52 protein-coding genes and 2 pseudogenes (2 of these 54 running past the window's edge) are annotated in these 56,403 nt (G+C 66.1%); 31 read left to right on the top strand and 23 right to left on the bottom strand.

Going from position 1 to position 56,403, the window contains the following annotated elements; genetic code table 11:
- From ABV518_RS06600 to purB, 3 genes are all read right to left on the bottom strand, one after another.
- Nucleotides 1-1,689, bottom strand: the beginning of a protein-coding gene (locus ABV518_RS06600) for an NAD-glutamate dehydrogenase (RefSeq protein WP_367766051.1). Its footprint begins 3,165 nt before the window's first position; 1,689 of the gene's 4,854 nt are visible here — the first part of the coding sequence; it begins with the start codon at nt 1,687-1,689; the stop codon falls past the left edge of the window.
- Between the two features lie 104 nt (nt 1,690-1,793).
- The gene (locus ABV518_RS06605) at nt 1,794-2,468 is read right to left on the bottom strand and encodes a histidine phosphatase family protein (protein ID WP_367766052.1); all 675 of its coding nucleotides are present in this window, start codon (nt 2,466-2,468) and stop codon (nt 1,794-1,796) included.
- A 276-nt stretch (nt 2,469-2,744) separates the two neighbouring features.
- The gene (purB, locus tag ABV518_RS06610; protein WP_367766053.1) at nt 2,745-4,187 is read right to left on the bottom strand and encodes an adenylosuccinate lyase; all 1,443 of its coding nucleotides are present in this window, start codon (nt 4,185-4,187) and stop codon (nt 2,745-2,747) included.
- Between the two features lie 189 nt (nt 4,188-4,376).
- Between purB and ABV518_RS06615 the strand changes: the two genes are divergently transcribed.
- Both ABV518_RS06615 and ABV518_RS06620 read left to right on the top strand, forming a co-directional pair.
- Nucleotides 4,377-4,679 (top strand): hypothetical protein, encoded by a 303-nt coding sequence (locus ABV518_RS06615; protein WP_367766054.1) that lies wholly within the window; start codon nt 4,377-4,379, stop codon nt 4,677-4,679.
- Nucleotides 4,679-6,103, top strand: a complete 1,425-nt coding sequence (locus ABV518_RS06620; protein WP_367766055.1) for a hypothetical protein — start codon at nt 4,679-4,681, stop codon at nt 6,101-6,103. Before ABV518_RS06615 ends, ABV518_RS06620 begins: the two co-directional genes overlap by 1 nt.
- A 9-nt stretch (nt 6,104-6,112) precedes the next feature.
- On the opposite strand, the gene ABV518_RS06625 is transcribed toward ABV518_RS06620, so the two are convergent.
- A complete protein-coding gene (locus ABV518_RS06625) occupies nt 6,113-6,541 on the bottom strand; it encodes a phage holin family protein (RefSeq protein WP_131131933.1) in 429 nt (142 codons plus the stop codon).
- A gap of 126 nt (nt 6,542-6,667) precedes the next feature.
- Between ABV518_RS06625 and ABV518_RS06630 the strand changes: the two genes are divergently transcribed.
- From ABV518_RS06630 to ABV518_RS06650, 5 genes are all read left to right on the top strand, one after another.
- Nucleotides 6,668-7,786 carry a histidinol-phosphate transaminase gene (locus ABV518_RS06630; RefSeq protein WP_367766056.1) on the top strand — a complete coding sequence of 373 codons (1,119 nt, stop codon included), beginning with the start codon at nt 6,668-6,670 and terminating at the stop codon, nt 7,784-7,786.
- Between the two features lie 149 nt (nt 7,787-7,935).
- On the top strand, nt 7,936-9,171 hold the full coding sequence (gene pdhA, locus ABV518_RS06635) for a pyruvate dehydrogenase (acetyl-transferring) E1 component subunit alpha (protein ID WP_367766058.1): 1,236 nt from the start codon (nt 7,936-7,938) through the stop codon (nt 9,169-9,171).
- Nucleotides 9,171-10,151, top strand: a complete 981-nt coding sequence (locus ABV518_RS06640; protein WP_367766059.1) for an alpha-ketoacid dehydrogenase subunit beta — start codon at nt 9,171-9,173, stop codon at nt 10,149-10,151. The genes pdhA and ABV518_RS06640 overlap by 1 nt, the downstream gene beginning before the upstream one ends.
- Before the next feature lie 81 nt (nt 10,152-10,232).
- On the top strand, nt 10,233-11,693 hold the full coding sequence (locus ABV518_RS06645; RefSeq protein ID WP_367766060.1) for a dihydrolipoamide acetyltransferase family protein: 1,461 nt from the start codon (nt 10,233-10,235) through the stop codon (nt 11,691-11,693).
- A gap of 6 nt (nt 11,694-11,699) precedes the next feature.
- A complete protein-coding gene (locus ABV518_RS06650) occupies nt 11,700-12,341 on the top strand; it encodes a phosphatase PAP2 family protein (protein WP_367766061.1) in 642 nt (213 codons plus the stop codon).
- A gap of 28 nt (nt 12,342-12,369) precedes the next feature.
- Here the strand turns inward: ABV518_RS06650 and ABV518_RS06655 are convergent, their stop codons facing one another.
- The 3 genes from ABV518_RS06655 to ABV518_RS06665 all read right to left on the bottom strand — a co-directional run bounded on the left by ABV518_RS06655 (nt 12,370) and on the right by ABV518_RS06665 (nt 14,642).
- The gene (locus ABV518_RS06655) at nt 12,370-12,708 is read right to left on the bottom strand and encodes a hypothetical protein (protein WP_367766063.1); all 339 of its coding nucleotides are present in this window, start codon (nt 12,706-12,708) and stop codon (nt 12,370-12,372) included.
- Nucleotides 12,709-12,870: 162 nt separating this feature from the next.
- Entirely contained in the window at nt 12,871-13,299 is a 429-nt protein-coding gene (locus ABV518_RS06660; protein ID WP_131131926.1) for a universal stress protein, read from the bottom strand.
- Between the two features lie 50 nt (nt 13,300-13,349).
- Nucleotides 13,350-14,642, bottom strand: a complete 1,293-nt coding sequence (locus ABV518_RS06665) for a PLP-dependent aminotransferase family protein (RefSeq protein ID WP_367766064.1) — start codon at nt 14,640-14,642, stop codon at nt 13,350-13,352.
- 111 nt (nt 14,643-14,753) lie between these two features.
- Here ABV518_RS06665 and ABV518_RS06670 point away from each other — a divergent pair, with 111 nt between their 5' ends.
- Nucleotides 14,754-15,596, top strand: a complete 843-nt coding sequence (locus ABV518_RS06670) for an isocitrate lyase/phosphoenolpyruvate mutase family protein (RefSeq protein ID WP_367766065.1) — start codon at nt 14,754-14,756, stop codon at nt 15,594-15,596.
- Between the two features lie 16 nt (nt 15,597-15,612).
- On the opposite strand, the gene ABV518_RS06675 is transcribed toward ABV518_RS06670, so the two are convergent.
- Complete coding sequence (locus tag ABV518_RS06675; protein ID WP_367766066.1) at nt 15,613-16,449, bottom strand: hypothetical protein; 837 nt, start codon at nt 16,447-16,449, stop codon at nt 15,613-15,615.
- Nucleotides 16,450-16,641: 192 nt separating this feature from the next.
- Nucleotides 16,642-17,208, bottom strand: coding sequence for an NAD(P)H-dependent oxidoreductase (locus ABV518_RS06680; RefSeq protein WP_367766067.1), 567 nt, complete (start codon nt 17,206-17,208; stop codon nt 16,642-16,644).
- A 124-nt stretch (nt 17,209-17,332) separates the two neighbouring features.
- Between ABV518_RS06680 and ABV518_RS06685 the strand changes: the two genes are divergently transcribed.
- From ABV518_RS06685 to ABV518_RS06710, 6 genes are all read left to right on the top strand, one after another.
- A complete protein-coding gene (locus ABV518_RS06685; RefSeq protein ID WP_367766068.1) occupies nt 17,333-17,941 on the top strand; it encodes a TetR/AcrR family transcriptional regulator in 609 nt (202 codons plus the stop codon).
- 363 nt (nt 17,942-18,304) lie between these two features.
- Complete coding sequence (locus ABV518_RS06690; protein ID WP_131131921.1) at nt 18,305-19,288, top strand: ABC transporter permease; 984 nt, start codon at nt 18,305-18,307, stop codon at nt 19,286-19,288.
- A 2-nt stretch (nt 19,289-19,290) separates the two neighbouring features.
- Entirely contained in the window at nt 19,291-20,268 is a 978-nt protein-coding gene (locus ABV518_RS06695) for an ABC transporter permease (RefSeq protein WP_367766069.1), read from the top strand.
- Complete coding sequence (locus ABV518_RS06700; RefSeq protein WP_367766071.1) at nt 20,265-22,505, top strand: dipeptide ABC transporter ATP-binding protein; 2,241 nt, start codon at nt 20,265-20,267, stop codon at nt 22,503-22,505. Before ABV518_RS06695 ends, ABV518_RS06700 begins: the two co-directional genes overlap by 4 nt.
- Before the next feature lie 52 nt (nt 22,506-22,557).
- Nucleotides 22,558-24,276 (top strand): ABC transporter family substrate-binding protein, encoded by a 1,719-nt coding sequence (locus ABV518_RS06705; RefSeq protein WP_367766072.1) that lies wholly within the window; start codon nt 22,558-22,560, stop codon nt 24,274-24,276.
- 146 nt (nt 24,277-24,422) lie between these two features.
- On the top strand, nt 24,423-25,490 hold the full coding sequence (locus ABV518_RS06710; RefSeq protein WP_367766073.1) for a Gfo/Idh/MocA family oxidoreductase: 1,068 nt from the start codon (nt 24,423-24,425) through the stop codon (nt 25,488-25,490).
- Between the two features lie 102 nt (nt 25,491-25,592).
- Here the strand turns inward: ABV518_RS06710 and ald are convergent, their stop codons facing one another.
- The gene (ald, locus tag ABV518_RS06715; protein WP_310166707.1) at nt 25,593-26,711 is read right to left on the bottom strand and encodes an alanine dehydrogenase; all 1,119 of its coding nucleotides are present in this window, start codon (nt 26,709-26,711) and stop codon (nt 25,593-25,595) included.
- Between the two features lie 89 nt (nt 26,712-26,800).
- Between ald and ABV518_RS06720 the strand changes: the two are divergent.
- Nucleotides 26,801-28,166 (top strand): annotated as a pseudogene (locus tag ABV518_RS06720) (PucR family transcriptional regulator).
- Nucleotides 28,167-28,193: 27 nt separating this feature from the next.
- Here the strand turns inward: ABV518_RS06720 and ABV518_RS06725 are convergent.
- Entirely contained in the window at nt 28,194-28,547 is a 354-nt protein-coding gene (locus ABV518_RS06725; RefSeq protein ID WP_367766074.1) for a hypothetical protein, read from the bottom strand.
- A 74-nt stretch (nt 28,548-28,621) separates the two neighbouring features.
- Entirely contained in the window at nt 28,622-29,041 is a 420-nt protein-coding gene (locus ABV518_RS06730; protein ID WP_367766075.1) for a helix-turn-helix domain-containing protein, read from the bottom strand.
- A 51-nt stretch (nt 29,042-29,092) separates the two neighbouring features.
- Here ABV518_RS06730 and ABV518_RS06735 point away from each other — a divergent pair, with 51 nt between their 5' ends.
- On the top strand, nt 29,093-29,881 hold the full coding sequence (locus ABV518_RS06735; RefSeq protein ID WP_367766076.1) for an alpha/beta fold hydrolase: 789 nt from the start codon (nt 29,093-29,095) through the stop codon (nt 29,879-29,881).
- 32 nt (nt 29,882-29,913) lie between these two features.
- On the opposite strand, the gene ABV518_RS06740 is transcribed toward ABV518_RS06735, so the two are convergent.
- Both ABV518_RS06740 and ptsP read right to left on the bottom strand, forming a co-directional pair.
- Entirely contained in the window at nt 29,914-30,192 is a 279-nt protein-coding gene (locus tag ABV518_RS06740) for an HPr family phosphocarrier protein (RefSeq protein WP_367766077.1), read from the bottom strand.
- A 35-nt stretch (nt 30,193-30,227) separates the two neighbouring features.
- Nucleotides 30,228-31,913, bottom strand: coding sequence for a phosphoenolpyruvate--protein phosphotransferase (gene ptsP / locus ABV518_RS06745; protein WP_367766078.1), 1,686 nt, complete (start codon nt 31,911-31,913; stop codon nt 30,228-30,230).
- Nucleotides 31,914-32,072: 159 nt separating this feature from the next.
- Between ptsP and ABV518_RS06750 the strand changes: the two genes are divergently transcribed.
- The 3 genes from ABV518_RS06750 (at nt 32,073) to ABV518_RS06760 (ending at nt 36,091) form a co-directional block, all read left to right on the top strand.
- A complete protein-coding gene (locus ABV518_RS06750) occupies nt 32,073-32,795 on the top strand; it encodes a TetR/AcrR family transcriptional regulator (RefSeq protein ID WP_131135388.1) in 723 nt (240 codons plus the stop codon).
- A gap of 102 nt (nt 32,796-32,897) precedes the next feature.
- The gene (locus ABV518_RS06755; RefSeq protein ID WP_367766080.1) at nt 32,898-34,928 is read left to right on the top strand and encodes a PTS mannitol transporter subunit IICBA; all 2,031 of its coding nucleotides are present in this window, start codon (nt 32,898-32,900) and stop codon (nt 34,926-34,928) included.
- Nucleotides 34,928-36,091 carry a mannitol-1-phosphate 5-dehydrogenase gene (locus tag ABV518_RS06760; RefSeq protein ID WP_367766082.1) on the top strand — a complete coding sequence of 388 codons (1,164 nt, stop codon included), beginning with the start codon at nt 34,928-34,930 and terminating at the stop codon, nt 36,089-36,091. The genes ABV518_RS06755 and ABV518_RS06760 overlap by 1 nt, the downstream gene beginning before the upstream one ends.
- A gap of 188 nt (nt 36,092-36,279) precedes the next feature.
- On the opposite strand, the gene ABV518_RS06765 is transcribed toward ABV518_RS06760, so the two are convergent.
- Nucleotides 36,280-37,749 (bottom strand): amino acid permease, encoded by a 1,470-nt coding sequence (locus ABV518_RS06765; RefSeq protein WP_367766085.1) that lies wholly within the window; start codon nt 37,747-37,749, stop codon nt 36,280-36,282.
- A 103-nt stretch (nt 37,750-37,852) separates the two neighbouring features.
- Between ABV518_RS06765 and ABV518_RS06770 the strand changes: the two genes are divergently transcribed.
- The 3 genes from ABV518_RS06770 (at nt 37,853) to ABV518_RS06780 (ending at nt 40,109) form a co-directional block, all read left to right on the top strand.
- Entirely contained in the window at nt 37,853-38,374 is a 522-nt protein-coding gene (locus tag ABV518_RS06770; RefSeq protein ID WP_367766087.1) for an N-acetyltransferase family protein, read from the top strand.
- Between the two features lie 41 nt (nt 38,375-38,415).
- Entirely contained in the window at nt 38,416-38,859 is a 444-nt protein-coding gene (locus tag ABV518_RS06775) for a MarR family winged helix-turn-helix transcriptional regulator (protein WP_367766088.1), read from the top strand.
- A 110-nt stretch (nt 38,860-38,969) separates the two neighbouring features.
- Complete coding sequence (locus ABV518_RS06780; RefSeq protein ID WP_367766089.1) at nt 38,970-40,109, top strand: MFS transporter; 1,140 nt, start codon at nt 38,970-38,972, stop codon at nt 40,107-40,109.
- A gap of 128 nt (nt 40,110-40,237) precedes the next feature.
- On the opposite strand, the gene ABV518_RS06785 is transcribed toward ABV518_RS06780, so the two are convergent.
- The 3 genes from ABV518_RS06785 to rraA form a co-directional block, all read right to left on the bottom strand.
- Entirely contained in the window at nt 40,238-41,674 is a 1,437-nt protein-coding gene (locus ABV518_RS06785; RefSeq protein WP_367766090.1) for a sugar porter family MFS transporter, read from the bottom strand.
- A 204-nt stretch (nt 41,675-41,878) separates the two neighbouring features.
- Complete coding sequence (locus ABV518_RS06790) at nt 41,879-43,528, bottom strand: MDR family MFS transporter (RefSeq protein ID WP_367766092.1); 1,650 nt, start codon at nt 43,526-43,528, stop codon at nt 41,879-41,881.
- Between the two features lie 116 nt (nt 43,529-43,644).
- A complete protein-coding gene (rraA, locus tag ABV518_RS06795; RefSeq protein ID WP_367766094.1) occupies nt 43,645-44,142 on the bottom strand; it encodes a ribonuclease E activity regulator RraA in 498 nt (165 codons plus the stop codon).
- A gap of 119 nt (nt 44,143-44,261) precedes the next feature.
- On the opposite strand from rraA, the gene ABV518_RS06800 reads away from it, so the two are divergent.
- The 6 genes and pseudogenes from ABV518_RS06800 (at nt 44,262) to ABV518_RS06825 (ending at nt 49,802) form a co-directional block, all read left to right on the top strand.
- On the top strand, nt 44,262-45,548 hold the full coding sequence (locus ABV518_RS06800; RefSeq protein WP_367766096.1) for an MFS transporter: 1,287 nt from the start codon (nt 44,262-44,264) through the stop codon (nt 45,546-45,548).
- A 103-nt stretch (nt 45,549-45,651) separates the two neighbouring features.
- Nucleotides 45,652-46,257 (top strand): TetR/AcrR family transcriptional regulator, encoded by a 606-nt coding sequence (locus ABV518_RS06805; RefSeq protein WP_367766097.1) that lies wholly within the window; start codon nt 45,652-45,654, stop codon nt 46,255-46,257.
- A 290-nt stretch (nt 46,258-46,547) separates the two neighbouring features.
- On the top strand, nt 46,548-47,747 hold the full coding sequence (locus ABV518_RS06810) for an NADP-dependent malic enzyme (protein ID WP_367766098.1): 1,200 nt from the start codon (nt 46,548-46,550) through the stop codon (nt 47,745-47,747).
- 123 nt (nt 47,748-47,870) lie between these two features.
- A complete protein-coding gene (locus ABV518_RS06815; protein WP_131135401.1) occupies nt 47,871-48,374 on the top strand; it encodes a DUF456 domain-containing protein in 504 nt (167 codons plus the stop codon).
- A 52-nt stretch (nt 48,375-48,426) separates the two neighbouring features.
- A complete protein-coding gene (locus ABV518_RS06820; protein ID WP_367766099.1) occupies nt 48,427-49,392 on the top strand; it encodes a hypothetical protein in 966 nt (321 codons plus the stop codon).
- 55 nt (nt 49,393-49,447) lie between these two features.
- Nucleotides 49,448-49,802 (top strand): annotated as a pseudogene (locus ABV518_RS06825) (nuclear transport factor 2 family protein).
- Between the two features lie 36 nt (nt 49,803-49,838).
- Here ABV518_RS06825 and ABV518_RS06830 read toward each other — a convergent pair.
- On the bottom strand, nt 49,839-50,480 hold the full coding sequence (locus ABV518_RS06830) for a LysE family translocator (protein WP_367766100.1): 642 nt from the start codon (nt 50,478-50,480) through the stop codon (nt 49,839-49,841).
- 104 nt (nt 50,481-50,584) lie between these two features.
- Between ABV518_RS06830 and ABV518_RS06835 the strand changes: the two genes are divergently transcribed.
- The gene (locus tag ABV518_RS06835; protein WP_082979127.1) at nt 50,585-51,040 is read left to right on the top strand and encodes an Lrp/AsnC family transcriptional regulator; all 456 of its coding nucleotides are present in this window, start codon (nt 50,585-50,587) and stop codon (nt 51,038-51,040) included.
- 41 nt (nt 51,041-51,081) lie between these two features.
- Here ABV518_RS06835 and ABV518_RS06840 read toward each other — a convergent pair whose 3' ends face one another.
- The 3 genes from ABV518_RS06840 to ABV518_RS06850 form a co-directional block, all read right to left on the bottom strand.
- Nucleotides 51,082-51,594 (bottom strand): hypothetical protein, encoded by a 513-nt coding sequence (locus tag ABV518_RS06840; protein ID WP_367766102.1) that lies wholly within the window; start codon nt 51,592-51,594, stop codon nt 51,082-51,084.
- Nucleotides 51,595-51,731: 137 nt separating this feature from the next.
- On the bottom strand, nt 51,732-53,222 hold the full coding sequence (locus ABV518_RS06845; protein WP_367766104.1) for a WXG100 family type VII secretion target: 1,491 nt from the start codon (nt 53,220-53,222) through the stop codon (nt 51,732-51,734).
- Nucleotides 53,223-53,328: 106 nt separating this feature from the next.
- Entirely contained in the window at nt 53,329-53,787 is a 459-nt protein-coding gene (locus ABV518_RS06850) for an Lrp/AsnC family transcriptional regulator (protein WP_200950662.1), read from the bottom strand.
- A 326-nt stretch (nt 53,788-54,113) separates the two neighbouring features.
- On the opposite strand from ABV518_RS06850, the gene gluQRS reads away from it, so the two are divergent.
- Nucleotides 54,114-54,995: a tRNA glutamyl-Q(34) synthetase GluQRS gene (gene gluQRS, locus ABV518_RS06855; protein WP_367766106.1), complete on the top strand. Its 882-nt coding sequence runs from the start codon at nt 54,114-54,116 to the stop codon at nt 54,993-54,995.
- Between the two features lie 9 nt (nt 54,996-55,004).
- Nucleotides 55,005-55,688 carry a phosphohydrolase gene (locus ABV518_RS06860; RefSeq protein WP_367766107.1) on the top strand — a complete coding sequence of 228 codons (684 nt, stop codon included), beginning with the start codon at nt 55,005-55,007 and terminating at the stop codon, nt 55,686-55,688.
- On the opposite strand, the gene ABV518_RS06865 is transcribed toward ABV518_RS06860, so the two are convergent.
- On the bottom strand, nt 55,669-56,403 hold the 3' portion of the coding sequence (locus ABV518_RS06865) for a low temperature requirement protein A (RefSeq protein ID WP_367766108.1). It continues 522 nt past the right edge of the window; the window shows 735 of its 1,257 coding nt (coding positions 523-1,257); its start codon lies beyond the right edge, outside the window; its stop codon occupies nt 55,669-55,671. The two genes, ABV518_RS06860 and ABV518_RS06865, sit on opposite strands and share 20 nt — an antisense overlap.

The raw sequence follows: 56,403 nt of genomic DNA on the forward strand, positions 1-56,403 counted from the left end.
GGACACCCTCAGGAGCGGATCGCCGTACGGTCGGCCGCCGGTGCCGTCCAGGTCGAAAGCTTCGAAGTTGGTGATGTCCCGGACCGCGTCCTCCAGCCGGTAGTCCGCCCGGTATGCCGGCGGAAACGCATCGGACCACAGCCGGGAGATCCGCGCGGCCTCGGTTGCCGGGAAGCGGTCCCGGATGAGTTCGTCAAGGCCCTCCGGCCACGAGCGGGTGGCAGCGATCAGGTCCCGCTCCAGCTGGGCAGGGTCGACGCCGGCCGGACCGCCGACTGCCGCCCGGACCCCCGCCGCTGATTCGTCCGCGGGGGTACCCGCAGTCCCGATGCGGAAGAAGATCCGCGCCATCGGGGATTCGGACAGCCGCACCTCGAATTCGATCGAGGCCGCGTTGAAAGCGTGCGTGAATTCCTGCTCCATCAGGAGCCGGACCGCGGTGCTGTAGCGCCTGCGCGGGAAGAAGACGAGCGCCAGCACGAACCTGCCCAGGGTGTCGGTCCGGAGGAACAGCCTGGTCTGGCGGAGCTGCTCCGCGCGCATGATTTCACGTGCCAGCCGGCTGAGGTCAGCGATGCTGATCTGGAAGAGGACCTCGCGCGGGATTGCCTCCAGGGCGGTCACCAGGTCCTTGGCCTGCTGCGAACCGGGCGCCGCCCCGAGCCGGTCCCTGACTTCCTCCAACTTTTCCCGGATCACCGGAATGCGCCGGACGGACTGGTGCTCGGCGCTGGGTGTGAAGAGACCGAGGAACCGGTGTTCCCCATCGGCTTTCCCTGCCGGGTCGAAGATCTGCAGCCGGATCTCGTCCAGGTATGCGCCCCGCAGGACTGTGGACCGCACATCTGACGTGGCCAGCGCCAGGACCCGGGGTTCAGCCACGACGGATTTCCCCCGGCCGGGGCCGGCTTCGGTATCCGCAACGGAGGAGGCACGTGGCCGCCGCCGCAGCCCAAGCCCCGAGCCCGGGCGGACCGCGGGCCTTTCCGGACCTCCCGCCGTCGTCAGTTCATGCCGGCTGTAACCCAGGAACACGAAGTTGCCCTCCGCCAGCCAGCGGAGCAGGTCACGGAGCTGCCGGGCTGTCGGTACAGCGTGGGGCGGTGCGTGCTCCGCAGAGACTTCGGCTTCGGCCAGTTTGCCGTGGATGGCAGCCTCATCGAGGGCTACCGCCCGCACGTCCGCCACGACCTCCAGCAGCCTTTCCGTCAGATCCCGGGCGGCGGCAGCGTCGGCGAGCCGCCCGATTTCCATGCCGATCCAGACCTCAGGTGTTGCGCCGTCAGGAGCGGCGGCGCCGGAAACCAGCCCTTCCCGCACCTGGCCCGGGCGGACTTCCAACAGCGCATGGGTAGCCGGGTCGCGGCGGACCAGGAAGGTGGGGTGGACCAGCTGGCGGATCGGTGTGTCTTCGCGGGTGAGCTCCGCCGTGACGGACTGGACCAGGTACGGCAGGTCTTCGGCGACCACCGCCACCACGCTGGTGTCCAGCTCGCTCAGGATCCCGACGGCGGCCTCTCCCGGATGCCGGCGGGACGCCAGTTCCAGGTGGTGGGCTGCCCTGGCGCGGAGGGTTCCGGGGTCGTAATTGTGCAGGTCTTCGGCTGCCACGTGGCCATAGTAGGCGGCGACGAAATCCGCGTCGGGTTCCAGCGAACCTGCGGGAGTCTCTTCAGATGTCCGTGCCATGCCACTGCGCCTCCACTGCGCGGTGAGCCACCGGGATAACGCTCCCCGCGCCTACCCTTCATCATGGCCGGAGGCGCCGGTGCCGTCCAGTGCGGATCAGCGGGCTATGCGCCGTCCCCTATGGGGTCCTCGGCCGTCGGGTCGGCCAGGGCGAGGCCACCCACGGGGCTGCCGTCCCAATGGATCAGCTTCCAGCCTGTGTCCGGATCCCCTTCCAGGGCCACGATGCCCGTATTGGACAGGACGTGGCGGGCAGCGAATTCATGGTCTGCGTCGGCTGCGCGGAGGCCTGCCCAGGTGCGGATGGCGGCGCCGTGGCTGACCACTGCGGCAACCGCCGCTGAGTCCCCATTGCTGGCCGCGCGCTCGGCAATACGGGTGATGGCGCCGTCGTACCGTTCGAAGAACTCGTGGCCGTCCGGACCCGCCGGCATGCGGCGGTCCAGGTCTCCGGCGGCCCACGCGAACACTGTGCCCATGTACCGCATGTGGGATTCGTGGTCGGTCAGTTTTTCCAGCGCCCCGGCTTCGATCTCATGCAGCCCGTCGAGCACCTCGACTTCCAGGCCATGGACCCGGGCCAGCGGGGCCGCAGTGATCTGCGTGCGGAGCAGGGTTGAGGCGTACAGCGCCGCGATGGGCTCATCGGCCAGGGACCGTGCCATGGCTTCAGCCTGCCGCTCTCCCAGTTCCGTAAGCCCTGGCCCCGGATGGGCCGTGTCCAGCTGGCCGAGTACGTTACCGGGGGTCTGTCCGTGGCGGATGAGCAGCAACTTCATGCTCCCAGTTTCGCACCTCGCGGCAAGACCGGGGGCGCCCGCGTGGCGGGGCCGCCGTCGTGCGTTCCTGCCCGGTTGGTGATGTCTGCGGGCGCCAAACGCGGCAAAACACGGCGTGTCGCCCGCGATTCGCCCGGTGCCGGGCCAGCAACCGGGCGGGAACGCACCAGGAGCGGACACCGAAGCCAGTCTCGGTCAGCTCAACCAACGACAAAGGCGCCGGGCCCCTGCAGGAGCCCGGCGCCGCCGCCGTACTGATGTGGGCCGCAGGCCGCCTTACTTAAGGTGGTCCACCAGCTGGTCCGCGATGCCGGTGTACTTGCCGGGCGTGAGGGCGAGCAGCCGCGCCTCGGCCTCGGTGGAGAGGCCCAGGGACTGGACGAACTCCTGCATGCGGGCGGCGTCCACGCGCTGTCCGCGGGTGAGGTCCTTGAGCCGCTCGTACGGGTTTTCCATGCCTTCGACGCCGGCAATCGCCTCGGCGCGCATGACCATCTGGATGGCCTCGCCCAGGACTTCCCAGTTGGTGTCCAGGTCGCCGGCGAGAACGTCTTCGGCAACGTCGAGGCGGTCGAGGCCCTTGGCGACGTTCGAGATGGCCAGCAGGGAGTGGCCGAACGCCACACCGATGTTGCGCTGGCTGGAGGAGTCGGTGAGGTCGCGCTGCCAGCGGGAGGTAACCAGGGTGGAACCCAGCACGTCCAGGAGGCCCGAGGAGATCTCGAGGTTGGCTTCGGCGTTCTCAAACCGGATGGGGTTGACCTTGTGCGGCATGGTGGAGGATCCCGTGGCGCCGGCGACGGGGATCTGGGCGAAGTAGCCGATCGAGATGTAGCTCCAGATATCCGTGCACACGTTGTGCAGGATCCGGTTGAACCGGGCGACGTCGGAGTACAGCTCTGCCTGCCAGTCGTGGCTTTCGATCTGGGTGGTCAACGGGTTCCAGGTCAGGCCCAGGGCCTCGACGAAGGACTTGGCCACCTGCTGCCAGTCGGCGCCGGGGACCGAGGCCACGTGGGCGGCGTAGGTGCCGGTGGCGCCGTTGATCTTGCCCAGGTATTCGGTCTTGGCGATGCGGTCCAGCTGGCGGGTCAGGCGGTGCGCGATGACAGCCAGTTCCTTGCCCAGGGTGGTGGGCGTGGCAGGCTGCCCGTGCGTTCGGGACAGCATGGGAACCGCGCGGTTGTCCTCGGCCATCTTGCTGATCTGGGCCACGAGCGCGCGTGCGGCCGGCAGCCACACGTCCTCTACAGCACCCTTGACGCCCAGGGCGTAGGAGAGGTTGTTGATGTCCTCGGACGTGCAGCCGAAGTGGACCATGGCGGTGAGGTGCTCGATGCCGATGCCGGGCAGCCGGCGGCCGATGTAGTACTCCACGGCCTTCACGTCGTGGACGGTCACGGCTTCGATTTCGGCGAGTTCGGAGACCGAAGCGGAGTCGAATTCCGTGACGATCGCGCGGAGCTGGTCCTGCTGTTCCGACGTGAGCGGGCCCGCGCCGGGGAGGACATTGTTGCTGGTCAGGTGGATGAGCCATTCGACCTCGACGGCCACGCGGTCGCGGTTGAGGGCCGCCTCGGACAGGTAGTCAACGAGGGGTGCGACGGCGGACTGGTAGCGGCCGTCCAGCGGGCCCAGGGCGATCTGGTCCGGCGACGCGGCAAGGGCCAGGCGTCCGGAGGGCGTGCGGGTATCAGCTGTGGCGGCAGTTTCAGGCATGTGCTGATTCTTTCACGAACTCCCCACCACCGCTTAAGCGGACTGCCCGTGTGAACAGCCGGCGCCAGTTGTCCACATAGCCGACGGCGGTGCTTCCGTAGGAGGGACGCCATTCCGTAGCGTCGGGGGTCCGGGCGGTGGCGGCTCAGAGACCAGGCATTCCGGGGTGCAGTTGGGAAAGGAACGGATATGGGCAGTGACATGACGGCAGCCGATATGGCGGCATGCATGTCCCGCAGTTATGAGGTCCAGCAGTTGGCCGGCGGGGTCGACCTGTGCCTTGCGAGGGTGGAGAAGGTCCTCGCCGGGTTCCGCGAGATCCAGCTCCTGGACTGGCAGTCACCGGCCGGGCGGGCATACCGGAATTCGGTGGCCCTCCAGGAGGTGGCGCTGGCAAGGGCGCGCTTACGGCTCGAGGACGCCTTGGCTTCGGTGAGGAGCCACGCGCAGGCGGTGGCTGCTTCGGCCGGCAACCCGGCGGGGCGCTTCTGATGGCCGAGGTGACCCCGTCCGGCAGCGGCGGACCCATCCACCTGACCGGGCCGGCAGTGGACGGTTCCCTGCAGATTCGCGGTGGTGTGGGTGGCATCAGTTTTCAGCTGGAGGAACTGATTGGCGGCGCCGAGAAGCTCGACGCTGCCGCGGACGAGTTGGCTGCCGTGGAAGTGGAGGTCCGCCGCATCTGGGAAGACCTGTGCCCTTACCAGAATGAACCGCGTCCCACCGGCACGGCTGCCCTGATGGACGTCGGGGAGGCCCAGCGGAGCATCCAGGCCGTCCGTACAGAGCTGCAGCACATCAGCCAGCAGGTACGGCAGTGCAAAACGGACTACGAAGCCGCGGAGGCGTGGGCGAGCCTCTCCCGCGGAATGGGTGCAGGGCTGGCCAACCCCGATACCCTGGCGCGCCAGGCAGGAGACGCATGGCTGGGGCGGGTTCCCAACAGGGAGGTCGCCGAACTCGCCACAGGCCCGATTGCCATGGGCGCGCTGCTGGCACTCTCGCCTGAACGCTTTTTTATGGCAATTGGGGCCGACCTGGCGGCCGGGAGGCACATCGCGGCCGCCGTTCCTTTGCTCACTGGCCTGGGCGGGCGGTCCATCAGCATCCTGAAGCCGCGGCCCGTCACGTTGGAGCGGCAGGAGACGCTGCCCATTGAGTTTGATGGTTCACCGGCTGCACTCCTGGAACGGACGAGGATCATCAACGAGCGGGGTGAGGGCTACATAGAAGTCATCGAGGTGGATAACGGGGGACAGAATGCCTACGTGGTGGTCGTTCCCGGCACGCAGTCTGCAGGCGACGATTTGGGTGGCGACAATCCCTTCGATGAAGCAGGCATCGCTGAAGGGCTGGGTCACGGCTCCGCCGAGATCAACAAGGCCGTGCTGCGGGCCCTGCAGGAAGCCGGCGCAGAAAAAGGGGCGCCCGTCGTGGCCGTGGGGTACAGCCAAGGCGGCATCCATGCAATGAACCTTGCCGCTGACGAACTGTTCCTGAACCAGTACGACGTGAAGTATGTGCTGACGGCTGGTTCCCCGGTTGGCGGCATCCCTCCGGCGGCCGGCGTCAGCACCCTTCACCTCGAGCACCGGCAGGACTGGGTTCCCGGAGGGGACGCCACGCCCGGCCCTGACACCCGGGACAGGGTGACGGTCACGCTGAACCAGCCTGTACGGACACCGGAAGGTGAAGACGGCGGCCTCGGTCCCGGCCACAACCTGACTAACTATCAGGACGGCGCCCGCCTGGTTGCGGCCAGCGATGATCCTTCCCTCGTGGCGTCAACCGCTGTCCTGGGAGGGGTACTCGGAGCAGGCGGAACGGCAACGGCCACCCGTTTCGCACTGACGCGTTCAAAGCCGCCCCCGATGCCCACTCCTCCGCGGCCGTCTGAGATTGATCGGGCGCGGTGATTTTGAGTGTCAGCGCCTGCGCGCGCCCGGCAGCCGCCCTGCCACCACGGAGATCACGCTGATGATGATCGCCGCGAGCACGGCAGTCCAGAAGAAGGAATCGATCGTGAAGCGCACCGGTGTGTAGCCGCTGATCCAGGAGGTCAGGTACAGCATGGCGGCATTGATGACGATCGTGAACAGCCCAAGGGTCAGGATGGTGATCGGCAACGAAAGGAAGCTGACCAGGGGCCGGACGAACGCGTTGACAACGCCGAAAATCAGCCCCACGAAGAGATACGCGAGCGTGATCCCGATGGCGTCCGTGCCTTGCGTGACACCGGATTCGGCCACGGCGTTTGTCGTGGCAGCCGTGGAGATGTCCAAGCCAGGCAGGATCCAGCTGGCGATCCAGAGGGCCAGTCCATTAATCAGGACCCGCATGATGAAAGAGCGCATGAGCCCATGCTGTCACACTGCCCTGAACGACGGTCCCGGGGGCTGCCCATGGGTGGAAAGCCGGACGCCAACCTTCCGCCTGCACGGGCCTTCGGCGCCCCTGTTGGGAGAAGTAGGCTAGTTGGCATGACTTCATCAGAGACCCTGGCCGGGGGAATCAGGCCGCGCCCTGTGGTGGGCCGGCTTCCCCGCTACGCCGCCGGCAAGCCCCCCGTCGCCGTTGACGGACTGGCCAGCTACAAACTGTCTTCGAACGAGAACCCGCTGCCGCCGATCCCCGCCGTAGTGGAGGCCATCGCACGCCAGACCGACTTCAACCGCTATCCGGATCCCCTCAGCAGCAAACTCCGCGCGGCGCTCGCCGAGTTCCTCGACGTCCCCGCCGAAGACATCGTCACGGGAGCCGGCAGCCTTGGCGCCCTCAACCAGCTGCTGACCACGTTCGCCGGCCAGAATGACGACGGCAAGGCGGACGAGGTGATCTACGCGTGGCGCTCCTTCGAGGCGTACCCCATCAGTGTTGGCCTTGCCGGGGCCGAAAGCGTGCGGATCCCCCTGACTGCGGACGGGCGCCATGACCTGGATGCCATGGCGGCGGCCGTCACGGTTCGCACCCGGGTCATCCTCCTGTGCACCCCCAACAACCCCACCGGTCCCATCCTGACCACGGCGGAAACGGAACGGTTCATCCAGGCCGTACCCTCCGACGTCGTGGTGGTCATCGATGAGGCGTACCAGGAATTCGTCCGGGCCCAGGACGCGGTGGACGGGATCGCCATGTACCGCAAATACCCCAACGTGGTGGTGCTCCGGACCTTCTCCAAGGCCCATGGCCTCGCCGGGCTCCGGGTCGGGTACAGCGTTTCGAATCCGGAACTCACGCAGTACCTCCGGGTGGCAGCCACGCCCTTCGCCGTGTCCCAGATCGCCGAGCAGGCAGCAATTGTCTCGCTGCAGAATTACCCCCAGGTTGTAGAAAGGGTACAAAGCCTGGTGGACGAGCGGGACCGGGTCACGGCCGGACTGCGGGACCTTGGCTGGTTCGTACCCGAGGCGCAGGGCAACTTCGTCTGGCTGGACCTGGGCGCCAACAGTGGGGAATTCGCCGAGTTGGCGGGGGCGCAGGCCCTCTCCGTGCGGGCCTTTGGCAACGAAGGTGTCCGTGTGAGCATCGGCGAGGTGGAAGCGAACACCCGGTTCCTCCGGCTGTGTGCAGACTATACAAAGCCGCCACGCCGTTCCTAGCGCTTAACATGTAGCCAGCGCGCTACCTACTGAAGATAAAGTTAGGATCAGTAAGCCAATATATATGCCAGCTGCGGAATGCATTCCCCTAACGGCATATATCCCAGCGATATTGCAACGCATCCGCATGCGGCAAGCAAGGAGACGGTATGGGCGCCACACATCTGCCCTCCACCGAGTTCGACGGAACAGCGGTAGACGACCAGCTTGAGGCTGATGCCGAGGCCGCCATGGGCGAGCCCCCGGCGCAGATGGTCCAGCTGCTGGGCCCGGACGGGAAGCTGGTAACCGATCCCGTCTACAGCAAATACGCCGAAAAACTCGACGCGGAAAAGCTGCGTGGCCTCTTCGCCGACATGGCTGCCATCCGCCGCTTTGACGTGGAGGCCACCGCCCTGCAGCGCCAGGGACAGCTTGCCCTCTGGGTTCCGCTGACCGGCCAGGAGGCCGCGCAGATCGGATCCGGCCGGGCCAGCCAGCCCCAGGACTACATCTTCCCCACGTACCGCGAGCACGGCGTCGCCCTCACCCGCAACGTTGACCTCGCGGAACTGCTGCGCCAGTTCCGCGGCGTCTCCAATGGCGGCTGGAACCCCAAGGACACCAACTTCCACCTCTACACGCTGGTCCTGGCGGCCCAGACCCTCCACGCGGTGGGCTACGCCATGGGCATCCAGCGGGATCAGAAGTCGGCCGCGGCCTCGGACCCCGTGGGCACGGAGCCGCCGGCAGCGGTCATCGCGTACTTCGGCGACGGCGCCAGCTCGGAGGGCGACGTCCACGAATCCATGGTCTTCGCCTCCTCGTACAACGCTCCCGTGGTCTTTTTCTGCCAGAACAACCACTGGGCCATCTCCGTGCCCAGCACGGTGCAGACCCGCATTCCGCTCTCCAACCGAGCCAAAGGCTACGGCTTCCCAGGCATCCGCGTGGACGGCAACGACGTCATCGCCGTGCACGCGGTCACCGAGTGGGCCCTGGATAACGCTCGCCAGGGCAAGGGGCCGGTACTGATCGAGGCCTTCACCTACCGTGTGGGCGCCCACACCACCGCCGATGACCCCACCAAATACAGGGAGTCGGCCGAAGAGGACGCGTGGCGGGCCAAGGATCCGCTGGCCCGGCTGGAGAAGTACCTGCGGGCCGAGGGCCTCGCGGATGACGCATTCTTTGACAAGGTCAAGGCCGACGGCGACGAACTCGCCGCCTACGTCCGGCGAACCACCCACGACCTTGAGACCCCGGACATCCGCACCGCGTTCGCGAACACCTATGTCGAGGCCCACCCGCTGGTTGCGGAGGAGCTGGCCTGGTTCGAGGAATACAGTGCAGGGTTTGCCGGCGAAGACCCGGCCGGACAGGCAGAAACAGAGGCAGGCCACTGATGACCACCATGACAATCGCCAAGGCCATCAATGAAGGCCTCCGCGCTGCCCTGACCAACCACCCCAAATCCCTGCTGATGGGTGAGGACATCGGGCCCCTCGGCGGCGTCTACCGCGTCACGGACGGCCTGATTGCCGAATTCGGCCCGGACCGGGTGGTGGACACCCCGCTGGCGGAGTCCGGCATCATCGGCACGGCCATCGGGCTCGCGCTTCGCGGCTACAGCCCCGTCTGCGAAATCCAGTTCGACGGCTTTGTGTTCCCAGGCTTCAACCAGATCACCACGCAGCTGGCCAAGATGCACGCCCGCAGCAATGGCAACCTCACCGTGCCGGTGGTCATCCGCATCCCGTACGGCGGCGGCATCGGCTCCGTTGAGCACCACTCCGAGTCCCCCGAGGCGCTGTTCGCCCACACCGCGGGGCTGCGCATCATCACGCCGTCCAACCCGCATGACGCGTACTGGATGATCCAGCAGGCTGTCGAGTGCCAGGACCCCGTCATCTTTTTCGAACCCAAGCGCCGGTACTGGCTCAAGGGCGAGGTCGATGTCGACGCCGCCGGCACGGCGCAGGACCCCTTCAAGGCGCATGTCCTGCGGGAGGGTACGGATGCCACCATCGTGGCGTACGGCCCGCTGGTGCCCGTGGCCCTCGCCGCCGCGCACGCCGCGGCTGAGGACGGCCGCAGCGTGGAGGTCATTGACCTCCGCTCCATCTCGCCGATCGATTTCGACACCGTGGAAGCGTCGGTCAAAAAGACCGGACGCCTGGTGGTGGCCCACGAGGCACCCACCTTCGGCGGCATCGGCGGTGAGATCGCGGCCCGGATCAGCGAACGTGCCTTCCTGTCCCTCGAAGCGCCTGTGATCCGTGTTGGCGGCTTCCATATGCCGTACCCCGTGGCCAAAGTCGAGGAAGACTACCTTCCGGATATCGACAGGATCCTTGAGGCGCTGGACCGGGCACTGGCCTACTAGGCGCCCCGCCACACCCTTCCCAGACTTGCCCCGTCTCCTGGCCAGGAGGCAAGGACCTGAGCTCCCGAAACCGAGGACACCATGACTGTGAACAAGTTCAATCTCCCTGACGTGGGCGAAGGCCTGACCGAGGCGGAAATCGTCTCCTGGAAGGTCAAGCCGGGTGACACGGTCGCCATTAACGACGTCCTCTGCGAGATCGAAACGGCCAAGTCCCTCGTGGAGCTTCCTTCGCCCTTCGCCGGGACCGTCACGGAGCTGCTGGTTCCCGAGGGGATCACCATCGACGTCGGGACCGCCATTATCAGCGTCTCCGATTCCGTGTCCGGTGACCCCACCCCAGCGGACGTCCCGGCGCCCGCCCTGCCGGTGCAGCCGCTGTACGGCAAGTTGCCGGCGTCCGACGCCGACACTTCGGACAGTGCCCTGGCCGGCGGTCCGCTGGTGGGCTCCGGTCCCAAGGCCGACGCCGTCAAGCGCCGCGCGCGCAAGGCCGCACCTGCCGCGCCGGCCGTGTCAGCCCAGGTCCCGGTGGCCGGGCCTGTCCAGTCCAGCCCAGCCGTTCCCGCCGTTCCGGCAGGCCCAACTGCCGAACCGCTCGACGACCGGCCCACGCTGGGCGACACCATCACCGGCCTGGTGAACCGCGTCCTGGCCAAGCCGCCCGTGCGCAAGATTGCCCGTGACCTGGGCATCGACCTGGCCGACGTGGTGGCTACCGGCTCCCGCGGCGAAGTCACGCGGGAGGACCTGGTCAGCTACCAGGCCCAGCGCGATGCCGAACTGGACCAGGCGGACGGTTTCTGGGGCAAGGCCGGCAAGCCGCAGGACCAGAGGATCGAACGGATCCCGGTCAAGGGCGTCCGCAAGGCCACCGCGAAAGCCATGGTGGAATCTGCCTTTGCCGCGCCGCATGTGAGCATCTTTGTGGACGTCGACGCCAGCCGGACCATGGAGTTCGTCAAGCGGCTCAAGGCGTCCCGTGACTTCGAGGGCATCAGGGTTTCGCCGCTGCTGATCCTCGCCAAAGCAGTCATCTGGGCAGCGGCACGGAATCCGAGTGTCAACGCCACCTGGGTGGACAACGCTGGAGGCACCGACGCGGCGGAGATCCACGTCAAGCACTACATGAACCTGGGTATTGCCGCCGCCACCCCGCGGGGACTCATGGTGCCCAACATCAAGGATGCCCAGGACCTGTCGCTGAAGGAGCTGGCCCTGGCGCTGAACAACCTGGCCACCACTGCCCGGGCCGGAAAGACCCAGCCAGCCGAAATGCAGGGCGGCACCCTGACCATCACCAACATCGGCGCCCTGGGCATCGATACGGGGACGCCCATCATCAACCCGGGCGAGGTGGCCATCGTCGCCTTCGGGACCATCAAGCAGAAGCCGTGGGTCCTGGACGGGGAAGTCATCCCGCGCTGGATCACCACTCTGGGCGGGTCTTTCGACCACCGTGTGGTGGACGGTGACCTGTCCGCCCGCTTTATGGCCGACGTCGCCGCCATCCTTGAGGAGCCGGCGCTCCTGCTGGACTAAGCCACCATGCAGGAACAGCAGACCAACCAACGGGGCCCGTTGGCCGATGCAGTCCTACGCACCAAAAACCGGACGGCCCGCTGGCTGACTGAGGTTTTCCAGCCCCCGGTGGTGGTGTCGGTCCAGCTGCTGGCCAGCCCCCTCACCGAACCTGGGTTTCCGGGAACGATCGGCTTCGGGGCCATGGCCGCGCTGTTCGTGTGCGTCCTGCCCCTGGTGCTGCTGCTGGTCCTGGTGAAGCTGGGCAAGGTGACGGACCACCACGTCAGCGACCGCAGGCAGCGTGCGCCCGTCCTTCTGATGGCACTCGCCTCGGTGCTGGCAGGACTTTTGGTTCTTGAAGTGACCGGCGCGCCGCGGAGTGTTGTGGTGATGGTGCTGACCATCGTCGGCGGCATTGTGGTGATCGGGGCCGTGAGCCCCTTCTGGAAGATCAGCGGACATGCTGCGGCGATATCGTCATCGGCCGTTATTACCGTGCTGATGCTGGGTCCAGCCTGGCTGCCGTTGCTCGTCCTGATACCCGCGGTGGGCTGGTCCCGGGTGGTCCTCCGCGCCCACACTGCGGGGCAGGTGGTGGCCGGGTCGCTCGTGGGCGGACTGGTGATGCCAGGCTTCTGGTGGCTGCTGCAGGGCTGGCTGGTTTAGCCGCAGGCGGGCAGGCCCGGGGCGCCGGTCAGTAGGACGCGTAGGTGGACATCAGCTGGATGGTCTCGGGGCTCATGGCCGTGCTGCTGAAGTTCCAGGCAACTGCCATGATGAGCCCGCCGACGCCGGTGCCGATGGCCGAGAGCGCCGCAAAGAACTTCCAGTCCTCGCGGATGACGCTGCGGAAGGTGTCCGGGAGGCGCAGCCCCGGGGAGATGAGGTTGGGGGCGCTGTCTACGGTGCCGTCGTCGAGCAGCGCCACAACGCGGCCGTTTCCGCGGTCCACCCGCATGGAGCAGATGTGGTTGCCGTGCCGGGCCAGGAGGATGTCGTGGCCAACAAGCTGGCGGCGCTGGAGAGTTATCAAGGGGACCCCTTAGGTGGTGTGGTTGGTGGCTGTCCGCACCTTTGGGGGCCCTTCAATTTTATCGTCGGCCGTGCAGTGGAAACGGCGTTCCGGGGGTGAGAAGGGACACCACGCACGCCGGCTTGCGGGCGATGCGTGGTGTCCCTCACTCAGTGTTCGGGGTCAGTCGGCGTCGTAGGTGTTGGCGATGTAGACATCGCACGTGGCATTGTGTGCCACGCTGTTGGCCACGCTGCCCAGGACCCGGCCAATGCCGCGCATCCTCCGGTTTCCCACCACGATCATGCGGGCGCTCAGACGCTCGGCTTCCTTGATGAGTGCTTCGGCGGGCTTTCCGCGGGCGGCCGAGTAGGTCACCTTGACGTCGCCGGCGAGGGAGTCCGCCACCGTCCTGGCCACGTTCTCCGCGCCGTCTGCATCCGAGACGATCCACTGGTCGCTGCCGCTGCCAAACACTTCGGTGCGGTCACTGTCGAACGCGGAGACCACGTGAAGGGACGCGCCCACGGCACCCGCGAGGTCCCTTGCGGCCTCCGCGGCCTTCTTGGCAGTTCCGCTGCCGTCGACCCCAACAACAATAATTCCGCTCATCTTTGCTCCTTTGCTTCGGTAAGTGGCGCCCTGATCCAGTCTGGCCAAGGCTACAGCGCGGTGATGGCTTCCCGCAGCACGGGGGCCAAACGGCGGACACCTTCGGTGATCGCGTCGGGCGGGACGGCGCTGAACGCCAGCCGCAGTTTGTTGGACGGCTCATCGGACGGGGTGAAGGCAGCGCCGGGGATAAAGACGACGCCGGCGTCGATCGCCTTCTTCAGCAGGGGATAGGTGTCCACGCCCTCGGGGAGGGTCACCCAGACGAAGAAGCCGCCCTCCGGACTGGTCCAGCTTGCGCCGTCGGGCAAGTACTCGGCCAGGGCCGCCAGCATCGCCTGGCACCGTTCGGCGTAGAGCGCCCGGTAGGTCTCGATCTGGCCCTTCCAGTCATAATCGCGGAGGTAGGCGGACACCAGCATCTGGTTCAGCGTCGGCGGGCACAGCGTGACGGCCTCCGAGGCGAGGTAATAGCGCCGCTGCAGGTGCTCGGGCACGAGGGCCCAGCCGATGCGGAGGCCGGGTGCGAAGATCTTCGAGAACGAGCCCATGTAGATGACGTCGGCCGGGTTGGCCGCGCGCAGGGGTGCCAGCGGCTCGCCGACGAACCGCAGCAGCCCGTACGGATTGTCCTCCAGCACCAGAATATTCGCCCTGCGGCATATATCCACGATCTGCTGCCGGCGGTCCTGCGCAAGCGTGATCCCGGACGGGTTGTTGAAGTTGGGGATGGTGTACAGGAACTTGATGTTCTTTCCCGCGGTCTGCAGCGCCGCGATCCTCGCCTCCAGCAGCTCGGGGACCAGTCCGTGATCATCCATCTCCACGGTTTCCACCTGGACCTGGTAGGCCTCGAAGGTGTTCAGCGCGCCGACGTACGTGGGATTCTCCACCAGGACCACATCGCCCGGGTTGCAGAAGACCTTGGTGGCCACGTCCTGGGCAGACTGCGAGCCCGCCGTGATCACCACGTTCTGCGGCAGGGCGTCGAGGATGCCTTCCGCCGCCATCACTTCGCAGATCTGCTCGCGAAGTTCCTCCATGCCCTGGCCTCCGCCGTACTGCAGGGCGGTGAGGCCATCCTCGGCGATGATGGTGGCCGCCGTGCGGGCCAGCCGCTCCAGAGGCAGTGACTGCAGGTAGGGGCTTCCGCCGGCGAGGGAGACCAGTCCGGGCCGCATCGAGATGTCAAAAACGTCGCGGACAGCGGATTGCTTGATGTTGGCGGCGCGCTCCGAGAACAGGTCCTCGTGGCGGTGTGCGGACGTGGCCGCGCGTTCGATGGCGTCAATGGCTTCTGCTGGCAGCAGCGCTGCTGCGGCATCAAGTGTTTCGTGGGTCACACCCTCAGGATACAGCCGGCAGTTGCTGATAAGGCAACACTTGTTTATCAATGAGCCGCGGTGTGCACGGGGAAGCTTTACGTCCGACGATGGAAGGGCTGGAATGGACCCATGACGACGCCCCCGCAGTCCACGCCCCTGGCCGCAGCATTCAGGTCACTCCACCAAGGCCGTGCGCCGCTGGTCCTGGTCAACGTCTGGGATGCGGCGTCGGCGAAGCTCGTGGAGGAAGCCGGGGCCACGGCGATTGCCACCTCAAGCTCTGCCATTTCCTGGAGCATGGGCTTTCCCGACGGCAACAGGCTCCCGGCAGGACTGGCCATGGCGGCACTGGCGCGGATCGTTTCCGCCACCTCACTGCCGGTCACGGCCGACGTCGAAACCGGCTATGCGGGTGACGGCAGCGGCTATGACCACAGCCGGCTCCGGGACACCATCCTGGCCGTGTTGGACACGGGCGCCGTCGGCATCAACTTCGAGGACTCGGGGGATGACCCCCTCACGGATGTCGGCGAACAGTGCCGCCGCCTGAACGTGGTCCGGGAGACCGCCCAGGCTGCCGGCGTCGAACTCTTCATCAATGCCCGGACCGACACGTACCTCTCCGGCGGCTATCCGGAACGGGCTTTTGAGGAGACGGTCAGCAGGGCCGGGGTCTATCTTGCCGCCGGCGCCAGCGGGATTTTTGTGCCGGGCGTGACCGACCTGCACGTGCTGCATGAACTGTCGCGGCGCATCGATGCGCCGCTGAACGCCCTCGCCGGCGTCGGGGCGCCGTCGGTGGGTGAGCTGCACGACGCCGGCGTGCAGCGGATCAGCATCGGCGGCAACACCGCGAAGGCGGCCTATGCAACGGTGTCCCGGGTAGCCGGCGAGGTACTGGGCGACGGGAACTGGTCGGAGCTGGCCGGGGCACGCAGCCACGCGGCCATGGACGCCCTGTTCGGCGGATAGTCCGGGAGGAGCGGTCCTACTTAAGGCTCAGTGCTTCGGCCAGCCCAATCCCATTGACATAGATCTCGGCCCGGATGGCACCCACCGCCGAAACCGCCGTCTGGGTCAGCTGGGCTTCGATCCGCGGAATGTCGCAGACTCCGCCTGGCCTGATAGTGCCGGCGAGGTACACGGTGACCGTGGTGCCGTCGAAGCTGCCGGAGAGGAAGTCCAGGGCGGAGCCGGACAGTGAGTTGTAGACATCAGCGATGGGTGGCTCGGATCCGTCCAGCAGTGCGCCGATCGCTGCCGGGAGCGGTCCGGCAGGCTCCGCGTTGGCCTGCCTGACGCCCACCAGGCTGTCGTTGCAGCCGAATCTGACGCCGCTGCTGCCGCCGTCGTCAAGGAGGACGTAGTAGGCCGTGACTGCCTGGGTTCCAGCCGTATTGCCGCGCGGAGGATCGTCGGGAGCAGCGGCCTGGCTGGACGGCGGCGGACCCTTTGCGGGCCCCGTTCCCGGGACGGTGGTCTGGGCCTGGCCGGCGCTGCCGGAACCGGCTGCCGGGCCCGACGAGCCGGCCGCGGGCGTGTTCCCCGGCTGTGTGGCCGCCCCAGCCGACGGGGCGGTGGCAGGCGCGCCACCGGAAGGCGCCGGACCAGCGGCCGGGCCACCGTTTCCAAGCGTCCCGGGGGGTGGTGCGGCCTGGGGCTGGGGGACGGGGGTCAGCGGCTCGTCCGGCGCGGCCGTCGGTTCGCTTGCGGCTGTGCCGGCTGGGAAGTCGGTGCCGGCGGTGCAGGCCCCCAGCCATAGCGAAAGCACCAGGGCCAGCGCTGCCGCCGTCACCCGTTGTGTGGCGCTTCGCCTGCTTGCCATCCCAGCACCGCGATTCCGTCCGGAAAGTTCCGTGCATTAACGTTACGGCGGCCCGGCAGGACAGGGAATGCCGGTGCGGTACCGGTTGGGTCAAGAGTTGGTTACGCGGGCACACCGCTGGAGCCGGCGGTTCACGGAGCCATAACGAAAGCCCCGCACACCTTGCGGCATGCGGGGCTTTCGGTATCAATGTTAGGCGGCGGCCGCGGCGGTGCGTGCGGCGTCAAGGGCGTCAAAGACACCCTTGATCTGCTCCACAACCTCAGCGTCATCCTTCGGGTGCAGCTCGGCGAAGCGCACCATGGAGCCGGGAACTGCCAGCTTGACGTCCTCGAGCACCTGAGCGCCGGCTATGCCGACAGCCTTGCGGGCTTCGTCCTGGGCCCACACGCCGCCGAACTGGCCAAAGGCGGTACCGACGACGGCGGTGGGCTTGCCTGCCAGGGCGCCGGCGCCGAAGGGGCGGGACAGCCAGTCGATGGCGTTCTTCAGGGACGCCGGCACGGTGCCGTTGTGCTCCGGAGTGACGAGCAGGAGGGTGTCGGCTTCGTTGGCGGCGGCGCGCAGCGCGGCGGCTGCGGCGGGGACCTGGCCTTCCACGTCGATGTCCTCGTTGTAGAACGGGATGTTGCCGAGGCTGTCGTGGATGACCACGTCAACGTGCTCGGGCGCGTTCAGGGCGATGGCCTCGGCAAGCTTCTGGTTGGTGGACTCGGCGCGGAGGCTGCCGACGAGGGTGAGGACGGTGCTCTTTGACATGGTGGCTCCTGGGTCTGGGCTGCGGCAGGTCCGCAGGCTGGTTCGGAAACTCAGGCTGTTGAGGCCTTCACCGTCTAAACGGACTACGGTCCGGATAATATTCCCGGGGTCTAGAATGTGGGATGTGAGCTTCATCCCATTGCGCCCCGGATCCCTGTCCGGACCGGTCACCGAGCGCAGCGACGCCGTCAGGAACCGTGAGCGCCTGCTGGGGGCCGCGCGTGAACTGATCGATGAATGCGGCGCCGACGGGCTCACCATGGACAGGCTCGCCGAGCGTGCCGGCGTGGGCAAAGGGACCGTCTTCCGGCGGTTCGGCAGCAGGGCCGGCCTGATGATGACGCTGCTCAGTGACGCCGAGGCTGACTTCCAGGCCCGCTTTATGTTCGGTCCGCCGCCCCTTGGCCCGGGCGCTCCGGGCCTGGAGCGGCTCGTGGCGTTCGGCGCCGCCCGCATCGCCTACGTGCTCGAATACGGGGAACTTGCCCGAGCGGCCGACGAGTCCGCCTACAACCGCTTTGACGTCCCGGCTGCCGTCCTCTGGCACCGCCATATCGAGCTGCTGCTGCGCGAGGAAGGCATGGACGCGGACCCCCGCCTGATGGCCATGGCCCTGAGTGCCACGCTGGACCCGGAGCGGCTGCTGCATGCGGTCCGCGTCCATGGCATTGCGCCGGAGCGCCTGGCCGAATCCTGGCGGGAACTAGTCACACGGGTGGTGCGCGGGGCGTAGCATCCGCCGGGCTGGCTGAAACGTCTTGTCAAATCAATTCCACAGAATTATTCATAACGATTGGATACGGCGTCTGCCTTTTCCGACCGTTTGGACGCTATTTGACAGGATCTGTGTGGTAATTTCCTCTGGAATGTGACCCGCAACATAGTCCACCAGGACCAGCCGGCAACGGCTGCGGGAAGCCAGCTACCCGCTGGTGAAGAACCCGGAAGTGGCGGCGCATCCCCTGCCTGGCCGGGGACGACGGAAGGATCAAGCTCGTGATTGCACTTACGGCCAACGCCCCGGAGCCAACGCACCGGCGTCCCCTGATACTTCAGGATGAGCACCCGGCAGCGGCGATTCAGAAGTAGCTGCCACATGCTCCGGTACCTCGCCAAGCGCGGAATCACGTATGTTTTTATGATCTTCCTGACCACGTCGGCCGGTTACTTCCTGGCGGTCAGCTCACTCAAGCCCGCGCTGCTGGAGCAGGAGCGGATTCCCCGCCCTACCCCCGAGCAGGTCGCGAACTCCATGCGCCTCAAAGGCCTGGACCCGGACCTTAGCCCGTGGGAACGCTATGTGGAGTGGCTGACGGGCATCGTGACCCGATGGGACTGGGGCCGCAGCCCCAACGGCGCCTTCGTCAACGCCGAGTTTGGCGACCGGGTGTGGATCTCCACCCGCCTGTTCCTCGCCTCCATCATCCTGACGCTCGTGATCGGCGTCGCCCTCGGCGTGTACTCGGCGGCCCGCCAGTACAAGTTCCAGGACCGGGTCATCACGTCCTACAGCTACCTCGCATATATCGTGCCCGCACCCATCGCCTACTTCCTGGTGCAGCTGGGTGCCATCAACATCAACGAAACCGTCGGTGAGCGGATTTTCTTTGTCACAGGCATCTCGACGCCCGGGATGGAACAGGGCTGGGCCCAGTCCCTGGACATGCTGGCACACTACGCAGTACCTACCGTGGCCATCACACTGGTGGGCTGGGGCTCGTACCAGATCGCGCAGCGGCAATACCTGCTGGACAACGTCAACGCGGATTTCGTCCGCACCGCCCGCGCCAAGGGCCTGACCCGGAACCAGGCCATCTCCCGGCACGCCCTCCGAGTCTCCTTCATCCCCGTGGCCCAAAGCATCGCCTTCACCATCCCGGCCATCTTCGCGGGCGGCTTCTTCGCGGAAAAAATCTTTGCCTGGCCCGGCGTCGGCAGTTGGAGCATCGACGCCATCTCGCTGCAGGACGTCAACGCAGCCACGGCAACGCTGGCCTACGGCTCGGTCATTTTCGCCCTGGGCGCCATCCTGGCCGACTTCGCCACCACGCTTGTTGACCCGAGAGTGAGGGTGCAGTAGCCATGACCAACCTCAATGCCGTTGACCCGGCAGCCGTGGCGCAGGACGCGCACCTGGAAAGCGCCGACGTCATCATCGGCAAATCCACCATCATCTTCCGCCGTTTTATGCGGAACAGGACCGCAGTGGCTGGCCTCCTCATTTTCCTCGGCCTGACGCTCTTCTCCTTCGTCGGCGGGTACTTGACCCCCTGGGACAAGGAGACCATCGACCCCTTCAACATCGCCATGCCGCCCTCCGCCGACCACTACCTGGGCACCTCCCAGGCCGGAATCGACCTGTTTGCCATGACCGTCGAGGGCACCCGGATCTCCATCCTCATCGGCCTGATAGTCGGCTTGGTCTCCGTCCTCATCGCCGCGGTCTACGGCTGCACCATGGCCTACTTCGGCGGCAAAGTGGACAAGGTCATGCTCTTTGTCCTCGAGGCGCTCATCATGATGCCGGCCCTGCTCGTGGTGGCGGTGGCCACCAGCGGCGGCGGGGACGGGCTCAAGAAGAACCTGCCCAGCTGGCTCCTCCTGATCATCGTGCTCCTGGTCTTCAGCTGGATGGGCACGGCCCGGCTCATCCGTTCCCTGTCCATGTCGCTGATGCAGCGGGACTTCGTCAAGGCGGCCCAGTACATGGGAGTCCCGCCCCGCAGGATTGTCTGGCGGCACCTGGTGCCCAACATCGGTTCCCTCCTGGTCCTCGACATCACCCGCGGTGTCACCGGCGCCATCCTGGCCGAAGTCGCCTTCTCCTTCATCGGCATCGGCATCAAAGTCCCGGACGTCAGCTTGGGGGTGCTGATCGGCGGCGCCACGTCACAGGTCCAGACCTTCCCGTGGATGTTCTGGGTCCCCCTGACAGTGATGTTCCTGCTCACCGGCTCCCTGGCGATGATGAACGACGGCCTGCGTGACGCGTTTGACCCCAGCTCCAGTTCCGCCGGCAAAGCCAAGAAGAAAAACAGCGTTAAGGAGCCGGCGAAATGAGCAGCGGAACGTACCTCGAACCGGCGGACTCCACATCACACTCCGCCGCCGAACGGCTCCAGGTCGCGGGCCTCTATTCGCCGTCGGACGCTGTCCTGTCAGTCCGGGACCTGAACGTCCGCTTCAACTCCGAGAACGGAGTGGTGCACGCCGTCCGCGGAGTCGACTTCGACCTGATGCCGGGCAAGACCCTGGGCATCGTGGGCGAATCAGGCTCCGGAAAGTCGGTCACCTCGCTGGCCATCATGGGCCTGCTGCCGCCGACGGCGGAAATCGCCGGGACCGTGCGGCTGATGGGCAAGGAACTGCTGGGCCTCAATGACAAGGCGATGTGCGCCTACCGGGGCAACGACATCGCCATGGTGTTCCAGGACCCGCTCTCGTCCCTGACGCCCGTCTTTACGGTGGGTGCCCAGATCACCGAGGCCCTCACCATCCACAACCCCACGATGAGCAAGCAGGCGAAAGAAGCCCGCGCCGTCGAACTCCTGGCAATGGTGGGGATTCCCAGTCCGAAGGACAGGCTCAAAGCTTTCCCGCACGAGTTCTCCGGCGGAATGCGCCAGCGTGTCATGATCGCCATCGCCATAGCCAACAACCCGCGGGTGCTGATCGCGGATGAGCCGACGACGGCACTGGACGTCACCATCCAGGCCCAGGTGCTGGAGGTGCTTCACACCGCGCAGGAGGAGACCGGCGCCGCCGTCGTGATGATCACCCACGATCTGGGCGTGGTTGCGGGCATAGCCGACGACATCATGGTGATGTACGCCGGCAGGCCCGTGGAGACCGGTCAGGTGGATGACATCTACTACGACCCGAGGATGCCCTACACGATGGGCCTGCTGGGGGCGGTGCCGCGCGTGGACGTGGCTGAGAAGAGCTCGCTGGTGCCCATCGACGGCATCCCTCCCAACCTCATCTACACGCCCACCGGCTGCTCGTTCGCGCCGCGATGCCCTCTGGTCACGGATGCCTGCAGGGACGGTGAGCCGGAACTGCTTTCTGCCGGCGGCCAGCCGGGACACAAGGCTGCCTGCATCAAATCCGATGCGCTGGGCTCGGACGCGGACGTCCTGGAAATTTTCTCCGCACCCCCGGTGCCGGTGTCCCGTTTCGACGCCATCCCCCGCGGGGAACGCGCCACAGTGCTGGAGCTCAAGGACGTGCGCAAGCACTTCCCCCTGACCAAGGGCGCCCTGCTGAAGCGGCGCATCGGCACCGTCAAGGCGGTGGACGGCCTGAGCTTCGACATCCGCGAGGGCGAGTGCTTCTCCATCGTGGGGGAGTCCGGCTCCGGGAAAACCACCACGCTCCTGGAAATTATGGAATTCCATAAGGACCAGGACGGCGAGGTGGTCATCGGCGGACTGAGCAACAAGGAAGCCACGACGGCCAAGGCCAGGAGCGCCATGCGCCGCGAGCTGCAGATGGTGTTCCAGGACCCCACCGGGGCACTGGATCCCCGGTTCACGGTGTACGAGGTCCTGGCCGAACCGCTGCAGAACGCCGGCCTGGATAAACAGGCCATCAGGAAGCGCATCATGGAACTGATGAAGCTGGTGGGCCTGCAGCCCGACCACGTCAACCGGTTCCCCAACCAGTTCTCAGGTGGCCAGCGGCAACGCGTGGGCATCGCCCGTGCCCTTGCCGTGAACCCGAAGCTTGTGGTCCTCGACGAGCCGGTGTCCGCCCTGGACGTTTCCGTCCAGGCCGGCGTCATCAACCTGCTGGACCAGCTGCGGGCCGAGCTGGGCCTCAGCTACCTGATGGTTGCCCATGACCTCTCGGTGGTCCGGCACATTTCCAACCGGGTGGCCGTGATGTACCTGGGCAAGATCGTGGAGATCGGTGAGGTGGACCGGGTCTTTGACAACCCCCGCCATCCCTACACGCGGGCGCTGCTGTCAGCGATTCCTGTGCCGGATCCGCAACTGGAGCGGACCCGGGAGCGCATCATCCTCGAGGGCGACCTTCCGTCCCCCCTCGATGCGCCCACGGGCTGCAACTTCGCCACCCGCTGCCCCGTCTTCGCGGCCCTCCCCGCCGCGAAGCAGGAGAAGTGTCTCACCCTCGAACCGCCGCTCGAATCCGTTCCGGCCTCGGCCGCGGCACAAACCCTGGAGTCTGGCCGGGTGCCCCCGGCGGACCAGCAGTTCGCCTGTTTCTTCCCCGACGGCGAGCTGGCCGAGGACATGCTGGTGGTCCACGAAACGGCGGAACCCCATGCACCCTAGATTTTTTCGACCCATCACAAGCACCACCACTCGCACGAATGAAGGGAACACCATGAAGAATCTGACCAAGATCGGCGGAGCGGCGGCCATTGCGGCTGCTCTGACGCTGACTGCCTGTGGCGGTGGAGGCACGTCCACCGGACCCGAAACGGCAAAGGGCCAAGAGTCAGGCAGCGACCTCTCCAAGCTCATCAGCATCAACGAGAAGCCGGTCGCGGATCTTGAGAAGGGCGGCAAAGTCACCCTGCCGCTGGGCAGCATCGGACCGGACTTCAACGGTTTCTCCAACAACGGCAACAGCTCAGACAACTCCGCCCTGCAGATCCCGATCAACCCGGTAGCCGTGAACAGCGGCGGCATGGGCGGCTGCTGGAAGGTGGACTTCGTTGGCAAGGTAACGCCGAACAAGGACTTCTGCGAGTCAGTGGACAGCAAGGTGGTGGACGGCAAGCAGACCGTCACCATCAAAGTCAACGACAAGGCCACCTACAACGACGGCACACCCATCGACATCAAGGCGTTCCAGAACACCTGGAACATCCTGAAGAGCCCTGATGCCGGCTACGACATCGTCAGCTCCGGTGCCTACGAATTCGTTGAGTCCGTCGAGGCAGGCAGCAGCGACAAGGAAATCATCGTCAAGACCAGCCAGCCGGTCTACCCGGTCGATTCGCTCTTCTTCGGCCTGATCCACCCGGCTGTCAACACGCCGGCAATCTTCAATGAAGGCTTCGTGGGCAACATGCATCCGGAATGGATGGCCGGCCCCTTCAAGCTTGACCAATACGACGCCGCGGCCAAGACCGTGACCCTCGTTCCCAACGAGAAGTGGTGGGGCACCAAGCCTGTCCTGGAAAGCGTGGTCTTCCGCCAGCTGGAAACCAGTGCCCAGATCGCGGCCTTCAAGAACGGTGAAATTGACGGCATGTCCGCCAACACCATCTCCCTCTACAAGCAGCTCGAGGGCACCAAGGACTCCGAAGTCCGCCGCGGCCAGCGCCTCTTCGCCGGCGGCATGAACATCAACGCCCAGAAGATCACGGATGTGGCGGTCCGCAAGGCCATCTTCGCCGCTGTTGACCGAGAGGCCCTCCGCAAGGTCCGCTTCAACGGCCTGAACTGGGAAGAGCCCAGCTCCGGCTCCATGATGCTCCTGCCGTTCTCCGAGTACTACCAGGACAACTACCCTGTGAAGGAAACCGGCGCGGACGCAGCCAAGAAGGTCCTGACCGACGCCGGCTACGCCCCGAACGCTGCCGGAATCATGGAGAAGGGCGGCGTTCCCGCCGCCTTCAAGATCAGCAACTTCGGTGACGATCCCACCACCCTGGCCTTCACGCAGACCCTGCAGAAGCAGCTCCAGGCCGGCGGCATGGAAGTTGGCATCGACCAGCGCGCCTCCGCCGACTTCGGCAAGGTCATCGGCGGCCGCGACTTCGACATGAGCGTCTCCGGCTACACCGTTGGTCCGGACGCCACCGACGCCGTGAAGCAGTACTACGACTCCAAGGTCAACGAGAACGGCCTGGGCGACGCCGAGCTGGACAAGAAGATCGCCGACCTCGCCTCCATCGAGGACAACGCCGAGCGCAACAAGGCAGCAATGGAAGTTGAGAAGGAGCACATGGCGAAGTACTTCTCCATGGGTGTCGTGATGAACGGCCCGCAGATCTCCTTCGTCCGCACGGGTCTGGCCAACTACGGTCCGTCCCTGTTCCAGAGCCTCTCGCAGGTTCCGGACTGGACCACACTGGGCTGGGTCAAGAAGTAGCCCCACCCCTGTAACGCTCTCTCATTTGTTACAGGTTTTTCGCCAACGCTCTTTCACTTCCGGCCGGTCATCGGCTGGAAGTGAAAGAGCGTTTGGTTTTAACCGACAGGAAGTGAGAGAGGGTGCGCGGGGGTAGCCTAGCCCCTATGACCGGGACTGAAGCTGAACGCACCATCCGCACCGCCGTCGTCGGCTATGGGCTTTCAGGGAGCGTCTTCCACGCGCCGCTGATAGCGGCGGACAGCCGCTACTCGCTGGACGTCATCGCAACATCCGACGCCGGACGGCAGGCTGCCGCGGTCGAGCGGTATCCAGGCGTCAAAACAGTGCACGACGGCGACGCTGTCCTTGCGCTGGCCGGGGACCTTGACCTCGTGGTGCTGGGGACGCCTCCAGCCACCCACTATCCGTTGGCCAAGGCCGCCCTGGAGGCCGGGCTCGATGTGGTGGTGGACAAGCCTTTTGTGGTCCGTTCGGCCGAGGGGCAGGAATTGATCGCCCTCGCCGAGCGGCTGGGACGGGTGCTCACGGTCTTCCAAAACCGGCGCTGGGACGGCGATTTCCTCACGGTCCGGAAGCTGCTGGCCGGGGAAGCCCTGGGAAGCGTGACCCGCTTCGAGTCCAGCTTTGAACGCTGGGCCCCCGATATTTCAAAGGCGTGGAAAGCCCAGGCCACCGCGGCGGACGGCGGCGGCGTGCTGTTCGATCTCGGCACGCACCTCCTTGACCAGGCGCTTGTGCTGTTCGGTCCGGCCACCGTGGCCCACGCGGAGCTGCAGGCGCGGCGTCCGAGCGAGCAGGTGGACGATGACGTTTTCCTCGTCCTCGACCACGAGTCCGGCGTGACCAGCCACCTGAGCATGAACATGCTCTGCGCCCAGCAGGGTCCCCGCTTCCGCATCCTCGGATCCACTGGCGCGTTCACCAAGCACGGGATCGACCCGCAGGAGCCGTACATCGTGGCCGGCGGCAGCCCGCTGGACAGGGAGTTCGGAGTCGAGGCACCGGAATGGGCCGGCGTCCTCGGCCGCGACGGCCACCTCGAAGCCCTGCCCACGGAGAGAGGCGCCTACCCGGAGTTCTACCGGCTGCTGGCAGCCAAGATCGACGACGGCGGCGCCACCTCGCCCCTCCCCGTCCCAGTAGACCCGGCAGAAGCCGTCGAGACCCTAAAAATAATAGAAAAGGCAAGGGAACTGGCTGCTGCGAAATAGCGCCTTTAACGTCAGAACGGCAGCCATCCAGAAAGCGTGCGTCAGAGGCGACGAAGGAGCCAGCACGCGTTGGATGACTGCCGTTCAGACGGTCACACGAGACTAAGCAGAGACCAGTTCGTGCCAGTCCGCTACGAGCGGCAGGTTGTGTGCCTCGGACACGGAGTGGTGCGCCACGTGGCCTGCGGCGATGTTGAGGCCGGCGGCGAGGGCGGGGTCCCGGTCGAAGGCTGCCTTCACGCCCAGGTTGGCCAAGGAGACCGCATACCGCAGGGTGACGTTGGTCAGGGCGTAGGTGGACGTGTTCGGGACAGCGCCAGGCATGTTGGCAACGCAGTAGAAGATCGTGTTGTGGACCTTGTACGTGGGTTCCTGGTGCGTGGTGGGGTGCGTGTCTTCGAAGCAGCCGCCCTGGTCCACGGCGATGTCCACGAGCACGGAGCCGGGCTTCATCCGGGCCACGAGTTCGTTGCTGACCAGCTTGGGAGCCTTGGCGCCGGGAATCAGGACGGAGCCGATTACCAGGTCCGCATCCACCACGGACTTCTCGATCTCGTACTTGTTCGACGCCACCGTCTTCAGGCGGCCCTGGTACTGGGCGTCGAGCTCGCGGAGCCGGTTGATGTTGATGTCCAGGATGGTGACGTCAGCGCCCAGGCCCAACGCCATAGCTGCGGCGTTGGTGCCTGCCACGCCGGCGCCCAGCACAACCACCTTCGCGGGACGGACGCCCGGAACGCCGCCCAGCAGCACGCCCTTGCCGCCTGCAGGGGCCATCAGCGACGTGGCGCCCACCTGCACGGAGAGGCGGCCTGCGACCTCGGACATCGGGGCCAGCAGCGGCAGGGTCCGGCCTTCCTGGACGGTTTCGTACGCGATCGCCGTGACGCCGGAGTTGATCAGTTCCCGGGTCAGCTCGGGCTCGGCTGCGAGGTGGAGGTAGGTGAAGAGGATCAGGCCCTTGCGGAAGCGGTGATATTCCGCCTTGATGGGTTCCTTCACCTTCATGACCATGTCGGCGCGTGCCCAGACGTCATCGGCGTCGGCGACGATCTCGGCCCCCGCGATCGCGTATTCCTCGTCCGTGATGCCGGAGCCCAGGCCCGCGCCGCGCTCCACCAGGACGGTGTGGCCGTGGGTGCGGAATTCGTTGACGCCGGCCGCGGTGATGGCCACGCGGAATTCGTTGTTCTTGATCTCTTTGGGGACACCGATGATCATTCTGGGCTCCATTTTCACGGGCCCGAAAGGCCCTTGCATTGCGCGGGAAGTTGTGATTCCAGAATAAATCCGGTTGTGAGGCAGGCGACATGAATCCGCGAAGCTGCCGCCACGCCGGCCGCGTCATTTCGGCGATTTTAGGAAAGTCGGCTCGACATTTGTACAGCGTGCAAGCGTCAGGTGTCGCCTCGTGTCCGTTCGCGGTATCGCCCGCCACGGCAGTACTGTTGGCCCATGCAGCAGCAGGATGTGGAACAGCTTGTGGAGCGGGTGGCGCAGAAGCTTGGGCGGGGACTTTCGCTGGAGGACCTGGACGGCCTGCTGCTCGCCTACAGCTCCAACCAGTCCCACGCGGACCGGGTCCGGGTCAACTTCCTGCTGAGCAAACGCGTCCCCGTGGACGTCAGCGCCTGGCAGCTGTCACACGGCATCGCGACGGCGGTCCGCCCCGTCGTCATCCCCGCCAACCCGGAGCTTGGCATGCTGGGCCGCGTCTGTGTCCCGCTGATGGTGCGCGGCTTCCGGGTGGGTTATCTGTGGGTCCAGCAGGACTCGGCAGAGGAAAACCCGACGGCGATCCTCACCCAGCTGCCGGAAGTGAACCACGAGATCGAGCTGCTCTCCGGGCTGCTGCTGGACTCCAACACGGCGGAATCGGAGTTCCGCCGCGGCCGTGAGCGGGAATTCCTGGCGGCCTGTTCAGGCGAGGCCAACGCCGCGGCGGCCATTGCGGGATGGAAGGAAATCCAGGGCAAAGGGCCGTGGCAGATGGTCACGGTCCTGGACGCCGACGGCTGGGCCGGAGGGCCGGACCCCATCGCGTCCACGCTGATCCACCGGTCGGCAGCCCTGCAGGCCACAATCGGAGTGGACGTGGCCCTGTTCAGTGCGGGCACCGAAACGCATTCCGTGGTGTTGTTCAAGGAGTCCACCGGCCGGGCCAACCACGCCCAGGTACTGGTCCACTATCAGCTGGAACTGGCCAAACGCTCCGGCCGCCCGGTGCACCGCATCATCCTGGGAATCAGCGAGGGCTTCGCTAGGACCCGTGATTTCGCCGAGGCGTACCGGCAATCCAAACAGGCAGCGCAGGCCGCAGCGGTGGATCCGCAGTTGGGCGAGCTGGTGGACTGCCGGGCCACCGGGGTCTACCAGCTGCTGGCTTCGGCCGGCGGCGGTGCGGGAGCCTGGGCGGATTCCGGGTCGGTCTACTTCCGGATGCTGGAGGACCACGACCGGAACGGTGAACTCATCCCTGTCCTGGAGCTGCTGTATGACAACGACGGGGCCGTGCAGGACGTGGCCACCAAACTTCATCTGCACCGCAGCAGCATCTACAACCGGTTGGGCCGCATCCGCGCCTTGCTGGGGGTGGACCCGCTCAAGGGTATGCCCAGGCTTGAGTTGCATGCTGCCCTGAAAATGCGCCGTTGGGCGGCACGGCCCAGGATTTAGGGACCCAGGACTGGGGCGACCCGGAACCTAAGCGGCGTTTCCTTCATGTTTGGACGGCTCCCCGGGTGCCAGGGACTGGTCCTGGGCGCCGCGTTGTGGAATGTCCTGGCGGGTGGCCGGAGCTACTTCGTGGCCGGGTTCCAGCGAGGTGGCCTGGTCAAGGGAGGCTGCCTGCTGCAGGGTCAGGGTTTCGGAAAGGCTCGACGCTTCGCGGCGGCGCTTGGAGATGGCACTGTCAGCCCACATGGCAACGGCAACGAACACCACGCAACTGGACATCACCACCGCGGTGTTGTTCAGCCGCATGGCTGATCCCAGCATGGCGGCAACCAGCATGGCGGCAATGCCCGCCACCACGTGCAACCCTCTGAATTTCGCCACAATTCAAGCCTAACCCCGGTCGCTTGCCTGTTTTAAGGCCTGGCCGAGATCGTTGCTTGATCCTTATCACTCCGTCATTCAGCGGCGGCGGAACCGTCATTTTCGCTGGCCCGCTGCTTCGCCTGCTCCGTCTTCCGTTGCTGGTCCAGCCAGGCCGTGATCGCCGCCCGCCTGATCCTGCGGTGCGTGCCGCGGTACTCCACCGGTATTTCGCCGCGGTCGGTCATGTTGCGCAGAAATGTGTGGGAGATTCCGGCAAGCTCCGCTGCCTGGGAAGTAGTGAGCACTTCCTCCACGCTGCTGACGGCCACTGCCTCGCCGCGGCTGAAGCGGCTGAGTAGATCAACGACGGCGTCCCGCGCCTGCGGAGGCAGCCGGTGGACGGTGCCGTCCACAAAAACAGTGATGTCATGGCTGCCCTCCAGTGCACGCTGCAGTTTCTCTGCATCCTCAACCGGCAGGCCGGCGGTCATCCGGGGAGCTATCAGTGCCATGGGCAACAGCCTAACCCTGTCCCGCCGAAGCAGTGGCGGTAAGCTCGCCTGATGAAACTAGGTGATGGCCGGGACGTAACGTCGGGCGGCCTGACCGGGCGGGTCTATGCCTCGGCGCCGCCGCGCGACGGCAGGAGCGGCAGCCGCCGCACGTACGTGCTGCTGCACGGCATCGGCGTCTCGCACCGCTACTTCGCACGGCTGCACCGCGAGCTGGCCTCGGAAGCGGACGTCTACACCTTCGACCTGCCCGGCTTCGGTGACGCCCCGCGGCCCGGCCGCCAGGTGGCCGTGGGGGAGTACGCGGCATTTGTGAACAGCGTGCTGTCCGACGCCGGAGTCCGGTCCTGTGTGCTGATCGGGCACTCCATGGGCACCCAATACGCGGTGGAGCTTGCCCTCCAGGAGCCCGGACTTGTGGCCGGCGTGGTCCTGATGGGCCCGGTGGTGGACAGCACCAGGAAGTCCGTGCCGCTCCAGGCGCTGGCGCTGACCCGTGATGCCGTCTTCAGCGAATCGCCGTCCTCGAACGCTATCGTCTTCAGGGACTATTTCCGGGCCGGTCCACGCTGGTACCTGACCCAGCTGCCCGTCATGATGGAATATCCCCTCGACTCCCGGATGCAGGGCGTCAGCCAGCCCGTGCTGGTGATGCGCGGAGGCCGTGACCCGGTGGCGCGCCGCCCGTGGTGTGAACGGCTCGCCGCGCTGGCGCAGCAAGGCAGCTTCGCGGAGGTCCCCGGGGCTGGCCACGTCCTGCAGCACACGGCAACGGAGGCCACCGCCGCGGCGATCAGCGGCTGGGTCCGCGCCGCCGACGGCTTCGGCGTTTCGGCCTGACAGCCGCCCGCCTGACGGTACTCCGTCGGCCGCTATTCGGCGTCGAGGTCCGTTTCCAGGAGCTTGACCAGGGAATCGAGCGCCGCGTCGGCACCCTCACCCTCGGCGCGTAGCACCACCACGTCGCCCTTGGCCGCGCCAAGCGTCATCAGCGAGAGGATGCTGGAGGCATCGAGTGCCTCATCCGCGGGTTCGCCCTGCATGGCGATGGTGACTTCCACCCCCACGTCGCCGGCAGCCTCGGCGAAAAGAGCGGCCGGCCGGGCGTGCAGGCCGGAGCGGCTGGCGATGGTGGCGATGCGTTCGGGCATTGTTCCTCCTGGTAGGTGTTGGCGCGGCAGCCGCGTCAGAGTCCGAGTTCTTCGAGTACCGGCAGCTTTTCGCGGACCCAGGCGCGTGCTTCCGTTGCGCTGGGTGCGGACAACGCCAGCTTGGCCAGCTGCTGCGCCTCGGCGAGGGTCACAGTCTTCAGGACCGCCGCCACGGCGGCCAGGGACCGTGCGGTCATGGACAGCGTGGTCACACCCAGCCCGGTAAGTACGACGGCGAGGGCGGGGTCGGCGGCTGCCTCACCGCAGACGCCCACAGGTTTGTTGTGGCCTTCCGCGAGGGAGCCTTCGACCGTGAGTCCCACGAGGCGCAGTACGGCGGGCTGCCAGGGCGTGTTCAGGTTGGCGAGCGGGCCGAGCTGGCGGTCGGCGGCCATGGCGTACTGGGTGAGGTCGTTGGTGCCCAGGCTCGCGAAGCCCACCTCGCGCAGGATGGCCTCGGCGGTGAGTGCGGCGGACGGGACCTCCACCATTACCCCGGGCGTCTTGATGCCGGCGTCGGCGCACATTGAGGCGAAGCGGGCGGCTTCTTCCGCCGTCGAAATCATGGGAGCCATGACCCACACATCCGCTTCGGACTGCTGCTCGGCCAGGGCGATCGCTTCCAGCTGGCGGTCCAGGACGCCGGGCGTGGTGAAGTCCGTGCGGTAGCCGCGGACGCCCAGGGCGGGGTTGGGCTCGGTGGAGTCCGTCAGGAACGGGAGCGGCTTATCGGCACCGGCGTCGAGCGTGCGCAGCACCACCTTCTTTCCCGGGAACGCATCAAAGACGCTCTTGTAGGCCGCGGCCTGCTCCTCCACGGAGGGCTCGGAGTCCCTTTCGAGGAAGCAGAATTCGGTCCGGAAGAGACCCACGCCCTGGGCGCCCAGTTTCGCGGCCGCCTCGGCATCCTTGCCGCCGCCGACGTTGGCGAGCAGCGGCACCAGGTGGCCGTCCGCCGTCGTGCCCGTGCCACTGAACTCGGCCAGCAGGGAAGCCGTGGCCGCCCAGGCATCCGCTGCGGCACGCAGCGAGTCGTCGGGTTCGGTGGTGATGTTGCCCGCGGCGCCGTCAACGTACACTTCCGTGCCGTCCGCGAGTTCGTCCACACCCAGGGCAGCCACGACGGCCGGGAGGCCCAGCGAACGCGCGATGATGGCCGTATGGGACTGCGGCCCGCCGCCCGCTGTCACGAGTGCCAGGACTTTGTTGGGGTCCAGGGTTGCGGTGTCGGCTGGGGCCAGGTCCTCGGCCACCAGCACAAACGGCGTGCTGGAGGTGGGGATGCCGGGGGCGGGGACGCCGCGAAGTGCGGCCACAATCCTGGCACGGACGTCCAGGACGTCGGTGGCGCGTTCGGCCATGTAGCCGCCCAGGTTATGGAGCATTTCCGAGACGGAGGAACCGGATTCCCAGATGGCCCGCTCGGTTGAGAGGCCGCGGGCCACGAGCTTGGCGGCGCCCTTGATCAGCATGGTGTCCTTGGCCATCAGCGCCGTGGCTTCCAGGACGGCCTTGCCGTCTCCGGTGGCGTGCGCCGCCCGGGCCTTGAGCTCGTCATGGACGGCCTGCGAGGCTGCCTTGAGGGCCGCCGTGGCGTCCTCCGCGGAGGTCCCCGCACTCAGCTGTTCGCCTGCCGGGGGTTCGCTGATCGGTTTAGGCATCTGCCGGACGGTGCCGATGATGCGGCCGGGGCTGACGCCAACTCCTGGGAAGTTCTGCACTGAAGGTCCTCATTCTCTGCCGATAGCCAGGCCCGCCAAGGTTCCCGGCGCCATGCCGAGGGCGCCGTGACTGCTACGTCAGGTGGCGCGAAACGTGCCTGAAAAAATTGTATGTGATTCAGTTCATATAGCAATGCTATAGGTGATAGGGTAGCGGTTATGAGTTTGGATGGCCAGCTTCCCCCCAAAATGCGACTGTTGCGTGCGGCGGCCGAGTTGCTGGCAAACTCTGCGGGCTCACCGGTCTCCACCCGCCAGATCACGCAGCTGGCAGGTGTCACCGCGCCCACGCTGTACCACCACTTCGGTGACAAGGAAGGTCTTTTCGACGCCGTTGTCGCCGCGGGATTTGAAGAATATGTCGCGGGCGAAAGGGATTTCGCCCCGTCCGGGCACCCGCTGGAGGACATCCGGCGGATGTGGGACAACCACGTCCAGTTCGGGCTTAACCAGCCGGAACTGTACCTGGTGATGTTCGGCAATATCCGTCCTGAAAGCCGCCCCGCCATCGTGGCCGATGCCGAGGCCCTGATGGAGGAGATGCTGAACAAGGCAGCAGTGGCAGGCCAGCTGAACGTCCAGCCGCGGGAAGCAGCCAGGTCCATCCTGGCCGCCAACGTGGGGGTGACCCTCATGCTGATTGCGGAGCCTGCCGCCGAACGGAACCTTGAATTGTCCACCATGACGCGGGATGCCATGATTTTTGCGGTGTCCGCGGACCAGGCTGCCGGCGGCAGTCCTGACGACTCCGGGAAGTCCTCGGTGGTGGTGGCAGCGATTGCCCTGAACGCCGCACTTCAGGCGTCGCACTCAGACCAGCTCTCAAGCTCGGAACTCAAACTCTTCCTCGAATGGCTTCACCGGATCTCCACCAGCAGCTAGCAGGTCCCAAGCCACACTGCACCACCTTTTTGCACAGGCAGTACCGTCGTCGAAATATCGGACCATCCTGCGGAGCAGCAGGAATCACGGTTAGGAAATCACATGGCAACGCAGACAGTTGCAAAACCCCGCACCAGCGTGCGGGTTGGCGTCCAGAAGTTCGGGACGTTCCTGTCCGGGATGATCATGCCCAACATCGGGGCGTTCATCGCCTGGGGCCTCATCACGGCCCTCTTTATCGAGAAGGGCTGGATCCCCGTCCCGGCACTGGGTGGCTTCGGCGCCAACGCCGAAGGTGTGCCCTATGTTGGCCTCGTCGGCCCCATGATCACGTACCTGCTGCCCCTCCTGATCGCCTACACCGGCGGCCGGATGGTCTATGACGTCCGCGGCGGCGTGGTGGGCGCTATCGGCACCATGGGCGTCATCGTCGGCGCCGGCATCCCGATGTTCATCGGTGCCATGATCATGGGCCCCCTCGGCGGCTGGACCATGAAGAAGATCGATTCGCTCTGGGACGGCAAGATCCGCCCCGGCTTCGAGATGCTGGTCAACAACTTCTCCGCCGGCATCTGGGGCGGTTTGCTGGCCATGCTGGGCTTCTATGGGATCTCCCCGCTGGTCACGGCCTTCAGCACGGCCGCCGGTAACGTGGTCCAGTTCCTCGTCAGCAACGGCCTGCTGCCGCTGACCAGCATCTTCATCGAGCCCGCCAAGGTGCTGTTCCTGAACAACGCCATCAACCACGGCGTGCTGACCCCGCTGGGGATCCAGCAGTCGCTGGAGCAGGGCAAGTCCATCCTGTTCCTGCTGGAAGCCAACCCCGGTCCGGGCTTCGGCATCCTGCTCGCCTATATGTTCTTCGGCCGCGGTGCGGCGAAAGCGTCCGCCCCGGGTGCAGCGATCATCCACTTCCTCGGCGGCATCCACGAAATCTACTTCCCGTACGTCCTGATGCGCCCGCTGCTGATCCTGGCAGCGATCGCAGGCGGCATGACGGGCGTTGCCACCCTGGCCATCACCAACTCCGGCCTCGTGGCTCCGTCCGCTCCAGGCTCCATCATCGCGGTGCTGGCCCAGACCGCACGCGACAGCTACCTCGGCGTGATCCTCGCGGTCCTGCTCGCCACAGCGGCTTCTTTCGTCGTCGCGTCGGTGATCCTGAAGACCACCCGCCACAGCGATGAGGGCGACCTCAGCGCCGCCACGTCGAAGATGGAGGACATGAAGGGCAAAAAGAGCTCCGTCTCCTCAGCCCTGACGGGTGCCGGTGCGGGCGGCGGAGTTGCCGTGATGGCCGGACCGGTCAGGAACATCGTGTTCGCCTGCGACGCCGGCATGGGCTCCAGTGCCATGGGCGCCTCGGTGCTGCGGAACAAGATCAAGGCAGCCGGCTTCCCGGAGGTCAAGGTCACCAACGCCGCCATCGCCAACCTGAGCGACACCTACGACGTAGTGATCACGCACCAGGACCTGACGGAACGGGCCAAGCCTGCAACGTCCAGCGCGGTGCACTACTCCGTGGACAACTTCATGAGCAGCCCGCGGTACGACGAGATCGTTGAACTGGTCAAGAAGAGCAACGCTCCGGAAACGTCCGACGCCGGTGCTGCCGCCGGCCATCGTGCCCACGCTGCCGAGACTCCGGCGGACACCGCCGCAGGCGACGAAGGGACAACGGCACCCGCCGCCGTCGTGCCGTCCGACATCCTGGTGGCTGACAGCGTGATCCTCAACGGCACCGCCACCACCCGCGATGCCGCGATCGACGAAGCCGGGCGTCTCCTGCTGGCCCGCGGCGCCGTGGACGAAGGCTACATCACGGCAATGCACGAGCGTGAAGAGTCCGTGTCCACGTACATGGGCAGCTACCTGGCCATCCCGCACGGCACCAACGCAGCCAAGGACCACATCATGAAGTCCGCCGTCTCCGTGATCCGCTACCCCGAGGGCATCGACTGGAACGGCAAGCAGGTCAAGTTCGTGGTGGGCGTGGCCGGCATCAACAACGAACACCTCCACATCCTGTCCTCGATCGCGAAGGTCTTCACCAACAAGGCCCAGGTGGCCCAGCTGGAGGCCGCAACGTCCGTGGATGAAGTGCTGGAGCTGTTCGGAAAGGTCAACGCATAGTGAAGGCAGTACATTTCGGAGCCGGAAACATCGGCCGCGGCTTTGTCGGGCTGCTGCTGCACCAGGCCGGGTATGAGGTGGTGTTCGCGGACGTTGCCGAGGACCTCATCGGCCAGCTGGCAGCAGCTGACAGCTACAACGTCCACGAGGTGGGCGAGAACCCCACCGTGCGGACCGTTGACAATTTCCGCGCGCTGAACTCCGGCACACAGGATGCGGAACTGGTCCGGGAGATCGCGACGGCGGACATCGTCACCACCGCCGTGGGGCCGCACATCCTGAAGTTCGTGGCGCCCGCCATCACCAGGGGCATCGCGTCGCGGGAAGTCGGGCTGGCGCCGCTGCAGGTCATGGCCTGCGAGAACGCCATCAACGCCACGGACATCCTGCGCGCCGAGGTCGCCGGGCTCTGGGACAACGCTGCCGGGTCCCTCGACTCCGCCGCGGTGTTCGCGAACACCGCCGTGGACCGGATCGTGCCCAACCAGGAGCCCGGACAGGGTCTGGATGTCACGGTGGAGACGTTCTATGAATGGGTCATCGACCGGACGGCGTTCGGCGGTGCTGCGCCGGTGATCCCGGGGGCCACGTTCGTGGACGAGCTCGCGCCCTACATCGAACGGAAGCTGTTCACGGTCAATACGGGGCACGCCTCCGCGGCGTACCTGGGTTTTGAGGCCGGGCTGGAGAAGATCTCCGACGCCATGGCCGACCAGGACGTGGCGGAGGACGTCCGCGCCGTCCTGGAGGAAACCAAGCAGCTCCTGGTGGCCAAGCACGGCTTCAGCAACGACGAGCAGGAGGCATACGTCCAGAAGATCCTGGTCCGGTTCTCCAACCCGCACCTGCCGGACACCGTGAACCGGGTGGGACGCGCCCCGCTGCGCAAGCTCAGCCGGCACGAACGGTTCATCGGTCCTGCCGCCGAGCTGGCAGAGCGCGGGATCGTGCCCGAAGCGCTGCTGGGCGCGATCGCGGCGGCCCTGCGCTTCACCGACCCCGGCGACGCCGAGGCCACCGAGCTCGCCCAGATCCTGGCAACCTCATCACCGGCCGACGCCACCGTCCGGATCACGGGGCTGGCTCCGGACCATCCGCTGTTCGACGCCTTCTCCACCCTGGTGGAGGAGCGTCAGGCGGAAGGGGCAAAAGCCCCCGCCTGACCCACCCCGGCACGCTCTCTCACTACCTGCAGGTTTTCCGGCAACCCTCTCGCAGATCCTGCGGGTTTTCCGGAACCTTCCTGCAATCACGACGCCGGCACTCAGCCCGAGTGCCGGCGTCGTGCATTGCGCTTTACCGCACCTGCCGCCTCAAAAGCGGTGGAGGCGGAACCATGGCGTCTGTTCGATCAGGCGGCCGCGGAGACCGAGGAGGTTTCGGCGTCGGCCATTGCCTTCCACTCAGCCACCCGTGCCTGGTGCAGCGGCGACTTCCGGACCACGGCGTACGCAACGCCCAGCACGGCGAACCAGACGGGCGTCACCAGCAGCGCCGTCAGTGTGTCCGGCTGTGTGGTGAGTGCCCAGACGAGGAAGGCGAAGAATGCGAAAACCACCCACACCATGGGAATGCCGCCGGGCATCTTGAATGTGGAGTCCTTGTGCAGCTGGGGCCGGCGCTTCCGGAACACCAGGTAGCTGGCCAGGATGATGGACCAGACGAACATAAAGCAGACGGCGGACACGGTGGTGACCATGTCGAAGGCCACGCCCACGTCCTTGCCCGCGTAGAGCAGGGCCACGCCGGCGAGCAGCAGCACGCAGGACAGGAACAGCGCGTTCTGGGGGACCTTGCGGCTGGAGAGCCGGCCGAAGAGTTTGGGGGCGTCGCCGTCGTTGGCCAGGCCGAACACCATGCGAGAGGTGGAGTAGATGCCTGAGTTGGCGGACGACATCGCGGACGTCAGCACCACCAGGTTGACCACCATCGCGGCCACGCCGAGGCCGGCAAGCGAGAACATTCCGATGAACGGGCTGTGGCCGGCCTGGAACTCGGTCCACGGGGTGACGGACATGAGGATGATCAGTGCGCCAACATAGAAGAGCATCACGCGCAGGGGAATGGCGTTGATGGCACGGGGCAGGTTGTGCTCCGGGTTCTTGGTTTCGGCGGCGGCGGTGCCCACCAGTTCGATGCCCACAAACGCGAACACGGCGATCTGGAAGCCGGCCACGAAGCCCATGAATTCCTTGGGGAAGAACCCGCCGTGGCTCCACAGGTTGGTGAAGCCCGCCGTGCCTGCGTCCGACGTGAAACCGGTGAAGATCATGACCAGGCCCACCACGATCAGCGCCACGATCGCCACGATCTTGATGAGGGCGAACCAGAACTCGGTTTCACCGAAGGCCTTCACGGTGGGCAGGTTCAGCAGCAGCAGGATCACGATGGTGGCGATGCCTGGGAGCCAGAGCTGGACACCGGGCCACAGCTCGTTGGCGTAACCGGCGATCGCGATCACGTCGGCGACGCCCGTCACCACCCAGCAGAACCAGTAGGTCCAGCCGGTGAAGAAGCCGGCCCAGGGACCCAGCAGGTCGCCGGCGAAGTCGCTGAAGGACTTGTAGCTGAGGTTGGACAGCAGCAGCTGCCCCATGGCCCGCATCACGAAAAACAGCATGAAGCCGATGATCATGTACACAAAAATCACGGATGGTCCGGCCACCGAAATGGTCTTGCCGGAGCCCATAAACAGGCCGGTGCCGATCGCACCGCCTATGGCCAGAAGCTGGATGTGCCGGTTGCTCAGCGAACGTGAAAGGTGGGGCTCGCTGTCCCTGCTGGAGGCAGTTCTCTGCCCCGTGGTGGTCTGCTCAGACATGTGCAAAATCCTTCGAGTGGTCCGCCGGGTTGGGTGACGGCGGTTACAAAATCAGCCTTTCCACCGTACACGCAGCCCTGCGGCGCTGTGGAATGCTGGTGGGGTGACCCGGAACCCAGGTGCCCTGCCCCCTTTGCTGACTGCCGACGTCGACGGCGGCACCTTCCGCCTCCGCCATGCCTCACCAGGCGACCTCCCCGCCATTGTGGGCCTGCTCGCCGATGATTCGATGGGCGCTGGGCGCGAACGCGGCGGGGACATGGCACCCTACGAGCGGGCGTTTGCAGCGATCGACGCCGACCCGTCCCACCTGCTGGTGGTCGGGGATTTGGTGCCGCCGGGGGCAACGGACGGTCCCGTGGTTGCCACGTTCCAGCTGAGTTTCCTGCCCGGCATCTCGCGGCACGGATCCTGGCGTTCGCAGATCGAGGGTGTGCGGGTGGCGGGCAGGCTTCGCGGCCAGGGGATAGGCAACGTGATGGTGCGATGGGCGATTGATGAGTCGCGGCGTCGCGGCTGTTCAATGATGCAGCTGACCACCCATAAATCCCGGACGGCGGCCCACCGGTTCTACGAGCGGCTGGGGTTTGACGCCAGCCACGAGGGCATGAAGCTGACGCTCTGACCTTTGACCGTTAGGTAACCTAACTGTTAGGCTACCTAACGATGACGACTCCAAATGATGATGCACTCCAGGCCCTTGCAAGCGATTTCCGCGAGGCCCTCCGCCACAGTGTTTACCTTGTCCGGAGGCTCGACTCCGACGGCGAACTCAGCGCAGCCCAGCTCAGCACCCTGAAGATGCTGCTGGACGACGGCGTGCGGGTGGGGGAGATCGCACGGAACCTGGGCGTCAGGGTGCCCAGCGCCACCGAGCAGATCATCAAACTCGAAAAGGCTGGCCTTGCCCGGCGCGAACCCGACCCCAAGGACTTTCGGGCCGTCCGCGTGGTGCTCACCGCCGACGGCCGGACCGCCGTCGCTGCCGCCAACAAGAGCCGCAACGCCGTGATGGCGGGCATCCTCAGCTCCCTGAGCGATGCTGACCGCGCGGCGCTGGCGGCCGCCCTGCCCGTCATCGACAAGATCAACGCCACCCTCCAGAACTGATTCAGCACACACTTAGGAGCATCCTCCATGAATGGCCAGCTCGCAGAGACACTGCCGGCAGAAGCAACCTCGAGGCTGAAAAGGCTTCCCTCCTCAAGCAGCCCAAGGCCGTGTGGGCCACGGCCTTGGCGGCAGTGTTCGCCTTTATGGGCATCGGGCTGGTGGACCCCATCCTGCCTGCGATCGCCGTCAACCTGGATGCAACGCCCAGCGAGGTTTCGCTGCTTTTCACCAGCTATTTCCTGGTGACAGCGGTGGCCATGCTGATCACCGGATTCGTGTCCTCGCGCATCGGCGGCAAGAAGACCCTCCTGATTGGCCTGGCGGTCATTGTGGTGTTCGCCTCGCTCTCCGGGCTGTCGGGCAGTGTCGACCAGCTTGTGGGGTTCCGCGCCGGCTGGGGCCTGGGCAATGCCCTGTTTGTGGCCACAGCCCTGGCGGTCATCGTGGGGGTGGCCAGCGGCGGGGCCGGAACGGCGATCATCCTGTACGAGGCGGCCCTCGGCCTGGGCATCTCCCTCGGCCCGCTCCTGGGTGCCCTGCTGGGCGGCTGGCAATGGCGCGCACCGTTCTTCGGAACCGCCGCTCTCATGGCCGCGGCCTTTGTGGCCCTGGTGGTGCTGCTTCCCAAAACTGCGCTCCCCGCACGGAAAGTCCGGCTACGTGATCCGCTGCTGGCACTGGCGCACCGGGGACTGCGCACCACCGCTGCCAGCGGGCTGTTCTACAACTACGGCTTTTTCACCATCCTGGCGTTCACCCCGTTCATTCTCGGCATGGATGCCTACGGGATCGGCGGAGTGTTCTTTGGCTGGGGCGTTGCCGTGGCGGTCTTCTCCGTGTTCGTGGCGCCCGTGCTGCAGAACCGTTTCGGCGCCGTCCGGGTCCTGGCCGGAACCCTCCTGGTCCTGATGCTGGATCTGATCGGGCTGGGACTGGCCGCGGGGCACTCGGTGCCCGCCGTCGTCGTTCTTGTCATTGCGTCCGGGGCGCTGCTGGGCATCAACAACACGATCTACACCGAGCTGGCCATGGGTGTTTCCGATTCACCCCGGCCGGTGGCCTCCGCAGGCTACAACTTTGTGCGCTGGACGGGCGGGGCTCTGGCCCCGTTTGCTGCGGCGCAGCTGGGTGAGCATTTCGGTCCGCAGGTCCCGTTCTTTGCCGGGGCATTGGCGATGGTTGCTGCCATCGGCATTGCGCTGGTTGGCCGGAAATACCTGACAGCGCACGAACCGCACCTCGTGTAGCCGGGCGCTATGCCGCCGGGAACAGAAAACCCTCCTTCACGCCATCGTGTGAAGGAGGGTTTGTGCTTTTTCTGCAGAAAGTGAGAGAGGGTCGGGTCAAAACCTGCAGAAAGTGAGAGGGGGTCGGGTCAGGCGGCGGAGCCCTTGCGCACAAACAGGGTCTCGGCCTGTTCCAGGGACATGCCGTTGGTCTCCGGGACCTTGAACATCACAAAGAAGAACGACGCCGCGGCGAACAGTGCGTACATGGCATAGGTCAGCGGCAGCGACGCGGCGGCCATGACGGGGAAGCTGAGCGTGATGGCGAAGTTGGCCACCCACTGCGCCGCCGCGGCCAGGCCGAGGGCGCGGGCCCGGATCCGCGACGGGAAGATCTCGCCGAGCAGTACCCAGACCAGCGGGCCCCAGGATGCACCGAAACTGACCACAAAGATGTTGGCTGCAACCAGGGCCACCGGACCCCAGGCGCCCGGCAGGGAGATGTCGGAGCCTGAGCCCACAGCGGAGGAGAACGCTACGGCCATGGTGCCCAGCGAGAGGGCCATGCCGATGGAGCCGGCCAGCAGGATGGGGCGGCGGCCGATCCGGTCCACCAGGGCGATGGCCACGAGGGTCACCAGGATGTTGGTGATGGAGGTGGCCACGGAGATCGTGAGAGAGTCCTTCTCCTGGAACCCGACGGCCTTCCACAGGGTGGTGGAGTAGTAGAAGATCACGTTGATGCCCACGAACTGCTGCAGGACGGAGAGGATGATGCCGATCCAGACCACTGCCTGCAGGCCGAAGGTCTTGCCGCGGAGCGAGCCCTTCTGGCCCGCCAGCTTGTCCTCTTCGATCGCGTCCTGGATCTCGCGGATGTGCCGGCCGGTGTCCTCGGACGGGGCGATGGAGTCAAACACTTTGCGCGCTTCGTCTTCCTTGCCCTGGAACACCAGGAACCGCGGGGATTCCGGCAGGGTGTACGCGATCCAGCCGTAGACCACGGCCGGAACAGCTGCGGCAAGGAACATCCAGCGCCATGCTTCGATGCCCAGCCAGAAAGCCTGGTCCGCGCCGCCGGCGCTGGTGGCGAACAGGGCGTCGGAAAGGAGCGCGGCGAAGATACCGGTGGTGATGGCCAGCTGCTGCAGCGAGGCCAGCCGGCCGCGGACCTGGCGCGGCGAAATCTCGGAAATATAGGCCGGCGCGATCACCGAGGCCAGGCCGATGCCCAGGCCGCCCACCAGGCGCCAGAAGATCAGGTCCCAGACGCCGAACGCGAAGCCGGTGCCGATGGCGCTGACCAGGAACAGCAGCGCGCCGAGCTTCATGGCAGGGATGCGGCCGTAGCGGTCGGCGACCTTGCCGGCAAGGAAGGCGCCGGCGGCGCAGCCCAGCAGGGCGATGGCCACGGCGAAGCCGGTGACGGCCTCGGAGAGTGCGAATTCGTCCCTGATGGCGTCGACTGCGCCGTTCACCACGGAGGAGTCGAAGCCGAACAGGAAGCCACCCACCGCGCCTGCGAGTGCCAGCCAGATCACCCGCTGGGGTATTTTGGCGGTTGTCTGCTCCTTGGCGGTGGACATGGTGCTCCCTGGGTTTGGGGTTGGGTGGATGCGGTGCGGACGTCGTCGGCTGCGGTACCGGCAGACGGCCGGCGCACACGCGCTAAACAGTGTGGCACGTCACCGCCCGTGGTTCCACTTAGTGACTTTTGCCCTCTGAAAACAGAAAGACGACGACGGCGGGGTGCGCCGCCGTCGTCGTCCTCGGTTTCAGAGCTGGGGAACTCAGTGGGCCGCGACCGGTTCCTTGGCAACCTTCGGGTCGGTCAGCTTCTTGTTCGGCAGCGCGAAGCTGATGAGGAAGGCGATGCCGGTGAGCACGGCGGCGGTGAGCATGACGGTGTCGATCGCGTACGCGAAGCCCTCCGTAATGGGCCGGGTGAGCACGCTGTTGGCGGAGTGGAGCCAGCTGGTGTCGTTAAGCGAATCGTTCGACGCGCCGTTCTGGAAGAACTCGTAGAGCTTGGCGTTGGCCGGGTCCGCTGCGACGGCAGGATCCTTGAGGACTGCCTGGTAGTCGGCGCTTCCCATCGCCGACTTCATGCCGTCCGCGATCCGGCCCGCGGCGACGCTGAACAGCATGGAGATGAACACGGCCGTGCCCACCGCGCCGCCCATGGACCGGAAAAACGCGGCGGAGGACGTGCCCACGCCCATGTCCTTCGGCGGCACGGACACCTGCATGGCCAGGGTGAGCGGCTGCATGCAGAAACCCAGCCCCATGCCAAAGAAGACGGCGATCACACCGGGAACCCAGAGGCCGGTGTCCACGCCCAGGGACAGGCCCATGACCAGCGCCGCGGCGGTCAGGATGGCGGTGCCCATGATGGGGAAGACCCGGTACGTGCCCGACGACGAGATGGTCCGTCCGGCAGTGATGGAACCCGTCAGGATGCCGAGGGTGAAGGTGATCATCATCAGGCCCGCTTCGGTGGGCGTGAGGCCCTTCACCAGCTGCAGGTACATCGGCAGCATGGCGATGGCTCCGAACATGCCGATGCCGATGATGAAGTTCAGCAGCGAGGAGAGGCCGAAGGTCGCGTTCCGGAAGAGACGCAGCGGGATCAGGGCGTAGTCGCCGGCCCGCTTTTCGGCCAGCAGGAACCAGATGATGCCGGCAACGCCGAGCCCGTAGCAGAGGAAGGAGTTCATGGACGCCCAGCCCCAGCTGCGGCCCTGTTCCGCCACCAGCAGCAGCGGGACGATGGCCAGGGTGATGGCCGCGGCACCGAAGTAGTCGATCTTCTGTTTCACGTGCTTGGCCGGCAGGTGCAGGAACAGGAATACCACGGTCAGGGCGGCCAGGCCGATGGGCAGGTTGATGAAGAACACCCAGCGCCAGCCGTCAAAGCCCAGGATGTTGGCCGAGCCGGCGAACGCGCCGCCCACCACGGGGCCGAGCACGGAAGAGATGCCGAACACGGACATAAAGTAGCCCTGGTACTTGGCCCGCTCCTTCAGGGAGACGATATCGCCGATGATGGTCAGCGCGAGGGCAAGCAGCCCGCCGGCACCCAGGCCCTGGACGCCGCGGGCAATGGCCAGTTCCGTCATGGAGTGGACGGAGCCGGCGTACAGCGAGCCGGCCAGGAAGATCACGATGGCGATCAGGTACAGCGGACGGCGGCCGAAGATGTCGCTCAGCTTGCCGTAGAGCGGGGTGCTGACGGTGGAGGTGATGAGGTACGCGGTGGTGGCCCACGCCTGGAGGGAGAGGCCGTCCAGGTCATTGGCGATGGTGTAGATCGAGGTGGACACGATGGTCTGGTCCAGAGACGCCAGGAACATGCCGAGCATGAGTCCCACCATGACGGTGACGATCTGACGCTGCGTCAGGGTTTCGCCGGCGGCGCGCACGGCGGTTGTTTTGGACATGACTGCTCCAGGGAAGAAATGGGATCAAGCTTGATAGTTGCTTTCGGTAACTATGTTACGTCCCGTTTCATTCCCTGGGCCAGAGATTTCTTTTGCAGTCATGTGCGCGGCGGGTGCTAGCGCTCCACGAGGATGCCGTCCGGATCGGACCAGATCATGGCTCCGGTCCGGATGGTCACGCCGTCGATCACCACGTCCACATCAACCTCGCCGGCACCGGCCTTGGCGCTCTTGCGCGGGTTGCTGCCTAGCGCCTTCACGCCGAGGTCCAGCTGGGCGATCGCCTCCCGGTCCCGGATGGCGCCGTTGATCACGACGCCGGCCCAGCCGTTTGCCACGGCGCTTTCGGCGATCATGTCCCCCATCAGCGCCGTGGCCAGGGAACCCCCGCCGTCTACTACCAGCACATGGCCGTGTCCGGGGGTTGCCAGGGTCGACTTCACCAGGGCGTTGTCCTGGAAGCAGCGTATGGTCCGCACCTGTCCGCTGAAGTGTGAGCGGCCGCCGAGCGACTGGAACTGGAGCGAAATTGAGGCGAGTTCCTCCCCTCGCTCGTCGTAGAGATCGGCCGTGTTGATGGCCTGGCTGGACTGGTTTCCTGCGGCTGCAGTCATGCGTTCTCCTCGGGGTTTCCGGCTGAATCGGCAGGCAGTTTGCCGTATGACAAGCGGGGCGATGATGCCCACGATAGTCTGATTTTCAGAATCGCCAACCGTTCCAGGGGGAACCAGCCATGAGCCTGTCCAACACACCCGCACCGCCGGATCCCGGCGCTGCAGCGGACGGCACGACGGCGGCGCTCGCCGAGCCCACAACAAAGGTCACCGCCCGCTGGGTCACCGGGTTGGTGCTGGTCAACGTTGGTATCAACGCCGCCTTCTTTGGGCCCATCAACGTCTTTATCGGCCAGCAGGCCATCGGCATAGACGAGGCCAACAAGGAAGCCATCCTGTCCCTCGTGACGGGCTGCGGCGCCGCCGTGTCCCTGGTGGCCAATCCCTTGTTTGGCGCCCTCTCCGACCGCACCACCTCACGCTTCGGCCGCCGGTCACCCTGGGTCCTTGCCGGGGCGATCCTGGCAACAGCCGCCCTCCTGGCCCTGTCGGGCGCCACGACGGTAGCCCTGATGGTGCTGTTCTGGTGCCTGGTGCAGCTGGGGGCCAACGCAGCCTACGCCGCCATCACGGCTGCAGTCCCGGACCGCGTCCCGGTCCTGCAGCGTGGCGGAGTGGGCGGCCTGGCCGCCATGGGCCAGACGGTGGGAATCCTGATCGGTGCCGTGTTTGGCGCCGTGGTCAGCGGCAACTACATGGTGGGGTACGCCCTGTGCGCCGCGGCGCTCATCGTCTCGGTCCTGCCTTACCTGTTCCACCGCAATGATCCCCGGCTGCCGACGTCGGAGAAGGTTCCGTTCCGCCTGGGCGAATTTGTCCGGAGCTTCTGGATCAGCCCCGTGACCCACCCGGACTTCGCGTGGGCCTGGCTCACCCGCTTCCTGGTCAACGTCTGCAACCAGATGACCATTGTGTACCTGCTCTTTTTCCTCCGGGACGTCCTCAAGCACGACGATCCGGCCCTGGGGGTCCTGACCCTGACCGGCATCTATGCGGTGATGGTGATGATCACCGCGGTGCTGGCAGGGCCGTGGAGCGACCGGCTGGGCCGGCGGAAGCCGTTTGTGATCGGGTCCTCCGCCATCATTGCCGCGGCGGGACTGACCATGGCATTCTTCCCGGTCTGGACCGGCGCGCTCGTGGGCGCCGGCATCCTGGGCGTGGGGTTCGGCGCCTACCTGGCCGTGGACTTTGCGCTCCTGACCCAGGTCCTTCCAGAGGCCGCCGACAGGGGCAAGGACATGGGCATCATCAACGTGGCGAACTCCCTTCCGCAGGTATTCGCCCCGGTGCTCGCCTTCCTTGCCGTGACCTACTTCGGCGGGTACCTCACGCTGTTCGTCACGGCCGCCGTGATCGGCCTCCTCGGTGCCGTCTTCGTCGTCAAAATCAAAGGGGTGGACTGACGGCGCCACAAAGGCGTGCCGTATAGTTGAAGCGGACTGCAGGCGGCACGGGATGGGGACGCTCCCTGCTGCTGCACCATAAGAACACAACCCCGGAATCCTGATGCCCGAGACCATTTCAGACCATCCGCCCATGGCCGCAAGGCCCTCTGCCCCGCGCCAGAAACTGCGTTACGCCAGGATCCTGGAAGCCGCCGGCGGGTTCGCCCGCAAAGGGCTGGATACGGTGGAGCTGTCCGAGGTTGCAGCCAAGGCAGACGTGCCGCTCGGCACGCTCTACCGGTATTTTCCGTCCCCCACCCACCTGATGCTGGCCCTGTACCGCCACCAGCTGGACGAGCTCCAGGCCGGCACACGCAGCGCTTCGGCCCGCTTCCGTGGGCGCGCCGTGTCCGGTGTGGCGATGGAGATCTTCCACATGCGCGTCATGCAGCCGGCGGTGGAGCAGTGCCTCGCCCGCGGCGTGTACCTCAAGGACCGGGACACCACGGTGCTGTTGCGGGAGATTGACGCGCTGAGCCAGGAAGCTGTGGCTGGCGCCAGCAACGACACCGCGGCCCGTGTCCTGCTGCTGACCGTCACTGGTCTGGTCCAGTCCGTCCGGAACCGGCGTTTGTCCCTCTTTGAAGCCGAGGAAGACCTGAAAAAGGCCTGCTCCCTGGTGGTTCCCGCGTCCTCCGGGTCGCATTCAATGCATAAATCCGCGTAACCGGTCTAGACCAATGCGGCCTTAAATCAGCCTTATTGGCGTGATCCGGATCACAAATATCATTGAAGAATCGTTTTTTCATGCCATGGGCCGGGTCGCGCGGCACTTTTGACCGGCTGGGCGTGTTTACCATTGCAGAACCGGAGTGGCTGGCAACCCGCACCTGCAAGGGCTTCACCCCGGGCCCGCCACCCTTGGGCCCGCGAAGCGCCGAATCCACCACCTTGAGCCTCCATGTGCTTGAGCCTTTCTGCGCCGTGCGCCCACGGCTAGCCCCAGGAGACAAAGACGTGTCCATTGACGCAATCGCACCCACCGACAATTCCGCAGCAACGGCTCTGACCGAAGCGGAGATCTTCGACGCCCACCAGGGCGGAAAGCTCTCGATCACGAGCACCGTCCCGTTGTCCAACAAGCGCGACCTTTCAATCGCCTACACCCCCGGTGTGGCTGAGGTCAGCCGCGCCATCCACGCCAACCCGGAACTGGCCAAGACCCTGACCTGGGCCCAGCGCCTGGTGGTTGTGGTCAGCGACGGCACTGCGGTGCTGGGCCTGGGCAACATCGGCGCCAGCGCTTCCCTGCCGGTCATGGAGGGCAAGTCCGCGCTGTTCAAGACCTTCGGCGACCTCGATTCCATCCCGCTGGTGCTGAACACCACCGATGTGGACGAGATCGTGGAGACGCTGGTCCGGCTGCGCCCCAGCTTCGGCGCCGTCAACCTCGAGGACATCTCCGCTCCCCGCTGTTTCGAACTCGAGGAAAAGCTCATCGAGGCGTTGGACTGCCCGGTCATGCACGATGACCAGCACGGCACCGCCGTGGTGGCCCTCGCTGCGCTGACCAACGCCGCCAAGGTGACGGGCCGTGAACTGGAAAGCCTTCGCATTGTGGTCTCCGGCGCAGGAGCCGCCGGCATCGCCGTCGCCGAAATCTTCCTCGCCGCCGGGATCCAGGATGTGGTCCTGCTCGACTCCAAGGGCGTCATCAACCGCGACCGTGCGGACATCGCCGCCGACCCGGCCAGCAAGAAGGCGCAGCTCGCGCAGCGCACCAACCCCCGCGGCATCAACGGCGGTCCCGGCGACGCCCTGCTTGGCGCCGACGTCTTTGTGGGTGTCTCCTCCTCGAAGCTGGACGAAGAGCACCTGAAGCTGATGAACGCCGATTCCATCGTGTTCGCGCTGTCCAACCCGGACCCCGAAGTGCTGCCCGAGGTTGCCGCCAAGTACGCCGCCGTGGTGGCCACCGGCCGCAGCGACTTCCCCAACCAGATCAACAACGTGCTCGCGTTCCCCGGAATCTTCCGCGGCGCACTGGACGCCGGCGCCCGCCGGATCACGCCCGCCATGAAGATCGCCGCCGCCCGCGCCATCGCGGAACTGGCCGAAGATGACCTGTCAGCGGACTACATCGTGCCCAGCCCGCTGGATCCGCGCGTGGCCCCGGCTGTGACGGCCGCCGTCGCCGCGGCAGTGGAAGCGGAGTAACCTCCGCGGCCACAACCTGCCATAGCTTTCGACGGCGGCGCCTCCCCTCCCAGGGGAGGCGCCGCCGTCGGGGGTTAAGCCGCCGGTACGGGCTTGCAGGGCGGCCACCCTAAACTGAGGGTCATGAACTCCGAAACCGTGGTGACCATCCTGTGCGGCCTGGCGATCCTGGTGGGCGTGGCCGGCACCATCATCCCGGTCCTTCCCGGCAGCATCCTGATCGGGCTCAGCCTCCTGGCGTGGGCCATCTGGGGTGGAGCGGGAACCGCGGGCTGGGTGGTATTCGGAATTGGCCTGGTCTTTGTCCTTGCAGGAATGGCGGCGAGTGCCGTGCTGACCGGCCGCAAGCTCAAGGAACACCGCATCCCCAGCCGGAGCGTGGTGATCGGCCTGGTGGCCGGGGTTGCCGGCATGTTCATCATTCCCGTGGTGGGCCTGTTTGTGGGTTTCGCGGCCGGCCTGCTGCTTAGCGAACTGCTGCGCACACGAAACTTCGGCACGGCAACCTCCACCAGCTGGGCCGCGCTGAAGGCCACCGGGCTGGGCATGCTGGTGGAGTTCGGGCTGGCCTGCCTGGCGGCGAGCACGTGGGTGATCGGGCTTTGGGTTTCCGTGGCCACCTCCTGACGGCTGCCGCCTGCTTTCCCGGCAGGCCACGGCTCCCGGCTAGCATGGAGAAATGACCGCGGGGGATGCTCTAAAACCGATCTACCGGGACACCCGGGACCTGACGCCGTTCGGACCCGTCCAGATGCGTACGGCGGTCCGTGACCTGGCTGACGGCGTCGGCGGGATCCTGCAGAGCGTCCTCGGCGTCCGGAACCAGGCGTACCTTTCTGTTGACGGCAACATTCCAAGGCTCAAAATGCTGTCCGGAAAGACCGTCAAGGCCGTCCACGAAGCCATCTTCGGGGCCAGGCAGCCGGAGCGGCTTATCGCGCTGGCCCGCAATTATCCCACATGGGCCGGACTCTGCTACCTCATGGCCGGGCTGCTGGCCTACAAGCACGGCGGCTACCTGCGCGCCTCCGAGCTCCTGCAGCGCGGGCTGTCCATCAGGAACGGCGACGACGCCAACCAGTACGCCACTGTGTACCTTGCCCGGGTGGTCACCCGGGTCGAAGTCGCCGAACGCGTCGAGGTCCCCGTGCTATTCAGCGAGGAGGCTGTATTCCTGGCACTCGCGCACTGCCTGCGGGAAACGGGCCAGCTGGAAGCTGCGCTGCAGACCGCTGCCCAGCTGCCGCCGTCGCTGCCTGCTGCCCTGGCACGCTGTTCCGCGGCGTTTGCGCTGGGCCGGGACAAACAGGTGGTGATCTGGACGGAGGGACTGCTCAACTCCGATGACCTTTCCGCCGCCCTGTTGCTGATACGTGCCCGCTCGCTTCGGCGGCTGGGTGCCCGGGCCAAGTCCGAGGAGACCCTGGGGGAAGTCCTTCGCCGCCGGAAGACCGACATGATGCTTCGCAACGACGCCATGACCGACCGTGCCTTCCTGCTGCTGGACAACGGCATGAAATCACTCAATCCGCGGGACTGGCTGCGCGGCAGGCCGGCTGAGCTCGAAACCTTCGAAGTCATCCGCAAGGACGTGGAGGAGCGCCGGCTGTGGGAACAGGAATGGGAGAAACTCGACGGCGAATAAGCCGTTCTGCGGCGGCGCCCTTGTGGGGCGATCCGCGCCGGAGTACAACGGAGAAATGAGCGACGCAGCCCGGTCCTGGATGGAAAAGTACATCAGCGCATGGACCAGCAACGGGCCCGACGACATCCGGAAGCTGTTCACCGAGGACGCCACCTACGCCACCCGCCCGCATGACCAGGATCCGTGGGTCGGGCGCGAGCAGATCGTGGACCGCTGGCTGCCCGCGATGAGCCTGACGAGTGGACCTTCGAGTGGACGCTGCTGGGATCTGACGGTGACCTGGCCTTTGTGCAGGGGTACACGCATTACCTGGGGACAGGCCCAGCTATGACAACCTGTGGGTCATCCGGCTGGCTCCCGACGGGCGGGCGTCGGAGTTCACGGAATGGTTCATGGAGCGCCGTCCGTAGCATTCCGGGGCCGCGCCGGGATGCGGGCTCCGAGCGTCAGGCGACGAACAGCGGGACCAGCTGTTCGGCAAGGAGCACCACGCCCAGCGCCACCATGATCACACCGCTGGCGAGCGTCACCTTGCGTGCTGCACCCGGGCGGGACTGCAGGAGTTTGCGGGCCAAGAGTGCCACGCAGGTGTAGACAATGCCGGCGAGCAGCACAAACGTCAGGCCCAGCAGCCCCGACTGCACGGGTACGGGCAGCGACGCTTCGGGGCTGACGAACTGCGGCACCAGGGCCACGTAGAACAGCAGGCCCTTGGGGTTGATGCCGCTGGTGCCCATGCCCTGGAAGAATGTCCGGAGCTGGTTGGCGGCGGGGCTCCCGACGGCGTCCGCCGCACTGAAGGAGGCGCCGCGCCACGAGCGGAGGGTGCTGATGCCGAGCCACAGGAGGTAGCCGGCGCCGGCCACCGTGATCCAGCCCAGCACACCGGGCATGCCGGCCAGCAGGGCCGCCAGTCCGGCCACCATCAGGACGGTGTGCAGGACGTAACCGCCGCAGAGTCCGGCAACAGCCGGCACAAAGCTGCGCTGCCGCAGTCCCGCGGTAATGGAGTACGCCCAGTCCACGCCCGGGGTGCAGGCGAGGGCGACAGCCACCACAATAAAGGCGAAAAACAGCTGGGCGTTCACGGGTTACTCCTGTCAGATGGCTACAGGACAAACCCTATGAACTTTCATGCCATAAGTGCTCCCCTTTTTCTCGCAGGGCCAGCCAGTTTCGGTAAGGTTATTGCGTGATAGACCATATTGACAGAAATATTTTGCGCCACCTCAAAGAGGACGGCAGGATGACTGCCACCGCCCTCGCGGCGAAGGTGGGCCTGACTGTCGCGCCGTGCCACCGGCGGCTGCGTGATTTGGAGTCCTCGGGGGTGATCCGCGGCTACAAAGCGGACATAGATCCGGCGGCCGTGGGGCTGGGGTTCGAGGCGATTGTGTTCGTGACGCTGCGCCAGGTGGACCGCCCCACCATGGAGATTTTCGAGAACCGGGTGGCGGACAACCCCAACATCGTGGAGGCGCAGCGGCTGTTCGGTTCCCCGGACTACCTGCTGAAAGTCATCGCCGAGGACCTGCCGGCGTACCAGCGCTTTTACGACGCCGAGCTCACATCATTGCCGGGCGTTGAGCGGCTGACGTCCACCCTGGTGATGAAGAACCTGAAGTCCAACGCCGGCCCGCCGGTGTAGCGCGTTTGGTCATCACGCCGGGAGTCCCCACGCCGGTCTGCCTAAGCTGCCGGCCTGACATGGACGATGATCACCTGGGTGTCCTTGGCGCCGTCGTACCGGAGGTCGTAGTTCACGTCCAGGCCCGTGGAGGTGCCGGACGTGATGGAAAAATCGCTTTTTCGTTCCGGGTCCCGCTGGGCGCCGGTGATCCAGCGTTCTGCGGAGTCGGCGTCGATCCCGTACCGCTCCACGCCGTCCCGGATGAGCTCAAAGTATTCGTCCGGGGAGTCCGCGGTGAGGAAATAGGTGAGCTCGCTGAAGTCCGGGCGCCTCTCGGTGGTGTTCAGGCGGATCCGGTCCGTCTCCCCGCTGATCTCGCCGCTCGGGGCAACGATGGTGAGCTTGATTTTTCCCGAGTCCCGGGTGTTGATCTCGGGCCCGTAACTGTCTTCCGTGACCCGTACCGCAGCCTTGTCCAGGCGTCCGGAACGCATGTCCAGCCTGGCTGTCTTGGATTCCCGGATGGCAGCCACTCCGGCGGCGTCGAGGGTGGAGAATTCGGAGGTGCTCATGGTGCTCCCTTGAGGGGTCGGTTCGGTGGGGGTGCCGTTCATCTGGCAGCCGGCCAGACCGAGGCAAGCGGACAGTGCAAGAAGTACGACGGCGGCCTGCCGCCTCAGCGGCGGGCGTTCGGTTGTGCGTGGGAACGTCACTGGTGAACCTCCGCGCCGAAACCATCCACAAAGCGGTCCATGATGCCGGGGATGTTATTGGTTGGCCTGTACTGGTCCACGCGGTCGTTGAAGTCGGACGCGATGATCTGCTCAGCCCGTGCGGGATCCCTTGCCAGGAGGTCCTGGTACGCCGGCAGGGTGTCCTGCCGGATGAGTTCCCAGCGTTGGTCGGCGTTGGAGATGTTCCCGTCCGGGAAGCCTGTGGTGAAGTCCGTGCGGAACTGCGTGGGGTTGTCCCAGTTGGTGAACGGTACGTTTTCCGGCCCGGGGCTCTCCACGCTGAAGGTGTAGGGGAAGACCTCCGGGTAGCTCTTCGCGCCCGGAATGGAGGGCTCGCCGGCCAGGGTGACGAGGTAGGTCACCGCTTCCCCGCCGGGGTGGTTGCGCATGTTGTCGTAGTCGTCCGCGATGATCTCGTTCTGCTCGCGGTACAGGAGGGCGGTGTTGCCCTCCCGGATCAGGTCGGGGTCGCCGGAATCGATCTTGGCCCACTCCTCGGCGGTACCGGCATCAATGGCACCCGAATCCCGCAGCCGGTTGATCTCCTCGATGCCGCCGTCCATGTAGGCCTGGTGCTGGCGGCCCTGGTCGAGGAAAATCTCCTTGTTCATGTCCAGCATGCTGGTTTCGTAGAAGCGGATCTCCTCGTCCGTCATCCCGGCGAGCTGTTCGATCTGGTCAAGGATGGGAAGCGGAATGTCCGAGGCCGGATTGTCCGCGATCTGCTGCGCGAGGTCCCGCAGCATCGCCATGTCCTTGAAGCCGCCGGCGAAGGACGGGCCGATCATGTTGGCCATGCCCGCCCACTGCAGGTCCGGGTTGGACAGGTAGGCCTGGCCGTAGAAGTCGTAGATCTTCTTGATGGTTTCCCAGTTGTGTTCCGTGCCCTTGGACGTGTCCCAGCTGGAAGGGTCGATGCCCATGTCCAGCATGGCCTGGTTGTTCCAGTAGGAGCTGAGGAAATCCGCGTATTCCTGGGAGCTCTTGTCGATCAGGCCGGAGTCGGCGGCGGCGTCCATGGCGGCTTTGGCACCCTCGGGGTTGTCCAGGGCCCATTGCCTGAATTCATCACTGTCGAGATAGTCGGCGCGTTCCTCGGCAGTCATGCTGTTCAGCCGGTCCGTCAGGTCCTGGGCGGCGCGTTCCCCTGAACCGCTGCCGCCTGGACCGCCGCTGCCGGGCCCACCGCCGGAGCCGCCGCTGCTGGCTTTTTCCTGTTCGTCGGCGTTGGCGAGCAGCGCCTTGGATGCCGTCTCCAGGCCCGCCGTCGCGGACTTCAGCAGCAACATGTGCGATGACGTCCAATCGCTGCGGAACCGCTCGGCGTCGTGCCCTTTCCAGGCGCCGGTCCTGATGGCGCCGCTGAGTTGCTGGCCGAGCAGGGCCAGCCTGTTGGCGCCTCCTGCCAGGTCCTTGGCGAGCCGCCGCAGCTGTGCCACGTCGCCGCCGTAAAAGTTCCCCGCCATGTTTCCCCCTGAATGGATTCCCGTGCCAGCCTAGCTGCGTTGGGTCCGGGAGGGCGATGGGGAGAGCTCCCCGTGCAGGGTGGGCGCCCGGCTCTGAACGGTCCCGTCAGTCCAGCAGCAGTCCGGTGGTCCGGTACGGGATGACCTCGCGCAGGAACATGCTGGTGGAGGTGCGCACGATTCCGGGACACAGCCGGATTTCCTCGGAGACCCGGTAGAGATCGTCAGGGCTGGTGGCCACCACCCGGATCAGCAGGTCGGTGTCACCGGCAGGGGCATGGCACTCCAGGACCTCGGGAATTTCACGGAGGGCAGCAATGGCTTCATTGAGGTGGCTCTGGTCCAGTTCCGCGCTCACGGCTGCCGCCACGCCTCGGCCCAAGGCGGACGGGAGCACGCGGCTGCTGTTGGGGCGGAGGGCTCCCGACGCCGTCATCCGCTCCAGGCGCGACTGTACCGTCCCGCGCGCCAGGCCCAGCCGCTGGGCCAGAACCATGATGGGAACCCGCGGGTCCTCGTCCAGGGCATTGAGGATCCGCTTATCGGTGGCGTCCAATTGCTGCAATCTGATCAGTTCCTGTCGGTTCAGAGGGCGGGTCTTAGTCAGACTGACCAAGGATACGCCTGCCGGTTGTGCCAACTGTATGGCTTCTGTTCAAATTGTGGCAACAAGGGCAGAGGCTACCGCCGATCCCAGCAGGCTACAGGCTCCCGGCACACCACCCGGCAACTGGACACCGCCTCCCGCAAGGAGGCCGCCGCTGATTGACACTTGTTCACACCACGGTCATTGAAGCAAACACGGCAAGAGCCCCTGAGCTCCCGACGACGGATCCTGCGAAGTCGTCGGTAGCTGAGGGGCTCTTGTGTTGTCCGGCATAGGGTTGATCCATGACTTCCGCCGGCCGCTTTGCCCCCAGCCCTTCCGGTGAACTGCACGTAGGCAACCTCCGCACGGCAATGCTCGCCTGGCTGTTCGCACGGTCCACGGGGCGGGATTTCCTGCTGCGGGTCGAGGACCTGGACCGCGCACGGGCCGGGTCGGAGGCCGGCCAGCTCCGCGACCTTGCGGCGATCGGCGTTACCTGGGACGGCGCCGTCGTACGACAGGCCGACCGCGGTGCCGTCTATGCCCAAGCGATCAGTCAGCTGACTGACGCGGGCCTGACCTATGAATGTTTCTGTACCCGCCGGGAGGTCCAGGAGGCGCCGTCGGCTCCGCACGCCCCGCAGGGTGCCTATCCGGGAACATGCCGGAACCTCGATCCAGCAGAGGTGGAGTTCAAGCGGTCCATGAGGCCGGCCGCCGTGCGGCTTCGGTCCGGAGTCGCGGAATACACCGTAAACGACGTTCTCCATGGCGGGTTCACCGGCGTTGTGGACGACTTTGTCCTCCGCCGCAACGACGGCGTGACCGCGTACAACCTGGCGGTGGTGGTGGATGACGCCGCCCAGGGCATTGACCAGGTGGTCCGCGGGGACGACCTCCTGCCGTCCACGCCGCGGCAGGCATATCTTGCGTCGCTTCTGAATATGCCCGTTCCGGAATATGCCCACGTGCCGCTGGTGGTTAATTCCGACGGCGTCCGGCTGGCCAAGCGTGACGGTGCCGTGACGCTGGGCGACCTCGCTCTCGCCGGGGTATCCGTCGCTGACGTTCGGGATCGACTGTTGAGATCCCTCGGGCTGCCGGCCGGAACGCTGGAGCAGGCGCTCGGAGCGTTCCGGTCGGACAGCCTGCCCAAGGAAGCCTGGGTCTGGCCGGGCGCGTAGGCTTGAGGGATGTCAGACCAGCACTCCACGGAGCACAGCCCCGCGCCCGGATTCACCGTTGAGACCGCCAAGGTCCTGGCGGAAGTGGCCCACAACCGCCAGAAGGACAAGCTCAAGCGGCCTTACCGGGACCACGTGATCGCGGTGGGGGACGCGCTGGCGGATTTCGACGACGACATCCGGATCGCGGGGTACCTGCACGACATTGCCGAGGACACTCCCATTACCCGGCAGGCGCTGCTGGACATGGGCGTCTCCGAACGTGCCGTGGGGATCATTGAGCGGGTCACCAACCGGCTGCACGAGAATCCTGACGACTACGCCGCCGGAATCCTGGAAATCGCCGAGGACCACGACGCCGCACTGGTCAAGATCGCGGACAACGCCCACAACTCACTGCCCGAACGGGTCAAGGCGCTGGCCGAGAAGTGGCCGGACAAGCCGCCTGTCACCAAATACCGGGATGCCCGCCCGGTACTTTATGCCGCCGTCGAGGTGGAGGAAGTCCGGAAGATCCTGGCGCGGGTAAATCCGTGGCTGCTGGCGGAGCTGGACGACAGGCTGGACGACGAGGATGACACCGACTACGAGAACCTGGCCTACGACGACGCCCCGGCGGCCGAGTCTGCGCCGGTGACCGGGCCAGACGGGACCCAAGAGCCGGCAGGCACTGCTAGGGACGCGGAGCGGTAGTCCCTGCCTCAAGTTTTTCGAGCGCCTGATGCAGCCGTTCAGCGCCGCGGCGCTCATCGATGATGATCGAAACGGCCAGGGCCAGCACGATCACCAGCAGGCACACGGGCATTGAGGCACCGGCCGCCGCCAGGCCAATTGAGCCGGCCAGGGCCACCAGCACCCCTGCGGCCACGGTGATAATGGTGCGGTCAGCGCCAACCATCACGCTGTAAAGCCACGTCAGCGAGAGTTTGAACAACGCGACTGGGACGGCAATGCTGGCCACGGCGATCGCTCCGCTGATGTGTGCCTCGTGGTCGATGTAGTAGGCAGCCACGTGCAGTCCGGTGCCGGTGGCCGCGATGGCCGCGAAGATGGGGATGTGCCCGTAGCCGAAAAGGTATGAGCGGTGCCGGCGCAGGTGCAGCGCACGCCCCGCGGGAAGCATGAAGTAGATCCACCACATGCCGAAGGCCAGGGCCGTGCCACCGAATCCCACGAGCGCCGCATCGACGCTCCAGCCGTGGTTGGCCACAATGGCGCGGAGCGTTTCGATGGCGCCGATGAGGCACTCGCCCAACGCAATGATGGCCAGGAGGCCGTAGCGCTCGGCGATATGGTGTGCGTGCCAAGGCGTCCTGGCCTTGCGTTCGGCGGCGTATGGCGTGGCCATCTCCAGCACTATCAAAGGCACTGTCATGAGGAACGTCGTGGCGACGTCGGCCTCGATGAT

Origin of the sequence: Arthrobacter sp. HS15c (assembly GCF_040812005.1) — a bacterium.
Taxonomy (GTDB): Bacteria; Actinomycetota; Actinomycetes; order Actinomycetales; family Micrococcaceae; genus Arthrobacter.

What these genes read in the sequence shown, in the direction of transcription:
- ABV518_RS06625 (WP_131131933.1), bottom strand. Translation starts at nt 6,541, where the DNA reads ATGCGCTCTTTCATCATGCGGGTCCTGATTAATGGACTGGCCCTCTGG.
- ABV518_RS06860 (WP_367766107.1), top strand. Translation starts at nt 55,005, where the DNA reads ATGTCAGACCAGCACTCCACGGAGCACAGCCCCGCGCCCGGATTCACC.
- ABV518_RS06775 (WP_367766088.1), top strand. Translation starts at nt 38,416, where the DNA reads ATGACGACTCCAAATGATGATGCACTCCAGGCCCTTGCAAGCGATTTC.
- purB (WP_367766053.1), bottom strand. Translation starts at nt 4,187, where the DNA reads ATGCCTGAAACTGCCGCCACAGCTGATACCCGCACGCCCTCCGGACGC.
- ABV518_RS06785 (WP_367766090.1), bottom strand. Translation starts at nt 41,674, where the DNA reads ATGTCCACCGCCAAGGAGCAGACAACCGCCAAAATACCCCAGCGGGTG.
- ABV518_RS06840 (WP_367766102.1), bottom strand. Translation starts at nt 51,594, where the DNA reads ATGAGCACCTCCGAATTCTCCACCCTCGACGCCGCCGGAGTGGCTGCC.
- ABV518_RS06805 (WP_367766097.1), top strand. Translation starts at nt 45,652, where the DNA reads ATGCCCGAGACCATTTCAGACCATCCGCCCATGGCCGCAAGGCCCTCT.
- ABV518_RS06605 (WP_367766052.1), bottom strand. Translation starts at nt 2,468, where the DNA reads ATGAAGTTGCTGCTCATCCGCCACGGACAGACCCCCGGTAACGTACTC.
- ABV518_RS06765 (WP_367766085.1), bottom strand. Translation starts at nt 37,749, where the DNA reads ATGTCTGAGCAGACCACCACGGGGCAGAGAACTGCCTCCAGCAGGGAC.
- ABV518_RS06615 (WP_367766054.1), top strand. Translation starts at nt 4,377, where the DNA reads ATGGGCAGTGACATGACGGCAGCCGATATGGCGGCATGCATGTCCCGC.
- rraA (WP_367766094.1), bottom strand. Translation starts at nt 44,142, where the DNA reads ATGACTGCAGCCGCAGGAAACCAGTCCAGCCAGGCCATCAACACGGCC.
- ABV518_RS06730 (WP_367766075.1), bottom strand. Translation starts at nt 29,041, where the DNA reads ATGGCACTGATAGCTCCCCGGATGACCGCCGGCCTGCCGGTTGAGGAT.
- ABV518_RS06645 (WP_367766060.1), top strand. Translation starts at nt 10,233, where the DNA reads ATGACTGTGAACAAGTTCAATCTCCCTGACGTGGGCGAAGGCCTGACC.
- ABV518_RS06670 (WP_367766065.1), top strand. Translation starts at nt 14,754, where the DNA reads ATGACGACGCCCCCGCAGTCCACGCCCCTGGCCGCAGCATTCAGGTCA.
- ABV518_RS06710 (WP_367766073.1), top strand. Translation starts at nt 24,423, where the DNA reads ATGACCGGGACTGAAGCTGAACGCACCATCCGCACCGCCGTCGTCGGC.
- pdhA (WP_367766058.1), top strand. Translation starts at nt 7,936, where the DNA reads ATGGGCGCCACACATCTGCCCTCCACCGAGTTCGACGGAACAGCGGTA.
- ABV518_RS06740 (WP_367766077.1), bottom strand. Translation starts at nt 30,192, where the DNA reads ATGCCCGAACGCATCGCCACCATCGCCAGCCGCTCCGGCCTGCACGCC.
- ABV518_RS06675 (WP_367766066.1), bottom strand. Translation starts at nt 16,449, where the DNA reads ATGGCAAGCAGGCGAAGCGCCACACAACGGGTGACGGCGGCAGCGCTG.
- ABV518_RS06620 (WP_367766055.1), top strand. Translation starts at nt 4,679, where the DNA reads ATGGCCGAGGTGACCCCGTCCGGCAGCGGCGGACCCATCCACCTGACC.
- ABV518_RS06630 (WP_367766056.1), top strand. Translation starts at nt 6,668, where the DNA reads ATGACTTCATCAGAGACCCTGGCCGGGGGAATCAGGCCGCGCCCTGTG.
- gluQRS (WP_367766106.1), top strand. Translation starts at nt 54,114, where the DNA reads ATGACTTCCGCCGGCCGCTTTGCCCCCAGCCCTTCCGGTGAACTGCAC.
- ABV518_RS06845 (WP_367766104.1), bottom strand. Translation starts at nt 53,222, where the DNA reads ATGGCGGGGAACTTTTACGGCGGCGACGTGGCACAGCTGCGGCGGCTC.
- ABV518_RS06820 (WP_367766099.1), top strand. Translation starts at nt 48,427, where the DNA reads ATGACCGCGGGGGATGCTCTAAAACCGATCTACCGGGACACCCGGGAC.
- ABV518_RS06695 (WP_367766069.1), top strand. Translation starts at nt 19,291, where the DNA reads ATGACCAACCTCAATGCCGTTGACCCGGCAGCCGTGGCGCAGGACGCG.
- ABV518_RS06800 (WP_367766096.1), top strand. Translation starts at nt 44,262, where the DNA reads ATGAGCCTGTCCAACACACCCGCACCGCCGGATCCCGGCGCTGCAGCG.
- ABV518_RS06690 (WP_131131921.1), top strand. Translation starts at nt 18,305, where the DNA reads ATGCTCCGGTACCTCGCCAAGCGCGGAATCACGTATGTTTTTATGATC.
- ABV518_RS06660 (WP_131131926.1), bottom strand. Translation starts at nt 13,299, where the DNA reads ATGAGCGGAATTATTGTTGTTGGGGTCGACGGCAGCGGAACTGCCAAG.
- ABV518_RS06755 (WP_367766080.1), top strand. Translation starts at nt 32,898, where the DNA reads ATGGCAACGCAGACAGTTGCAAAACCCCGCACCAGCGTGCGGGTTGGC.
- ABV518_RS06750 (WP_131135388.1), top strand. Translation starts at nt 32,073, where the DNA reads ATGAGTTTGGATGGCCAGCTTCCCCCCAAAATGCGACTGTTGCGTGCG.
- ABV518_RS06640 (WP_367766059.1), top strand. Translation starts at nt 9,171, where the DNA reads ATGACCACCATGACAATCGCCAAGGCCATCAATGAAGGCCTCCGCGCT.
- ABV518_RS06705 (WP_367766072.1), top strand. Translation starts at nt 22,558, where the DNA reads ATGAAGAATCTGACCAAGATCGGCGGAGCGGCGGCCATTGCGGCTGCT.
- ABV518_RS06650 (WP_367766061.1), top strand. Translation starts at nt 11,700, where the DNA reads ATGCAGGAACAGCAGACCAACCAACGGGGCCCGTTGGCCGATGCAGTC.
- ald (WP_310166707.1), bottom strand. Translation starts at nt 26,711, where the DNA reads ATGATCATCGGTGTCCCCAAAGAGATCAAGAACAACGAATTCCGCGTG.
- ABV518_RS06790 (WP_367766092.1), bottom strand. Translation starts at nt 43,528, where the DNA reads ATGTCCAAAACAACCGCCGTGCGCGCCGCCGGCGAAACCCTGACGCAG.
- ABV518_RS06735 (WP_367766076.1), top strand. Translation starts at nt 29,093, where the DNA reads ATGAAACTAGGTGATGGCCGGGACGTAACGTCGGGCGGCCTGACCGGG.
- ABV518_RS06700 (WP_367766071.1), top strand. Translation starts at nt 20,265, where the DNA reads ATGAGCAGCGGAACGTACCTCGAACCGGCGGACTCCACATCACACTCC.
- ABV518_RS06815 (WP_131135401.1), top strand. Translation starts at nt 47,871, where the DNA reads ATGAACTCCGAAACCGTGGTGACCATCCTGTGCGGCCTGGCGATCCTG.
- ABV518_RS06680 (WP_367766067.1), bottom strand. Translation starts at nt 17,208, where the DNA reads ATGTCAAAGAGCACCGTCCTCACCCTCGTCGGCAGCCTCCGCGCCGAG.